We start from the raw sequence: 57,671 nt of genomic DNA, 5'->3' as shown, positions 1-57,671 counted from the left end.
CTAAAATCGCAACATGTGACGGTGGCAGGTTGTGAGAGTCAGGTTTGGTTGGTTCACGAACAGCTAGAAGACAAGTGGTATTTCTGTGCTGACTCTGATGCACGCATTGTTCGAGGTCTGATTGCACTGGTGCTGGCTGCATTCGATGGCAAAACCACTCAGGAGATCGCGAGCTTTGATACTGATGGTTATTTCGAACAGCTAGGTCTGATTGCACACCTGAGCCCTTCCAGAGGTAATGGTCTTAAAGCGATTGTTGAGAAGATAAAGCAAGTCGCCCAATAATTTTCTCCTATTCAGGCTGTCAAAAAGGCGGACTGATTATTGCTGTTTAAAATTTAATCACTGCGATATTAACGCCTTAATAAATACGTGGCTTTACAATGCTTGTTGTCGCTGCGTAAAGGCTGTACAATTCGCGCCCTTATTTAATGTTCCGTCGCTTGAGAGGCCACATGACCACTGAAAAAATCAATCTACTCGACTTTGATCGTCAAGGTATGCGTAAGTTTTTTGCTGACCAGCTCGGTGAAAAAGCATTCCGTGCAGATCAAGTAATGAAGTGGATCTACCATTTCGGTGTTGATAACTTCGAAGACATGACCAACATTAACAAGAAGTTACGTGAGAAACTTGAGCTTCGTTGTGAGATTAAAGCTCCAACCGTGGCGGAAGCACAACACTCTTCTGATGGCACGATTAAGTGGGCTATGAAGGTGGGAGATCAAGACGTTGAAACGGTATACATCCCAGAAGATGACCGTGCAACGCTTTGTGTTTCATCTCAGGTAGGCTGTGCGTTAGAGTGTAAGTTCTGTTCAACGGCGCAACAAGGCTTTAACCGTAACCTAAAAGTGTCTGAGATTATTGGTCAGGTTTGGCGTGCTGCACGTGAAATCGGTCTACAGAAAGAGACTGGTCGTCGCCCAATTACTAACGTCGTTATGATGGGGATGGGTGAACCGCTACTGAACATGAAAAACCTGATCCCAGCACTTGAGATCATGCTAGATGATCTAGGTTTCGGTCTTTCAAAGCGTCGCGTTACTGTGTCCACTTCAGGTGTGGTTTCTGGCCTTGATCAAATGACGGGTAAAATTGACGTTGCTTTAGCGATCTCGCTGCATGCACCAAATGATAAGCTTCGCAGTGAAATCATGCCGATCAATGACCGTTGGGACATTCAGGACTTTTTGGCATCTGTACGTCGCTACATTGCGTCTTCAAACGCTAACCGCGGCAAGGTAACCGTTGAGTATGTGTTACTTGACCATGTTAATGATGACATGGACCACGCACGTGAGTTGGCAGAGTTACTCAAAGACACGCCTTGTAAAATCAACCTGATTCCGTTTAACCCGTATCCAGGTTCACCATACAAGAAGCCAAGCAACTCTCGTATCGACCGCTTCCAGAAAACGTTGATGCAGTACGAACACACAGTAACGGTACGTAAAACACGTGGCGACGATATTGATGCAGCATGTGGTCAGTTGGTGGGTGATGTCATCGACCGTACTAAGCGTACTGCGATGAACAAAGCCGCAAAAGGTGAGACCATCGAAATTAAAGCGGTTTCATAATCACGTGTAAGAATTTACTAAAGCCAGAGCCTCGCTCTGGCTTTTTTGTTACATCGTGTAGCGATATTTATGTCAAAATAACGAAAAACCTTGAGCTGCTTGTAAAATATGCACTTTCTCTGTGTTGTTTCATCTATGATATCTATTAGAATTAAAGGTTAACGCTTTCGGGGTATTCCCCTGTTTATTGAGTGGAGCGTAACTTTTTATTAAATGAGGCTTTGACCTCGAATTATTTCAGGGCTTGGTTATCTCGCATTCAACGAAAAATAAATAATTAAGATGCGAATTAGCAAGGCACTAACGAGAAGAGAATTATTACCATCATGACTGCTGAACAACAAACTCCAGCTAGCGAAGAGCAAGTAGAAAAAGTACAAGCGGGTACGCTATTAAAGAACAAACGTGAGCAACTTGGTTTATCGCAAAAGCAAATTGCCGACCGTCTCCGTCTCCGTCTTTCAATCATTGAGAATATCGAAAACAACAACTTTGCTTCTGATCAGGTTGCGACCTTTACTCGCGGTTATCTACGTTCTTACGCTAAAGCGGTAGGAATTGAAGAATCCGTCGTCCTTTGCGCATTGGACGGGTGTGAAGAAACTAAGCCAGAACCTCAGGAGATGAAGAGCTTTTCACGAAAAACCAAACGTGAAGCCCATGACAGCCGTATTATGACCCTTACTTGGGGGATCTTTGCGGTCATTATTGGTATCTCTTCCGTTTGGTGGTGGCAAAACCAAGAAACGACCATGCTCGACTTAACCAGCCAAACAGAGCAGGAAATTGAGCTTGAACAGCAGACTGCTAACCAAGAGCTCGACTTTACCACTTTAGAAAGTGCGCAGCCGCAACCAGAGGTTGCGCTCGATGCTAATGCCGATGACGTGCCAGAAGTGGAACCCGTGATAGAACAACCAGATTCTCAAGCGCCTCTAGAGACAGAAATTGTCCCAGAAGTTGCAAAACAAGCTCAGCCTGAAAAACAGCTAGAGCAAAACGTTAATACTACGGAAGCAGAGCCTGTGTCTGAGTCAGTTCAATCGACGCAATCCGACACGGCTGTTAATCTGCTCAAACTCACTTTCTCAGATGATTGCTGGATCCAGGTTAAGGACTCTTCAGGTAAAACATTATCGACTGGTGTGAAAAAAGCAGGGCAGACGCTCGAATTAAGTGGCAATTTGCCATATAGCGTCATTTTAGGTGCCCCTGAAAACGTTTCAATGACATTAGCGAGTGAACCTGTCGACCTTTCTGGGTATACTTCAGGCAAAGTAGCAAGATTCAACTTACCTTAGAAATTACTATGCAATACGAATCTCCGATCAAACGTCGTCCATCGACTCGTATCTACGTGGGCGATGTACCTATTGGTGACGGTGCACCAATCGCAGTACAGTCAATGACCAACACCCGAACAACAGACGTTGAAGCGACTGTTGCTCAAATCCGTGCTTTGGAAAATGTCGGTGCAGACATAGTGCGAGTTTCTGTACCAACTATGGATGCAGCCGAAGCATTTAAACTGATCAAACAACAGGTCAATGTCCCACTTGTCGCGGATATTCACTTTGATTACCGAATCGCACTTAAAGTTGCTGAGTACGGTGTTGACTGTTTACGCATTAACCCAGGCAACATAGGCAACGAAGAACGCATTCGTTCAGTTGTCGATTGTGCTCGCGACAAAAATATTCCTATTCGTATTGGTGTTAATGGTGGCTCTCTGGAAAAAGATATCCAGATGAAATATGGCGAACCAACGCCAGAAGCCCTAGTTGAATCAGCAATGCGTCATGTCGATATTCTAGACCGTCTCAACTTTGACCAATTTAAAGTCAGTGTAAAAGCGTCGGATGTCTTCTTAGCTGTCGATTCGTACCGACTACTGGCGAAGAAAATTGATCAACCGCTGCACTTAGGTATTACCGAAGCGGGTGGTGCTCGTGCTGGCGCGGTTAAATCTTCTGTTGGTCTTGGTATGTTATTAGCGGAAGGGATTGGCGATACGCTGCGCATCTCTTTAGCGGCTAACCCAGTTGAAGAGATCAAGGTTGGTTTCGATATTCTGAAATCACTGCGCATTCGTTCACGCGGTATCAACTTTATTGCGTGCCCGAGCTGCTCTCGTCAAGAATTTGATGTCATTGGTACGGTCAACGCACTCGAAGAACGCTTAGAAGATATTATTACACCGATGGATGTTTCGATTATCGGTTGTGTCGTTAACGGTCCGGGTGAAGCTGAAGTGTCGCATCTAGGACTAGCAGGAAGCAACAAGAAGAGTGCTTTCTACGAAGACGGCAAACGTCAAAAAGAGCGTTTTGATAACAATGATCTCGTCGCGCAACTTGAAGCGAAGATTCGTGCCAAGGCTGCGATTCTTGACGAGAAACAACGTATCGACATTAAAGTACAAGATTAATCTCAACCTAGATTACGCTAAGTAATTAACCTAACGGTAGATATTGTGGCAAAGAAAATCCAAGCAATTCGAGGCATGAACGATTGCCTTCCAACTCAATCACCACTGTGGCAAAAACTTGAAAACACAGTGAAAAACGTAATCAGCGCATACGGTTACAATGAAGTGCGCATGCCAATCGTTGAGATGACCCATCTATTTAGCCGTGCAATCGGTGAAGTAACCGATGTGGTTGAAAAAGAGATGTACACTTTTGAAGACCGCAATGGCGATAGCCTGACTCTACGTCCAGAAGGCACTGCGGGTTGTGTACGTTCTTGTATTGAAAACAGCCTGATTGATCGCTCAGAGCAGCGTTTGTGGTACATGGGACCGATGTTCCGTCATGAGCGCCCACAGAAAGGTCGCTACCGCCAGTTCCACCAGTGTGGTGTTGAGGTATTTGGTCTAGATGGCCCTGATGTTGATGCTGAACTTATTATGATGACAGCGCGCTTATGGCGTGAGCTGGGTATCGATAAGCATGTCCGTCTTGAGCTTAACTCTATTGGCTCGCTGGATGATCGTGCGAACTACCGTACCGCACTGATTGCTTTCTTAGAGCAGCATCTTGATGTTCTTGATGATGATTGTAAGCGTCGTATGCATACCAATCCACTACGTGTTTTGGATACAAAGAATCCAGATGTACAGGCGATTCTTGGCGATGCACCTCGCCTTTCTGATTATCTAGGTGAAGAGTCTAAAGAACATTTTGCAGGACTTTGTGAACTTCTTGACGCTGCTGGTATCGAATACACAGTTAACCAACGCTTAGTTCGTGGTTTGGATTACTACAACCGCACTGTATTTGAATGGATCACTGAGAGCCTAGGTGCACAAGGCACCGTTTGTGGTGGTGGTCGTTATGATGGTCTGGTTGAACAGTTAGGCGGTAAAGCAACACCTGCTGTTGGCTTCGCTATGGGTCTAGAGCGTCTAGTATTGATGCTTGAAACTTTGGAATTAACTGAAGTTCGTCGTAGCGTTGACGTTTACATGGTCACAGCGGGTGAAGGCACTATGATGGCGGGTATGAAGCTAGCGGAAACATTACGTGAGCAGGTACCAGGTCTACGTGTTATGAACCACTTTGGTGGTGGTAACTTCAAGAAGCAGTTCAAGCGTGCGGATAAAGTCGGCGCAGCGGTCGCATTGGTTCTTGGTGAAAACGAAGTTGCGGATAACACAGTTGTACTGAAAGATCTGATTGGTGGTACACAAGATACATACAGCCAAGCAGACGTTATCGCAAAACTATCTGAACTAGTTTAAACAATTTATCTATTCTCAAAAGTGGTGATGAGTATCGCCACTTTTTTAAGATGTAAGAGGACAGGAAGTGGAACTCTACGATACTGAAGAACAACAAGTAGAAGCGATCAAAGATTGGTGGAAAGAGAACGGCAAAGCAGTCATTTTGGGTGCGGTTGTTGGTCTGGGCGGTCTGTTTGGTTGGCGTTACTATCAAGATTCTGTAACAGCCGCTCAAGAAGCCGCGTCTGAAAGCTACACCAAAGCGGTACAATCATTAGCGGAAAAAGGCGCATCAGCAGAAGGCGATATTCAAGCTTTCATTGATGCCAACAAAGAGACTGAATACTCAGTGCTTGCTGCGTTACAACTGGCTAAAGTTCAAGTTGAAGCGGGTAATCTGGATGAAGCGTTGGCTCAACTAGAGTGGGCGAAGTCTGCAACCAAAGATGCAGCAGTATCTGCGGTACTTAACTACCGTCTTGCCCGTGTTAAAGCGGAGCAAGGTGAGTTTGATGCCGCTATCGCAGAACTCGCCAACATCACTGACCAAAGTTGGGCAGGTCGTGTTGCTGAGTTGAAAGGCGACATCTTGTTGCGTAAAGGCGATACACAAGCAGCGTATTCTGCATACACAGAAGCGCAGCAATCTGGTGACGCTAGCCAGGCTCTACAAATGAAACTGGATGACCTAGCCAAGTAAGGGCGTAGCATGAAGAATATGCTTAAAAAGGCGCTTGCAACGGCAATGTTTGTTGGCGTACTGGCGGGCTGTGCTAGTGAAGAAGATACCATTATCATGGCGCCAGTTCCTCAAGTGGACAGCGAGTTCACACCTAAATCTGAGTGGAGTAATTCAGTCAGTGGTGGTGTAGGGCAATACTACTCAAAGCTGACACCTGAATATGCTTACGACAAAGTGTTTGTCGCGGGTCGTGATGGCGTGGTTAAAGCACTTGATCCTGAAAGTGGTAAAACACTTTGGGAAGCCAATGTTGAAGCTGATGTGTCGGCTCGATTGTCTGGTGGTATTACGGCAGCGTACAGTCAAATTTTCATCGGTAGCGAAAACGGGCGTCTATTCGCCTTCAACGAAGAAACGGGTGAGTTAAATTGGCAAGCTGACGTTGATGGTGAAGTGCTCGCTGCACCAGCAACGGATAGCAACCTTGTTATTGTCCATACCAACAAGGGCATCTTGCAGGCACTGGATCAAGTGACCGGTGAAGTAAAATGGACCATCAGTACAGAGGTTCCAAGTCTGACTTTACGTGGTAACAGTGCGCCTGTGACTGCCTCTGGTGGTGTGTTCTGGGGTACGGCTAATGGTCGATTGGCCGCCGCTATTGTCGAACGTGGACAACTCATTTGGCAGCAGCCAATTGGTATGCCACAAGGTGCGACAGAAATCGATCGTCTAGTCGACGTTGATGCATCTCCATTAATTTTAGGCAGCACACTGTACATTGTTGGCTATAACGGTCAGTTGACGGCCATCGATCTACGATCGGGTAAAGCGGCGTGGAAGCGCAACTACTCATCCTCAACTGACTTAGTGAGTGACGGTAGCCGCTTGTTTGTTGTGACCGACCAAGACCACATTGTGGCGGTAGATGCTCGTAGTGGCACCGAGTTGTGGTCAAACGAGCAATTAGAGCATCGTCTGGTGACAGCACCAGTCATGATTAATCAGTACGTTGTTGTTGGTGATAGCGAAGGTTACTTATATTGGATTGATCGCAGTAGCGGCGAGTTTGTCTCGATGCAGCAAGTCAACAGTAGTGGCTTTGCCGTTGCTCCAATTGCGGTTCCCGGTGGTTACGTAGCTGTGACTCGCAATGGCGATGTAAAGAAACTGACGATCAACGAGTAATCGTGTGATATAATTCACATTCGGCTCCTAGCTGGTAACAGTTGGGAGCCGTTTGTTTGTTTTAGATACCCATAGTTTGATGTGGTTATAGGTAAAGGTCTCACGACGTGATTTCTGCTGAGTCGTTACCTATAACTACATAAAGTAAAGAATATTGTAGAGGTTGTTATGGTACCTGTTGTTGCTCTGGTAGGGCGTCCAAACGTTGGCAAATCAACGTTGTTTAACCGATTGACTCGTACACGCGACGCATTGGTTGCGGATTTCCCTGGCTTAACTCGTGACCGTAAATATGGCCAAGCTAAGCTTGGTGAACACGAATTTATCGTTATTGATACCGGTGGTATTGATGGCACAGAAGAAGGTGTTGAAACCAAAATGGCTCAACAGTCACTGGCGGCAATCGATGAGGCAGACGTTGTACTGTTTATGGTCGATGGTCGTGCTGGTTTGACTGCTGCTGACCAAGCTATTGCTTCACACCTACGTAAAATTGAAAAGCCATCAATGCTGGTTGTAAACAAGGTTGATGGTATCGACGCTGATGCGGCAAGTGCAGAATTTTGGCAGCTTGGCGTAGAAAACATGTATCAAATCGCTGCGGCACACGGCCGAGGCGTAACGGCACTTATCGATCTAGCTCTTAACCCATTCGCAGAGCAACTTCTTGAAGAAGCAAAAGGTGAGATTGAAGATCTGACCGAGTTTGTCGATGAAGACGAGAAGCTCGACTACAGCGAAGAAGAGGCGGAAGAAGAGTTCAAGCGTCTTCAAGATCAGCCAATCAAACTGGCCATTATCGGTCGTCCAAACGTAGGTAAATCGACACTGACAAACCGAATTTTGGGTGAAGAACGCGTTGTTGTTTACGATATGCCAGGAACGACTCGTGACTCTATCTACATTCCGATGGAACGTGATGGTCGCGAATACGTATTGATTGATACCGCGGGTGTTCGTCGTCGTACTCGTATTAACGAAACGGTCGAAAAGTTCTCGGTAGTAAAAACACTCAAAGCAGTAGAAGATGCGAACGTTGTTATGCTGGTTATCGATGCGCGTGAGAACATCTCAGATCAAGACCTGAGCTTACTTGGCTTTGCGCTGAATGCTGGTCGTTCTATCGTTATCGCTGTCAACAAGTGGGACGGCCTAGATATGGACGTCAAAGAGCAGGTCAAGAAAGAGCTCGATCGTCGTCTTGGCTTCGTTGATTTTGCCCGTATTCACTTTATTTCAGCGCTTCACGGCACAGGTGTTGGCCACCTGTTTGAATCCGTGCAAGAAGCGTACAAATCGGCTACGACTCGTGTCGGTACCTCTGTTCTGACTCGTATCATGAAGATGGCAACGGATGATCACCAGCCACCAATGGTTCGTGGTCGTCGTGTGAAGCTGAAATACGCTCACGCAGGTGGTTACAACCCTCCAATCGTGGTTATCCATGGTAACCAGGTTAATGAGTTACCAGATTCGTACAAGCGTTACTTGATGAACTATTACCGTAAGTCACTGGAAATTATGGGTACACCAATTCGTATTCAGTTCCAGAACAGTGATAACCCGTTCGAAGGCAAATCGAACAAGATGACACTGTCTCAAGAGCGTAAACGTAAGCGCTTGATGAGCATGATGAAAAATCGTAAAAACTGATCTTGATGAGAAAGATCAGATTGTCGAGTTAAATGAAAAGCGCCGCATTCGTTCCGGCGCTTTTTTTATAGGAATAAACGATGCAAGTTACCCCCACGATTACCCAATTCTGCCACGGAATCTGGCAGTTAGACGCAGACATTCAACTGTTACAGCGTGGTAGTGAATATCTTTACGTTGTAACGGATAAAACACCCTTTCACCCTGTTAGCCACATTTGGCCGGATCATCCGGCAGATAAAGGGACACTGAACCAGCTCCCCGTTCTTGATTGCCAAGTTGGTGCGGTAGAACTGGCAACGGGTGAGTTATATGTTGGGCATGAGATTCCAGTCAAGCGTGACGAATCCGGTTGGTGTTTTGTCGTCGTACACTGTTTAGCAGCAGATTGTTCTGCATTGCAGCTAGGAGAGCGAGTAACTCTCGCTGTAGACAAGGCTTACCAAGGTTCGCTGAGTCGTGGACATAGCGCGGGTCATTTATCTTACTTAGCGTTGAACAAAGTGTTAACGGAGCAAGGTTATTGGAGAAAAGACGCTGACCGCAAAGACCCTCATGGCCACTACGATTTTAACAGCTATGCTCAGGTCACCAGCTTTGTTACTCCTGATCAATGCTTAGATACCTATCGACTAGGTAAAACGTTACGTAAACGTGGCCTGAACAGCGCAGATATGCTGAGTAATCTTGAGCAAATTCAACAACAGGTGAATCACATTTTGTTGCAGTGGATCGAACTTGGTTCAGAGGTCAAAGTAGAGTGTCATGGTGAAGCATTGACCGATTCGCGTTACTGGCAGTGCGATCTCCATCAGGGGGAAATAGCGGTAATCCCTTGCGGTGGCAGCCATGTAAACTCATTGACTGAATACGCTGCTATTGAAGTACGCTTAACTCAGATAGATGAGCAAAACATTGAAATGCACACCAGTGTAAAGCCATCATAGTAGCAAATGATCTTTTTATTAAATCCTGTTTGGTTTGGATTTTGATTCATACTTGGATTTAAATCCTGTTTAAAATTGAAATGCAGCATATGTAACTTATGCTTTCGGTGTGTGGTTATATAAATATTCTTTTTAGGGTAGATCGCTGATCAAAATGGATTTTGCCGATGATCTGTACAAGATCATCTAAGCGTGTTCCAGTTCAGATAATTTCATATGTGTATATGATATTCTCCTCATATAACTATATTAAAAAAGAATAAGGCACGCGAAATGAACACGTACAGCCTGCTCGATGCTCACCGGGCAGTGAATCGTTTGTTGCAGCAGTTAGCTTTAGGAATGGACAAGTCTCGACTAAATGAAGCCGTTATCGCATTGTCGGAACAATTATTTGGTCGAAGGCTCGCGTCTATTTTGCGACATATTGACGGACACTTGTATTTAGAACACGCCCCACATTTGCCTGAGTTTTATAATCAAGCGATTGAAGGGGTCGCCATCGGACCTCAAGTCGGCTCTTGTGGTGCAGCCGCGGCAACGGGAAAACCGGTTGTCGTCTCGGATATAAATCAGCATGAAAACTGGCGGCCCTATACGGCTTTAACTCAGCAAGCGAATCTGCATGCCTGTTGGTCTGTACCGATCATTGCATCTGATAGTAGCGTGCTTGGTACATTTGCCATTTACAGCGAAAAACCGTCCTCCCCAACCACAGAAGAACTCGAAATACTTGAGATGGTCGCTTCGTTATATGCGGTTGCACTGGAAAAGTATCAGTTGGAAGAGCAACTGCACTTTCACGCAAGCCGTGACCCTCTAACACGCTGTTTCAACCGTAGAATGTTGCAATTAGAAGTGCAAAATACATTGTTGAATGATGAAAATCGCAACTTGCTGTTTGCCTGCTTTTTTATCGATATTGATAGCTTCAAATATATCAATGATCGCTTTGGTCATGATGTTGGGGATAGTGTGTTGATCGAAGTTGCCGAAGTACTCAAGCAACAGTTTCAGCTTCGTTCGGTGCTAGGGCGCTATGGAGGAGACGAATTTGTTGGCTTCTGTTGCTTCGAAAGCTTGTCCGATTTGGAAGACTTCTCTGGCTGTTTAGAACGTGCCTTTAATGATATGCGACTCATTGATGGCTATCAGGTCAAAGTCAGTGTCGGTTATAGCTACAGTCATACGCCAAATAGTGATTCGATTGAAGGCATAATTCGACGTGCGGACCAGTCAATGTATCAGGTTAAGCACGCAAAGCGCAGTCTATACTGATTAAGATCATTGCTGGTAGATGATGAAGCGAATGATACTGATGGAAAGATATTGTTAGATCAAAGAGAGTGCTATGACTGAAAATCAATGCCCTAGCTGTAATGCTGAACTGCAGTGGGATGGACAATATGAGTGCCAGAGCTGCCAAGTCAGCTACAAGAAAATAGGCTACTGCCCAGATTGTGACGCGGAACTTGAGAAGCTTCAGGCGTGTGGAGCAGCCAACTATTTTTGTAACAGCTGTAATGAGTTAAAGTCTAAATCGAAAGTAAGATTTGAGTTTGTTGCTAATTGACCGTTGAACAAACTTCGCCATCAGATAAGCGGGTGACCAAGATGTCACCTGTCTTTACGTCTGTGGCTCGAACTACCACATTGCCCTGTTCTGTTTGGGTAATGGAATAACCGCGCTTTAACGTTGCTAGAGGGCTAACGGTGTCAAGTTTCTCAGCAGCCAGTGCCAGTTGATGACGTGTGTTAAGCAACTTTCTATCCATCGCATCCAACAGTTTCTGTTCGAGTCTTTGCAATGTTCCTTTCTGTTGCGATAGATGCTTGAAAGGGGAGTTGAGAGCAACTCTGTGTTGCAGACGCTCGACTTTTTGCTGGCGAACTGAAATATAGTGCTGCATCGCGCGGTGCAGTTTCACTTCTAGCTCATCAAGTTGCTGGCTTTGGCGCTGCAACTGATAGCTTGGATGCTGTCTTTCCAAACGGTGTACAAGTGAGGTGGTGCACCGTTTTTGTTCATTGATGTAGTGGCGCATCGCAGCAACAAGCTTGTGTTGACGGCCAATGAGAGCTTGATCTTTATGGCTATTATCACGACTGACTAGCTCAGCGGCAGCAGACGGTGTCGGTGCACGCATATCCGCGACGAAATCGGCGATCGTCACATCGATTTCATGACCAACCGCACTGATAATTGGGATCTGACTGGCCGCAATCGTGCGGGCGAGAATCTCGTTGTTAAAGCACCATAGATCCTCTAATGAACCGCCTCCGCGACCGACGATCAGAACATCACACTCATTGCGGCTATTCGCACAACCAATCGCTTGAGCGATTTGGATGGCGGCTTCTTCTCCCTGAACCATAGTAGGGTAGATGACCACGGGTAATGAAGGATCACGGCGTTTGAGTACGTCAAGAATATCAAACAGGGCTGCGCCAGTTTTAGAAGTGATGACACCCACGCGCTTAGGGTGTTCAGGTAAAGGGCGTTTGTTGCTCTGAGCAAACAAGCCTTCACTTGCGAGTTTAACTTTCAACTCTTCGAATTGCTGTTGGAGTCGACCATCGCCTTCTGGCTGCATACTCTCGATAATTAACTGGTAGTCGCCGCGAGGTTCATAGAGAGATAGACGAGCTTTGACCAGTACTTGGTTGCCATTTTGTGGTTTAAAGGTGACGTGGCGATTGTTACCACGAAACATGGCACATTTGACTTGAGCGCGAGAGTCTTTAAGGGTCAGGTACCAGTGACCTGAAACGGGAGCAGAGAAGTTAGAAATCTCACCAACTAACCAAACAATACCCATCTCATTTTCAAGCAAAAGTCGCACTTCAGCATTGAGGCGAGAGACGGTAAAGATGTTTTGATTGGTCAGAGAAGACACAGCTAATCTCGTAGACGTGAGTATGGAAATTAGCGGCAATATAATACATATCAAGGGGGTAAATGCAAATAAAAAATAGAAAAATGTGTAGCCAAGCGATTTCCTAAGCCGTATAATCCGTCCGCAATATCTAATCCAAATGCAGTGGAGTTTCCCAAGCTTGCTGCCCTCATTATGCGAAACGATGAGACCGGATTGTTTTTTTACTCCTCTAATTGTGAGATATTGCAAATGCTAAGAATTGCCAAAGAAGCGCTGACATTCGATGACGTACTACTTGTGCCAGCACACTCCACCGTTCTCCCAAACACAGCTGATCTTCGCACTCAGTTGACGAAAAATATCACTCTAAATATTCCGATGATTTCTGCGTCTATGGATACCGTGACGGAAGCTCGTCTCGCTATCGCTCTTGCGCAGGAAGGTGGCATTGGCTTTATCCACAAGAACATGTCTATCGAGAAACAAGCTGAGATGGTTCATCAGGTTAAGATTTACGAAGCGGGTGTGGTTTCTCATCCAGTCACCGTAAGTCCTGATGCGACGATTGCAGATGTTGTGGCTCTGACAGAAAAGCATGGTTTTGCAGGTTTCCCAGTGGTAACCGATAACAACGAACTCGTTGGTATTATCACTGGTCGTGACGTTCGCTTTGTAACAGACCTTTCTAAGAAGGTAGATGTTGTCATGACGCCTAAAGAGCGTTTGGCAGCCGTTAAAGAAGGTGCAACTCGTGAAGAAGTTCAAGAGAAAATGCACAAAGCACGTGTAGAGAAAGTACTGGTTGTGAACGATGAGTTCCAACTAAAAGGTATGATCACAGCAAAAGACTTCCATAAAGCAGAACGTAAGCCAAATGCATGTAAAGATGCACAAGGTCGTCTCCGTGTTGGTGCAGCCGTTGGTGCAGGCGCTGGTAACGAAGAGCGTGTTGCAGCACTTGTTGAAGCTGGCGTTGACGTTCTATTAATCGACTCTTCTCACGGTCACTCTGAAGGTGTTCTTAACCGTATCCGCGAAACTCGCGCAGCATACCCTGACCTAGACATCATTGGTGGTAACGTTGCAACTGGCGCTGGTGCTAAAGCACTGATCGACGCGGGTGTAAGTGCAGTTAAAGTTGGTATCGGCCCAGGTTCAATCTGTACGACTCGTATCGTAACGGGTGTTGGTGTTCCTCAAGTAACAGCAATTGCAGATGCTGCAGAAGTTGCGAACCAGTACGGTATTCCAGTTATCGCTGACGGTGGTATCCGTTTCTCTGGTGATATCTGTAAAGCAATCGTTGCGGGTGCATCTTGCGTTATGGTTGGTTCGATGTTCGCGGGTACAGAAGAAGCACCAGGTGAAGTCATTCTATACAATGGCCGTTCATACAAAGCTTACCGTGGCATGGGTTCTCTTGGTGCCATGTCGCAAGGCTCATCAGATCGTTACTTCCAGTCTGACAATGCAGCAGACAAGCTTGTACCTGAAGGTATCGAAGGCCGTATTGCTTACAAAGGTCGCCTAAAAGAGATCGTACACCAGCAAATGGGTGGTCTACGTTCAAGCATGGGTCTAACAGGTAGCGCGACTATCGAAGACTTACGCACGAAAGCTGAATTCGTTCGTATTTCTGGCGCTGGCATGAAAGAGTCTCATGTACACGACGTTCAAATTACTAAGGAAGCACCAAACTACCGTCTAGGTTAATCCTCACTGGTTATTTCACTAACTTAATGGCACTCAACAGCCCTTATCAGTGAGATAACCAGCTGAAATATAGCCTAACGAAAACGGTTGCTTTTCCTTGAAGCATTAAGAAGAGGCGAGTACACTCGCCTGCATTTTAATCACTTAGCTTATAAGACTGCTCAAAATGACTAAAAATATTCATGACCAACGTATTCTGATCTTGGACTTCGGTTCTCAGTACACTCAACTAGTAGCTCGCCGCGTACGTGAAATCGGCGTTTACTGTGAACTTTGGAGCTGGGATGTTGAAGAAGCGGATATTCGTGAATTCAATCCAGACGGTATCATTCTATCTGGTGGCCCAGAAAGCGTAACAGAAGCAAACTCACCACGCGCGCCACAGTACGTATTTGACTCAGGTGTTCCAGTTTTAGGTGTATGTTACGGCATGCAAACTATGGCTGAGCAGCTAGGTGGTAAAGTAGCTGGCTCAACTGAACGTGAGTTCGGTTACGCGCAAGTAAAAGTATCTGGTGACTCAGCTATCTTCAAAGATCTTGAAGCGACTCAAGATGTTTGGATGAGCCACGGCGACAAAGTTGTAGAAATTCCAGCAGACTTCGTGAAAGTTGGCGAAACGGATACTTGTCCTTACGCTGCAATGGCAAACGAAGAGAAGAAATACTACGGTGTTCAGTTCCACCCAGAAGTAACGCACACGAAAGGTGGCCTACAGATGCTAGAGAACTTTGTTCTTGGCGTATGTGGTTGTGAGCGTCTATGGACTTCAGAATCTATCATTGAAGACGCAGTTGCTCGTATCAAAGAACAAGTTGGTGATGACGAAGTGATTCTTGGCCTATCTGGTGGGGTGGACTCTTCTGTTGTTGCTATGCTGGTTCACCGTGCTATTGGTGACAAACTAACATGTGTATTTGTTGATAACGGTCTACTTCGTCTTAACGAAGGTCAGCAAGTAATGGACATGTTTGGCGATAAATTTGGCCTAAACATCATTAAAGTAGATGCTGAAGATCGCTTCCTAAAAGCGTTAGAAGGCAAATCTGATCCGGAAGATAAGCGTAAGACTATCGGTCATGTATTTGTTGACGTATTCGATGAAGAATCGAAGAAGCTGAAGAATGCTAAATGGCTTGCTCAGGGTACGATCTATCCAGACGTTATCGAGTCAGCGGCATCTAAGACTGGTAAAGCACATGTAATCAAATCTCACCATAACGTTGGCGGCCTGCCAGAAGATATGGAAATGGGTCTTGTTGAACCACTACGTGAGCTGTTTAAAGACGAAGTACGTAAGATTGGTTTAGAACTTGGTCTGCCATACAATATGCTTTACCGCCACCCATTCCCAGGGCCGGGTTTAGGTGTTCGTGTTCTTGGTGAAATTAAGAAAGAGTACTGTGACTTACTACGTCGTGCGGACGCTATCTTCATTGAAGAACTGCACGCTGCTGATCTTTACAACAAAGTTTCTCAGGCGTTCACGGTATTCCTTCCAGTACGCTCTGTTGGTGTAATGGGCGACGGTCGTAAGTACGATTGGGTTGTATCACTACGTGCTGTAGAGACAATCGACTTTATGACTGCTCACTGGGCGCATCTACCATACGACTTCTTAGGTAAGGTTTCTAACCGCATTATCAACGAAGTTGATGGTATTTCACGTGTTGTTTACGATATTTCAGGTAAGCCACCAGCGACAATCGAGTGGGAATAATCCCCCTTTAAGAAAGGTCTGGCATTAACAGGCACGAAATCATACTTAAGTCCGCGTAATTGCGGACTTTTTTTGTTTTTGGCTTAGTCATTTTTGGCAATGTCTGGCAACGCCAAGCACGGTTTGACCGTGGTATTTTGATGGGTATGATTCATCGGTAATGCCATGGATTACGCCCGATACCATGCTGAGTGTTTTTGATGGGGCATGGTATTAAATTTTTATATCTATCTGTTTTATAAAGATTAATCTCTAGTTTTTTAGAGGTTTTTCAGCATGGTATCAAACAATAATAATAGGTCGAAACATGCTGACTGATACCAAGCTACGCAATCTCAAACCCAAAGATAAACTTTACAAAGTCAATGACCGTGATGGCCTCTATGTTGCTGTGACCACTGCGGGCTCTATTTCTTTTCGCTACAATTACTCGATCAATGGTAGGCAAGAGACAATCACCTTTGGCCGCTACGGAGTAGGAGGTATCACGTTAGCAGAAGCGCGTGAGCGTCTCAATGAAGCGAAGAGAATGGTTACTGATGGAAAGTCACCGGCCAAAGAGAAAGCCCGTGCTAAGGCGAGAACCAAAGATGCTGAAACTTTTGGTGCCTGGGCTCAGAAATGGCTGCGTGGCTATCAGATGGCTGACTCTACCCGGGATATGCGTCGCTCAGTCTATGCCCGAGAGTTAGAGGGCAAATTTGGCAATCAGAAGCTGACAGAGATCACCCATGAAGATCTGCGAGCATTGACTGACGCGATAGTAGAGCGTGGCGCGCCCGCAACGGCTGTACATACGCGTGACATTGTACTCCAGGTGTATCGATGGGCGATTGAGAGAGGGCAGAAAGTTGAGAACCCGGCAGACCTAGTGAGGCCCGCAAGTATCGCGCGATTTGAACCAAGAGACCGAACGTTAACACCGGCTGAGATCGGTTTGATGTACCGCTACATGGAAAAAGTAGGAACGACGCCGTCGATTCGTGCCGCGGTAAAGTTACTGTTGCTGACTATGGTACGCAAAAGTGAGTTAACCAATGCGACTTGGAGCGAAATAAACTTTAGTGAAGCGTTGTGGACGATTCCGAAAGAGAGGATGAAACGACGTAACCCTCACCTGGTATTTTTGTCGCGCCAGGCGATGGACATTCTGATTGCCTTGAAGACATTTGCCGGTGGGTCTGATTACATTCTTCCTTCCCGTTATGACTCAGATGCCCCAATGAGTAGTGCAACGATGAATCGAGTATTGGCATTGACGTATAAAGCTGCTCAGAAAGATGGTCAGTCCTTAAGTAAGTTTGGGCCGCATGACCTGCGTCGAACTGCGAGCACTTTGCTGCATGAGGCTGGATACAACACGGATTGGATAGAAAAATGCCTGGCGCACGAACAGAAAGGGGTAAGGGCTGTTTACAACAAAGCCGAATACCGAGAACAGCGCGCGGCCATGTTGCAGGATTGGGCAGATATGATTGATGAGTGGACAATGAAAACATATTTATCTCATTGATTTGTATGTCACTTACTCTTTGCTAAGATGAGTTACTTTGCCGTATAAATTCAAGGTGAAAACTGTTATATTGAGCACTAAGTTTTTATAACTTAACCATTTTTTAAACGCATATGTTCTTAAAACAGACTTCGGCTAGAAAAATAAATGAATAGAACAGCATATTATAACTATATTGATGAAAAAATTCATACCTTAGCTTACAGAATCGAAACCAACGGTAAGCTAAATATGTTGCATTTGCATATGCACTCAGAAAGCTTCTACTTACATCTTTTGAATTTATTATACGGTTATGAACTTGAAAACCTCAACAAGGTTTTACAGAATGTTGAAGCTATTGACTTAATTGATCATAAAAACAAAATAATTATCCAAGTGTCTTCTACTTGCACAAAAAACAAAGTCGAGTCTGCTTTAGAAAAAGAAATAATAAAAAAATACTTAAGTTATAATTTTAAGTTTATTTCAATATCAAAAGATGCGTCAAATTTAAGGAAAAATAATTTTAAAAATCCACATGGAATTTCTTTTTCACCATCACGAGATATTATTGATATACCATCAATATTGAATGAGATTTTACAAAAAGATATAGCTGGACAAATGTCTGTTTATAATTTCATTAAAGGTGAGTTAGGCAATGGTGTTGATGTTGCGAAGTTAGACTCTAATCTTGCTATTATTATAAATATTCTAGCAAAAGAAAATTGGCATGGTAATGTGGGTGAGTCTACTATCAAACAGTTTGAAATAGAAAGAAAAATATCTCACAATGAATTAGATAGCGCTAAAGATTTGATAGAAGAATATAGCCTGTTCCATGGGAGAGTTGATTCTAAATATTCTGTTTTTGATAGTCAAGGTAGTAACAAAAGTAGTTCTGTTTTGGCGACAATTAAGAGAGAGTATATTAAGTCTAAGAAAGGAGCTTCTGATTCAGATGAAATATTCTTTAATGTCATTGAAGTGCTAAAGAATAAAGTTATTGAAAGTGCTAATTACAGTGAGATTCCTATAGATGAACTTGAGTTATGTATAGATATACTAGTTGTAGACGCATTTGTTAGATGTAAAATAATGGATAACCCGGAAGGATATAGTTATGCTGCTTCCTGATAATATTCATCCAGATAATAGTGTTTATTACAACGGAGCTATTGTTCTTAAAATTCTTCAAGAATATAAAAAAGTAGAGTTATTAGAACTTTATGAAAAAGTAAGAGAAGTAAAAACTATATCATTTCCATTGTTTATATTATGTCTAGATTGGTTATATTTGATTGATGTGGCGGTTTTAAACTCGGGTGACGTTGAATTATGTTTATAAAAAAAATTATTATAGCCACTCCATCTCATATTATTCGTGAGATACCTTTCCATAAGGGGTTAAATCTTGTTGTTGATGAGAGTGATGGTCAGGTAACTGGTAATAGTGTCGGAAAAACTACCGTATTGAAGTTGATTGATTTTTGTCTTGGAGCCAAGCCAAAAATCATATATGAAGACCCTGAGAATAGAAAAGAGATCTATTCACTAGTCAAAGACTACCTAGTGGATAATAATGTATCAATATTTCTCTATTTATCAGAAAATTTAGACGATGAGAACTCAAGAACAGTTGTTATAGAAAGGAATTTTCTCGCTAGAAGTAAAATTATAAGAAAAATAGATGGGGTTAAATATACCGAGAGCGAATTTGAAGATAAACTCACGGAAATATTTTTTCCTAGCCAAGTTGGGAAAAAACCAACATTTCGTCAAATTATATCACATAATATTCGCTATAGTGATCTCAGTGTATCTAATACATTAAAAACACTCGATAATTATACTAGTGATGCAGAATATGAAACTTTATATCTGTATTTATTAGGGTGTGATTTTTCTCAGGGAAGCTCTAAACAGAAGATTCTTCAAGATATACATCAAGAAAATGTGTTTAAAAATCGGTTGGAAAAAATACAAACAAAATCAGCGTACGAAGCTGCGCTTGCTATTGTTGAGACTGAAATTGATGAGTTAGACAGAAAAAAATCCTCATTAAACATTAACGAGAATTTTGAAAGAGATCTCAATAAACTAAACAAAGTTAGATATGAAATTAACCGTGTAAGTAATGATTTGGGTAACCTTAATTTAAGGAAAGATTTAATAGAAGAAACAAAATCAGAGTTATCTTCTACTGCTTCTTATATTGATCTATCTCAATTGGAATCAATATATAATCAAGCTTCTAATAATTTAGGTAAATTAAATAAGACTTTCGGTGAGTTAGTAAGTTACCATAATAAAATGGTGAATGAACGAATTTCTTATATTACAAAAGAACTTCCAATAATAGAAAGTAAAATAAAGTCAAAAAATCATGAATTAAATGATTTTTTGAAAGTGGAAAAAGATTTAGCAGAACTGGTGTCGAAGAGTTCCTCCTTTGAGGATCTTGAAGTGCTAATATCGAAACTTAATGATAAGTATCGTGATAAAGGCGAGTTTGAAAGTATTATAAGTCAATTGATAGAGGTTGAAGAAAATATACAAAATTATGAGTCACAATTAAGTGATATAGATAATGAATTGTTTTCTGATGAATTTGAGGCAGTGGTTAAACAGCAGGTTAACAGATTTAATAAGCATTTTTCAGCCACGTCCCAGAATCTCTATGGTGAGAAGTATGCTTTAAAATATGATAAAATAATAAATAAAAAAGGTCAGAGGTTATACAAGTTCTCTGCGTTTAATACTAATTTTAGCTCAGGAAAGAAACAGGGTGAAATTTCTTGTTTTGACATTGCTTATACTCTTTTTGCAGATGAAGAAAATATACCGTGTATGCATTTTTTATTAAATGATAAAAAAGAGCTAATGCATGATAATCAACTAGTAAAAATAGCTGATTTAGTTAATAAAAATAACGTTCAATTTGTTGCGTCAATTTTGAAAGATAAATTGCCAGATTCTCTAAATAATGAAGATTATTTTGTGGTAAAACTATCTGAGAGTGATAAATTATTTAGAATTGAATATTTAGAAGATTAAGTTTTTAACTATTGATATATACCCGTGATCATTGAAGATGCTTGATTTTCGATAGAATCAGGAGCATGCTACGAACCATGAAAATTACACTGACTCCTCAACAGAAACTGCAACTCGAACAAATGCACGACATTGAACGTGATAGTCGAGTTTGCGACCGTATTAAGGCTGTTTTGCTGGCTTCTGAAGGCTGGAGTCAGACTATGATTTCACAAGCTCTTCGTATTCATGAATCGACCGTTGCTCGTCATCTCAGCGACTACGTTCTTTCTGAAAAACTTAAGCCTGAAAATGGCGGAAGCCAAAGCAAGCTTTCTGCTACTCAAACCATGCACCTAATCGAGCATTTGACTGAGAAAACCTATTCTCATACGCATCAAATTGTCACTTACGTTAAAGAGACATTTGGACTGGATTACACGGTTTCTGGTATGAATAAATGGCTTCACCACAATGGTTTTAGCTACAAGCAACCGAAAGGCGTACCACACAAGTTTGATGAAGCACAACAGCAAGCATTTATAGAGGCTTATGAAGCGTTAAAGGCAAGCTGTGGCAAGGATGAATCGATAGTCTTTATCGACGCAGTTCACCCAACACTATCAACAAAAATATCTCATGGCTGGATACGAACTGGTCAGGATAAAGTGATTGAAACAACGGGTAATCGTAGCCGATTGAACATTATTGGCGCACTGAACTTGTCGGATATTGGAGCAACCATTGTTCACAACTATGAGAGCATTAACAGTGAATCGATTGTTCGCTTTTTCTGTGAGTTAAGAAAGAGTTATCCCTTAGCTCATAAGCTTCATATCATCTTGGATGGTGCGGGATATCACCGCAGTGACTTAGTCAAAGATGCGGCGTTTGTCCTGAATATTGAACTGCATTATCTTCCACCTTACAGTCCAAACCTCAACCCAATCGAGCGGCTATGGAAAGTAATGAATGAGAAGTCGAGGAACAACGTTTACTTCAAAAGAAAACGGGACTTCAAGGCGGCAATAGACCAATTTTTTGCAGTGACTCTTCCAGAGATCGCAGGCTCTTTGACATCTCGAATTAATGATAATTTTCAGGTTCTCAAGCCAGCATCTTCAAGTTGATTCGGTATAGTTACTAAGGATAAGATTAGTCGATGATCTTATCCTAACCTTACCTTCTAAGATTCTGACAGGTTTTGGATATTCATAGTTTAAACTCATCACGTATGGTTCCCAAGGCCTTAGACACAGCCTGGTTTGACAACGGCTTACCCGTGATCTTACCCAGCGTTATACCTATCTGTTTATTAGACATGTTTTGCCTACGAAGAACCAGCATGCGCTTTTTGTTGTCGGTCAGTCGAGAATCTACCATCTTTCGGGCTAAGTTGCGTAGTTCGGGCACATTAGTTGGATCCAGTGAAGAGTCCAGCATGAAGTGGTAAAAGTACTCATCAATTAATCTATCTCCGGACTTAGCGTTATGACGGTCTGGATGCGCGATTTGGCGTCGTAATCTCAAGACTTCTTGCTCAAATTGTTCTGCAGAGCGTTTGGCTTGCTTATATAGAGAATTCCAAGAACCATCATGAAGCTTGGGGCGATGGGGTAGACAGTAATTCGTACTCAGATCCGGCCGCTTTTTTTTCCCTTCTTTTTCATCATTGTCTTCAGCATTGTCATGATCATTGTTTTCTCTCTCAATATATCCGTGTTTTGTCCATGTGCGCATGAACTGTGAAAACTCTGTAGGGTTTCCACACAAGGCACACAGTCGTGTTTTTTTATCCGCTTTTAAACTGATATCAGGCGCTAGTTTTGATCTATTAGGTTTCTTTCCTTCACAAATCATAAACAATGATTTGAGCATATCTTGAGTCGATATGAATAGTATGTCTTGCTCTGTTTGGGAGCTCTTATCAACAAAGTCGCGTAAATAAAAGTGAATTTGGTCGGCCGTATAACGAAAACCTCTCAACTTGATGAGATCACTATAGTTACACTTTTCTCTTGAGATAGGGCAATAGGACAAATACTGGTTTGGAAGGCTACTCAAGTATTCCGATACCACGGGATCAATCACCTGTTTAATCAAGTTTATGATGCTGTGGCTTTTAGACTCTTCCGAGTATGAATGCCATTTCTCCCTAAAAATACGAATGGCATTTGCCACAGACTTGTCAGAATTCTCCCATACAGGGATATAAAACTGACCCAGTCGTTCTGACGCATCTACCTCAGTTTCAAATATTTTCATATCCAACTTTTTTGTCCAATGATTAATCTAATCTACAGGCAACTCCTGGCATTATCAACCCAAGAATGTTGAAAAGGAGAGGGTTATGAATCCATCAATGACAAACAAAACACTGATTAATCGCAAGACCTTACTCAGCATGATTCCTTTGTCTGATCGAACCATCTATAACCTGGAACAGCGTGGTGAGTTTCCTCGTCGTATTGTTCTGACCAGCCGAAGTGTTGCTTGGGACTTAGCTGAAGTGGAGAACTGGATAGAAGAAAAGCGCAGGTCTGCGTTAAAAGCCGCAAGACCCGGTTTTATTTGGTAAGTCTGAGTCCACATGACGCTTAAAGATGGAACGGATGTTCAGGCTAGGGGAACCACTCGGCAAAAAAGTGCCTCGGGTGCCAGCGGTAAGCTAGAGCTAAGCACGAAATATATTAACAACATCATAGCAATCCAGGAGTGCAGTGCTCAGGAGGCTAATGAACTCGGTTTTATCGCTCGGCTTTTGATTCAGGCGACCATACCGCATAGCAAACCCAAATCGAATGAGTGGAGTCGCAAGAATGGTAATTTCACAATGCACATGATGGCCCCCTCATCGGTAGGTTTGCCTTACGGTTGCTATGCACGTTTGCTTCTGGTTTGGGTAAGTACACAAGCGGTGAGAAATAAGTCAAGACTGGACAATGGTTTTATCACTGAACAGCAAGCGCGCAAGCTTGATCTGGGACACTCTCAAAGACGTTTTATGGAAGAGTTAGGGCTGCGTTCAACTGGCGGAAAAAGTGGGACTATAGGCCCATTTCGAGAACAGATGCGGCGGTTATTTAAAACGACGATTAGTGTCAGTTTTACAGAGCTAAACGATGAAAGTGGATATATTTGTGAAGATGAAACTGGAGCCAGAGTTGCTGATATTTCCCATATTTGGTGGAGTACGAAGCAGCCTGATCAAGATTCACTATGGGAATCTTGGGTGGAACTGTCGCCTAAGTTTTTTCAACTGATTACTGATAAACCTGTCCCTCTGGATATGAGAGTGTTGCGGTTGATTAAGCGTTCTCCGATGGCCTTAGACATATATTGCTGGGCGACTTATCGGGTGAGTTACTTAAAGAGAGCAACAATTATCCCGTGGTCAGGTTTGATGGAACAATTGGGCTCTAATTACGCCAATGTAAAAAGCTTTAGACGACGGTTTAATGATGGACTTGAAAAGGTGTTGCAGGCATGGCCAGAGCTAGATGCTACTCCAACTGAAAAAGGGCTACTTTTGAAACCAAGTGCTCCACAAGTACCTCGACGGACAAAACGATAGAGTGAGCGGGGTTATGTAGCGTGATGAAACAGATTGTATTCACCATTCTTGGCGTTAATAAGCCTGGGTATTTAGAAAGTTATCCACGCATGTTCTGTCCCGCTTTAAAGGGGATATTTTGCGCATGTTCTGTCCCGGCTTACGCATGTTTTGTCCCAGAGTGCGCATGTTCTGTCCCGCGAAGTGCCAAAAAGTTTTTTAATAACAGGTAGTTGTAGAGTCCCCTATAGTACTTTCCTGTAGGTATACCTATATAGAAAATAAACCTGTAGTTGAATAAACAAGTATTGTGGATAACTTTGATAAATAAGTTGCTCAAAACTGTCAATGAAATCAATTTTTGGAAATTTATTTTATTTTAACTATGTGAAAATAAAGTAATTGTTATTTTTGTTATCTTGGTTTTTAAACATTTATTGACACTTGAGGGGCGGTAAAATACGAAGGCTTTGAATTTAGCCTAGAGCGGAAAGTCTTAGGAAAGCTGTGCTTTTCTGTGTCGTGATATTTAGTAAAGTCAATAAACATAAATCGCTGTAAGACCGCTATTTTAGCGCTATTGAATCACTATAGGTGCGCTGTCATACCGCTATAAGCATTGGACTTATCGTGTAAACATGGTTTACACGGGAATAAACAGTTAAATGCAGAGAAATGCACAAGGGCATGCATAACTTTCCGTGATAAAACCAAGGTTGAAATGCGGGCAGGATGTGTGAAGTAGGCCCTCCATGCAAGCATGGCGAAGCCTCTTCACTTATGACTTATTCGCACCTTCGGTACTCAACGTTGATCCTGCCCTGCGGGGCCTGAAAGAGGAGACAAACATGGCGAACAATACGAACAAGAGCACTAGAAAGAACAGCCCACCGATTAAGGTTTACTGTCTGCCAGAAGAACGTGCGCTAATCGAATCCATGTCAGCACAGGCAGGGCTCAGTACTTCGACCTATTTGCGTGAAGTAGGCCAAGGTTATCGCATTCAAGGAGTTACTGATGTTGAACAGGTACGCGAACTGGTAAGAGTGAATGGTGACTTAGGGCGTTTGGGTGGTTTGCTTAAGTTATGGCTTAGTAATGATGCCAAGGTGGCACATGTTGGGGCCAATACGATCTTGGCAGTGCTTAATCGTATCGAGGCGACGCAAGATCAAATGAGTTCACTTATGGAGTCTATTCTTCGCCCGAGGGCGGACCAATGATCGCCAAGCATGTACCGATGCGTTCTCAGGGGAAATCTGACTTTGCAGGCTTGGTGAATTACATCACCGATCACCAGAGCAAAGAACATCGACTTGGTAGCGTTCGTTTAAATAACTGTGAAGCGGAAACCGTGCGCGATGCGATCAGTGAGGTGTTGGCGACTCAGTTTGCGAACACCCGAGCGAAGAGTGATAAAACCTATCATCTGATAGTGAGCTTCCCAAGTGGCGAACAGTTAGAAGCAAATACCTTGGCCGCGATAGAAGAGCGCATTTGCCAAGGGTTGGGTTATGGCGAGCATCAGCGTGTCAGTGCTGTACACAACGATACGGACAATCAACATATCCATATCGCAATTAACAAGATTCACCCTACTCGCAACACAATCCATGAGCCGTACTACCCGCATAAGAAGCTAGCGGAAATGTGCGAGGCCATCGAGCAGGACTTTGGTTTGCAGCCGGATAATCATATACCGCGCAAGCGCGGGGCCGAATCACGTGCGATGGATATGGAGCGGCATTCGGGTATTGAAAGCTTAGTGGGTTGGGTGAAGCGCGAATGCATGGACGAGATTAAATCAGCCAATAGCTGGCAGGCGTTGCACCAGGTCATGCAGGACAATGGTTTGCAGTTAAGAACCAGAGGAAATGGTCTAGTGATCGTTGCCGACGGTGAAGCGATCATCAAAGCGAGCACCTTGGGACGTGAGTTTTCTAAACCCAAACTCGAAGCGCGCCTTGGTCCCTTTGAAGCGACTGCATCGGATTCTGTTAAGCCGAGCCGCCAATATACACACCGACCTGTTCGCTTGAAGGTGAATACCACCGAGCTATATGCCCGTTATCAAGCAGAGCAGAAACGTGCCGCAGCGAGTAAGTCGCAAGCCCTTGAACAGGCTCGTCGTGATAAAGATCGACAGGTTGAAAACGCCAAGAGGAAAGGGCGTGGCCGTCGCGCAGCGATTAAGTTAACCGGTAGTAATAAGCTTACTAAAAAGCTTTTGTACAAACAGGCCAGCGATGCATTGAAAAGCGATCTTGAGCGCATTCACAAGCGTTACCAAGAGCAACGGCAAACGATATATCAAAGCAATAAACGCCAAGCCTGGGCGGATTGGTTAAAGAGCCAGGCATTGCAGGGAGATAGAGAAGCCCTCAAAGCGCTACGTAGCCGAGAGGCTGCACAAAAGCTTAAAGGCAATACCCTCAAAGGAGATGCCGTTCAGGCCGAGCCCAAAGCAACGGTCGATACGATTACGAAAAAAGGCACCATTATTTATCGAGTAGGTAACAGCGCTGTGCGTGATGATGGTGAGCGTCTACAAGTGTCGACGGCTTCCAACCAAACCAGTGTCTTAGCTGCGCTAAAGGTAGCAATGGATCGTTACGGTAATCGTATTTCCGTGAATGGTTCGCCTGAGTTTAAGGCGCGAGTAATCAAGGCGGCGGTAGATGGCAATCTGTCTATCAAATTTGCCGATCAAGGACTAGAACGCCGTCGTCAGGCATTAATGGCCCAGAATAAAAGGGCCAAGCGGTCTGATAAGCCTGGCGTGTTACCGATTGGCAAAGTGCCACCTTCACGCCGTGGCTGGTTGCAGAATCTATCTCAGTTAGAGGTTTTAGCTATTCAGTCAGCCCCTGTAACTGAAAAAGCGGTGGTCATGCCAGCATTAGAGCAGCGTAAAGCCAAGCTGCAAGCTGAGCAGGCAGCTAAAAAAGCGAAACGACAACATAAGAGCCGATCACGTTGATGTGATGGCAAAGGAATCGACGGAAGCCCTAACCGCTTCGGTTGGTAATGACACCGATGTTTAACCCTATTTGACCGCGCGTTTAACGGTGTCGCGCTGGTCGGGCGCCGAGATAGTAAGTGGCGAGCTAGCTCTGTACAGGCCCACATTCACCGCTGGTAACGGCAGGAGTAGAGATCAAGTTTCTACAGGTTGGTGAATGCAACTTTTAGTCATAACAACTAAGAGTAATTAACCATGCTAAAACGAAAAATTTTAGCGGCTAAAATTCCCGTGCTCGCCATTTACTTGGCGTTAAACATTTCTAATCCCGCTCATGCTGGTATTCCGGTTGCTGATGGTACGAATCTAGTTCAGAACATCATGTCGGCAATGGAAGCTGTTACACAGACTGCTAAACAAATTCAGCAGTATCAAACCCAGTTGCAGCAGTACGAAAATATGCTGCAAAACTCGATGGCCCCGGCTTCTTATATTTGGGACCAGGCGCAGCGCACCATCAACGATCTGAACCAGGCGACCAACACGCTCGCCTATTACCAGAACCAGCTTGGCAGCCTCGATGCTTACCTAGGCAAGTTCCAGGACGTGGCCTATTACCGCAGTTCGCCTTGCTTCTCGTCAGTGGGGTGCAGTGATGCTGAACGAGCCGCAATGACCGAGAACCGGCGCCTTGCGTCTGAATCGCAGAAAAAGGCCAATGACGCGCTGTTTAGGAGTCTGGAACAGCAGCAAGATAACTTAGAAGCCGATGCCCGTCAGCTTAACCGTCTGCAATCTGGTGCTCAGAGCGCGGACGGCCAACTGGCTGCGCTTGGTTATGCCAACCAGCTTGCTAGCAACCAAGCTAACCAGCTCCTGCAAATCCGTAGCCTGCTGATTGCTCAGCAGAATGCCGTTGGCACGAGAATGCAGGCAGATGCTGACCGAGAAGCGCAATATCAAGCGTCCCGTGAAAGGTTGTTCGATATGGGTGAACCAACCGACCGTTCAGAAAACAGGGGGTTTTAATTATGAAAAATATCACACGAGTTTTTATCGTTAGTGCGTTGGTCTCTTTTGTCCTGGTAGGGTGCGGTGAAGATGACGGGCCCAAGCCTGCAACGATCAACTGTGACAACCCAAACCTAACGAAAGAGCAGAAGGAAGAAGGACATTGCTTTTGGGATATGGGCGAACCCACTGACCGCTCCAAGAACAAGGGATTCTAATCATGAGCAAGGTATTCATTCGACTTCTCATGCTCCTAGCTTTTTTATTGACTTCACAAACTGCATCAGCGGCCATTGAGCCTAATGGTGTCTTGGATGAAGTGGCCGTACGTTTCATGACGGCCAGTGCTACTTGGGGCACGGTAATTACAAACTATGCCGCCTGGCTGTTCTGGACGCTGGGCACTATATCCCTTGTTTGGACTGGCGGGACCTTAATCCTTAAACAAGCGGATATAAGGGAGTTTTTTGCCGAGTTCGTGCGCTTCATCTTGACGTTTGGTTTCTTTCTCTGGTTACTCAGAAACGGCCCAGACTTTGCCACGTCAATTATCGATTCATTGAGAACGATCGGTGCTCAAGCCGGTGGCCTTTCGAGAGACCTAACCCCGTCAGAGCCTATTAGTATTGCGTTCGACATTATTGTGAAAGCTGGTAAGTCATACAGCATCACCAGCCCGATAGATAACTTGTCTATCTTCTTAATCACGTTGGCAATTTTGGCGTGTATGGCGGTAGTGGCGGCCAATGTGTTGTTGGCCTTGGTGACGGCTTGGATATTAGTCTATGCCGGTGTTTTCGTGCTGGGGTTTGGTGGTTCGCGTTGGACTTCGGATATAGCAATCAACTACTTCAAAAGCGTATTAGGCGTTGCTTTGAAGTTGATGACAATGACGTTGCTTATTGGCATTGCCATGTCGATCATGGATGGTTTCTATGCCGATCTATCCAATGATGCTCCCATGCGTGAATTGTTGGTGATCTTTGTCGTTTCACTGGTTCTCGTGATGCTCATTCACTCGGTTCCCAATGTGGTCGCTAGCCTGGTTCCTGGAGGCGGCGCGGCGGCAGGTGCTGGCAGCATCAGTGTCGGTGCGATGGCCGGAGCGGCTGTTGCCACTGGTGGTATGGCTGCCGGTGCCGCAATGGCTACCGCCGGCGGTGCGTCTGCTATTCAGGCTGCATTTGCAAAAGCGGGTGAGAACGTAGCGAATAATACTGACGTTATGTCGAGCCTGGGCGGTGCATTTAGTGGCAGTGGCGATTCTGATGAGGCTGGCTCCTTCTCTCAAGCTTCCGGTCAATCTTCTGGCGGCGGCTTTAAAGGTAGCGCTGTAAAAGCGGGGCGTATTGCAGCGGATACCGGTGCGAATTTGATGAAGGGAATGGGTGATATGGCCGGGGATAGAATCAGCGGCACTACCGGAGGTCGTCTAGCTAGTTCGATCCGAAACAGTACGAAAGATAACGGAGATGATGACGATAAGGAGGGCGACTGACGACGCTTCCCCTGCATTTGACAACGATAGCTTAGGCGGTGGCGGCACTGGCTGGATGAATCAAACCGGCGGCTTTGATGACCTATCCAGTGAGGACCAGGAAGAAGCCCGTCAAGCACACGCAGAATGGCAAGAGCGCGATCCGGAAAAGCACACCTTCGATGTTGAGGACTACGTTTCATATGCCCAGGAACGCCAGCAGGAGCGTAACGAAGAGGTTGCCAGCTTTGTTAAAAAAGGTCGCATGGCCTAACTAAATAAGGATTACTGATTATGGAGTTTAACTTTCCACCTCAAAACCTTGCGGAGGTATTTGGTTTCTTCGCAGTGATGTTCATTGTGATGCTTGCTTTCTATTTTTTTGGACAGTGGCTACACAGCATCGGACACGGTCCGAAGTTGAAAGCCATTGCCGACAAAATGGAGGTTTTCCAAAACAGGTTGGCCGGGCGTGCTTACAAGGACATGACGAGATCGGTCGATCAAATCGACAAAATGAGACGTTGGCCATTTGGCCGACGCAAGTAGTTAGAAAGCACACGTGCCGGTGATGGTGTTCCACTTTGTACTGCTGCCCCATCATTGAGACAGTATTAAGCCCCATAGAAAGAAACCACAACTAGGCTAATGTTGTGGTGGTGTGGTTAAATAAACCTAAATTATTGATATGTGAGGTTTTATTTGTTTTTTTTGTCATCATTATAAATATGCTTTTTAATTGATTTCTATTGTAATAAATGCTATAAATTTACAAGTGACACAACAATATTGTTGGGGAGTTTCTAAAGGAATGATACCAGAATTTAATGAGTCGGGTAATTTGCCAGAAGGAGTGCATTTAGCCACGATGGAAGAATTGATCGCACGATTTGGCTACAACCCAAAGCGTGCTTGGTTAATTGATGGACTAAAGCTTCTAATTTCAGCGCTCGAAAGTGCGAACTGTAATTTGGTTTACATCGATGGAAGTTTTGTTACATCAAAGGAAATCCCTGGTGACTATGATTTGTGTTGGAGTCTACATGGTGTCGATGAGTCGAAATTAGATCGTGCACTTATTGATTTTTCTCCATCAGGTAGAAAATACATGTTGCAGAAATATCGAGGCGATATATTTCCTGCAGAATTACCAGAAGGAGGGTCGGGAAAGCTATTTGTCGATTTTTTTCAAACTGATAAAAACACCCTTGAGAAAAAAGGCATTGTGGCAATTCAGATTGGAGGTTCATCATGATTAAAAATAATAAGCAGTTAGCTTTAACCAAAAAACGTATACAAGAGTTTTCTGAAGCAATTGAAAAACTTAATAGAGAAGAGTCTAAATTTTCTCCATTGTTAGCGAAAGCTCAGATTGATGCACTAATGTGTCAGCGTGATGAATTGGTTGAGCAAGCGGAAGAATACGAACTACTGCTATCTGGTGAACTTGCTATTTTTGATGTGAATAGTATTTCTGACCTCCCTAAAGCTCTTATTATGTCTCGTATTTCAATGGGGTTAACTCAAAAAGATCTGGCTGAAAGACTAGGGATGAAAGAGCAGCAAATACAAAGGTATGAAAACACGGAGTATAGCTCCGCAAGTTTTAGTACTCTTGTTTCAATTGTAGATGCTTTAGATTTAAAAATAACAGAAGATGTCTTTTTACCTAAAGATTCTAGAGAGAAAAATATATTAATATCAAAGCTAAATGATGCTGGTTTAGATAGAAACTTTATTGAAAAGAGAATTTCACCTCGTGATTTGATGCCTTTCGAATATGGCCTTTGGGTAGAAAAAACAGTAGAAAAACTTCAATCTATATTTGGATGGAATAAGGATCTTCTATTAGGTGATAGGCCGTTAGTTTTTGGGCGTGATGGATCAATGGTTGCAAGGTTTAAAATGCCAGTAGGTGCTAACGAGCTATATACAAGTGCTTATACGCAATATGCTTATACAATTGCAAATATTGTAGCTAAGTACTGTTCTTTAGAAAAGAAAGACATACCTCAGGATGCTAATGTAGTTAGAGGTGATATTCTAGATAAATATGGCGAGTTAACATTTGAATCAGTTTTATCTTACGCTACTGATCTGGGTGTTCCTGTTATTCCTTTGAACGATTCTGGAGCTTTTCATGGCGCGACTTGGCGTATAAATGGTAGAAATGTAGTTGTACTTAAGCAAAAATCTAGACATACATCAAAATGGATGTTTGATTTACTTCATGAGCTCTACCATGCATCCCAATCACCAGAGCTAGATGAGTTTATAATTGTTGAGCTTAGTGAGACAAGTGAAGAGCGGAGAAATGATCAGGAAGAAATTGATGCTAATAATTTTGCAGCAAGTGTTCTTCTCGGTGAAAAAGCCGGTAGTTATATTGAGCAATGCTTTAAAAATGCAAATGGTAATATTGCTTGGCTGAAAAATTCAGTTATTAAAGTCGCCGAAGAAAACGATTTAGATTGTGGTGTTTTAGCATATCAAGTAGCAAATAAATTGGACCCTATATCCAAACAGACTGGAAAGAAGGTCAATTGGTGGGGAGCTGCAAATAATCTGCAAAGGAATACTTGTGAGCCAAGTAATCTATGCTTTGATCAACTTTCAATAAGTATTAATTTTGACCAAATGGAAGAGTTTGAGAGAGAATTGATTGAGCAAGTATCTGCTGATTAAATATACTTGAAATTAAGGAACATGAAAATTTTCATGATGCGGCGAGAGAGTGACTCCATAACTAGTGGTTGTATAAACTCTTTCATTAGCATTCTCGTTGGAATAGGCAAGGCTATAAATATATAACCTGGTCTTTACTTAGAAAACATGATGCCAGTCAGTATCGCTGACTGGCATTTTTTATTGGGATAATTTTTTATTAGTCTGCTGAATTCGGGAATAAAGGTGAGTTATGTCAATGATGAGAGGCTAACAATTTTCAGCGTATTCACCAATTTGAACGATAACCTTTTCTAATATAGATAGATACTCATAGTTTGCAGTGTATTTAGTCTGAAAGCCATAATCTGCATGGAGTGCTTTAAGGTATTTTCGTTGCTCATTACAACGCTCAGCTATTACTTTATATAAGGTCTTTTGGTTTGTAATAGATTTTTCGTATTGAACCTTTAACTCAGATAATTCGCTTTGTGCACTTTTCAATTCCCTAGATAGGTGCTTGTTATCGTTTTCAAATTGAATTTTATGCATTTCTAAGTTTTTAGTTGCTAACTCTAGATTTTTCTTATCCAATTCTGTTTGCACATTGTAGTAGGCTAAACCAAGACTGAAGACCACTGCTCCAACTACAAAGCCTCCAATCCAAAACTCTTTAGTACCAACTCCCTTCAAAACATCTTGAATAGTGGGCGCACTTACTGTCATCAGTTTTCCTTTTTAGTAAAGAGTCAGTGCGACTTAATCTGACTCTATATTGAGGTAGCGTTACTTGGTAGAGGATTTACTCGGCTTTAGGCCTGGAGTGTTGCCTGGCGTTTTTTTGTTATCACGTCGACGTTGATCTGGCTTGCCGGTCGACTTGGCTATTGGTTTTGGTCCTGGTTTCAAACCCATAATTTTATCCTTGTTTATGATGAGGTCATTCCTCACTGTACACTATTTGGTCAATGCTAATGGTTTTCAAGATGTGTATGAAAAATAATCTAAAAATACGCTTAAGGTTCCTTGCTGGTAACTCATGTTTTGATACGCTATCTAAAATGTACAACGACAAGTTGGAGTTACAAGGTGGATAGAGTTGCATCGAGCCCGCGAGTGCTTACTGATGAAGAGAAACAAGAGCTTCGTCGTGACATGGCAGAATCGTCAGCCTGGGCCAAAACTGAACTAAAACGTCGACGAACAGCAAAAAATCAAAAAAATTCTGTGCATGGTATAGATGATGGTATCGATAACGGGCGCTTTTCTAACTAGCTGTTATATAGATTGATTTTCTTGTCATTGATATTCGAGTGGGAGTGACGGGCACTGGCTGGCAATGTCTAGCAACGGCAGGCATTTCGGCTGAGGGTAAAAGAACTTTCCGCTAAGCGATAGACTGTATGTAAACACAGTATTGCAAGGACGCGGAACATGCCTCATGTGGCGGCCAGGACGGCCAGCCGGGATCGGGATACTGGTCGTTACCAGAGCCACCGACCCGAGCAAACCCTTCTCTATCAGATCGTTGACGAGTATTACCCGGCATTCGCTGCGCTTATGGCAGAGCAGGGAAAGGAATTGCCGGGCTATGTGCAACGGGAATTTGAAGAATTTCTCCAATGCGGGCGGCTGGAGCATGGCTTTCTACGGGTTCGCTGCGAGTCTTGCCACGCCGAGCACCTGGTCGCTTTCAGCTGTAAGCGTCGCGGTTTCTGCCCGAGCTGTGGGGCGCGGCGGATGGCCGAAAGTGCCGCCTTGCTGGTTGATGAAGTACTGCCTGAACAACCCATGCGTCAGTGGGTGTTGAGCTTCCCGTTTCAGCTGCGTTTCCTGTTTGCCAGCCGGCCCGAGATCATGGGGTGGGTGCTGGGCATCGTTTACCGCGTCATTGCCACGCACCTGGTCAAGAAAGCGGGCCATACCCACCAAGTGGCCAAGACGGGCGCGGTCACCCTGATCCAGCGTTTTGGATCGGCGCTCAATCTGAATGTTCACTTCCACATGCTGTTTCTCGACGGTGTGTATGTCGAGCAATCCCACGGCTCAGCGCGTTTCCGCTGGGTCAAGGCGCCGACCAGCCCAGAGCTCACCCAGCTGACGCACACCATCGCCCACCGGGTGGGTCGCTATCTGGAACGGCAAGGCCTGCTGGAACGGGATGTCGAAAACAGCTATCTGGCCTCGGATGCGGTGGATGACGACCCGATGACACCCCTGCTGGGGCACTCGATCACTTACCGTATCGCTGTCGGTTCACAGGCGGGGCGAAAGGTGTTCACTTTGCAAACTCTGCCGACCAGTGGTGATCCGTTCGGTGACGGGATTGGCAAGGTAGCCGGGTCCAGCCTGCACGCCGGCGTGGCGGCCAGGGCCGATGAACGCAAGAAGCTCGAACGGCTGTGCCGGTACATCAGCCGCCCGGCGGTATCCGAGAAGCGGCTGTCGTTAACACGAGGCGGCAACGTGCGCTACCAGCTCAAGACGCCGTACCGGGACGGCACCACGCACGTCATTTTCGAACCATTGGATTTCATTGCAAGGCTGGCCGCCCTGGTACCGAAGCCCAGAGTCAACCTAACCCGCTTCCACGGGGTGTTCGCACCCAACAGTCGGCACCGGGCGTTGGTCACGCCGGCAAAACGGGGCAGGGGCAACAAGGTCAGGGTGGCTGATGAACCGGCAACACCAGCACAACGGCGAGCGTCGATGACATGGGCGCAACGGCTCAAGCGTGTTTTCAATATCGACATCGAGACCTGCAGCGGCTGCGGCGGCGCCATGAAAGTCATCGCCTGCATTGAAGACCCTATAGTGATCAAGCAGATCCTTGATCACCTGAAGCACAAAGCCGAAACCAGCGGGACCAGGGCGTTACCCGAAAGCCGGGCGCCACCGGCTGAGCTGCTCCTGGGTCTGTTTGACTGACGAGCCTGAAGGCCAACGATACCAATCAAAATGCTGCGTTCACAGCGCCGCGGCAGGGATCCGCCGTGCTGGTTGTCGGAAAAGGAGCCGCTAGTGGGAAAGAGGAGGGTAAATTTTCAGCGTTGCTGGCTCCCCGTCAGCCGGATTGGGTTGCATCGCAGGGGTGTCGAAAGAGTCAACTGCGGTCCAAAGCTGTTGGACTTGGGTGAAAAGGGCGTTTATTCTTCCTATACGTTGACCCGATTAAGGTGTCAGCCCCTACTAAAAAAAATCTACTCAACACCTAACTGTAATTTTGCAGAACTAAGATGAATTTCATCTTGTGTTTCTAAAGCAAAATATCCATAAGCTAGAGGTGCGGCAGCAGCTCGTTCAACTGCTTGTTCAAACAGTTTATCCCATACTTCTCCACCTTGTTTTTCGTATGCCGCAATTAAATTTTTCAGACTTTCTTCACCGAAAACAGTAACGTGACCTGAAAAATCTTGTGCTATATCGCTGACTTGTGCAGTTGACCAATCAATAATTCCACAAACTTCTCCATTATGATGAGTAAGTGTATGACCTGCATACAAATCACCGTGAATGAATTTTGTAAAATTCGGCCATAAGGCATCATTATCCAGCCATTTTTGGTACCGAAGTTCTAATTCGGCATTTATCCCTAATTCAGATTTCACCAAAATCAATCTTTCAGAAATCTCATTTCTAACCTGTTCAGGTGTCAAAATTTTTAGATTATTACGAAGTACTTCTTCCGTAGGAATTGAATGAAGTTCTATAAGTGCTTTCGCTAATGATGGTATATAAAGGTCGTTTTCTTTAGACATATTCCAGGTTACTTCATAAGTCTCCGCATCATAAGTAAGTGCAGGTTTTCCATCGAGCAAAGGATAGGCTACCAGTTTTTCATTAGCTATACGCCAATCAGGAACTTGAACCGAAAGGTATTTCGACACCAATTGAAGAATGCGTTTCTCATTCGCAATCTGTTCGCCTAAGGTTGTTCTTCTTGGAATACGCAACAACCACTTTGTGCCATCCCTATCTGTAGCGAAACCAACCTTAAAATCAATTCCCATTTCATTAAAACTCATTTCATCCGAAAGAATTAACCCATTTCTTTCCGCTAATTTTTGAATATCTCTATTTTTCATTTTTTTAAATATTTTTGATTTTACCTAATTGCATTAAGTTGCGAGTGCTAAACGAAAGAATACCCACAAGGATTGCCAAACAACCGCTTATGATAAACGTAATGTTTACACCAATAACTTCTGCAATCAGGCCTGTGAATAATAAACCGATTACACTTGGCAAAACTGCCAAACTATAATAAAATGAAAATACACGTCCTAATTTTTCAGGACTTACCTCTGTTTGTACAATTGCTGTAAAACAGCCATTGAAAACAGACAGGCTGATACCGCCAATGGCTGTTACCATCACAAATCCTACAAACCAACTTGCAGGTAATACACCACTCAAAATAAATGTAAGTCCCAATAATACATACATAACATTGACTGCGACTACTTTTGAGCCTTTCAATTTGAAAATACTCAGGATGACACCGCCAATAAGCATACCTCCGCCCCAAACCACTTCTACAATTCCTATCTCCCATTTTCCTCCTGCAAAATGCCCTGTTGTGAGCAACGGAAACATAATGGCAGCTGGCATTATAACAAAGGTTATCGCCATTGCATAAAGAAAAAGATAACGCAAACCTTTGTTTTTTGAAACAGTCTGAAACCCTTCCGAAAATTCTGTAGCAATAGAATGTGCAGACGATTTTGACTTCGCAACCACATTGGGAATTTTCACCATCACGAGTGAAAGAATAGCCAGCAATGCTCCAATCAAATCCAAGTACAATACTTTTGAAATAGGAAGATAAGCAATGGCTAATGTGCCAATGGCAGGACCACCAATCCTGCAAACCGAATGTAACACCTGATTAATTCCTGCTACCTTTATCAATTCATTTTGGGGTACAATCAGCGGAGCAATTGCCTGTAGTGCCGGAGCGTGAAAAGCATTACCAACAGAGCGTAAACCCAATAAAATGTATATCCATATAAGATTAACATTTTCATTTTGTAAAATGACGAGTAACAAAAGGGCACAGAGAGCTATAAAAGCATCCGAAAAAATCATTACATATTTACGATTGAGACGGTCAACATATACGCCTGCTATTAAGCCTATCAATGCTTGAGGCAACATAGCTGCTATTCCTGCGTAGGCTAAAACTTCGGCTGACTTGTACTCCAGACTAAGCCATATAACAATAGCAAACTGAACAGCATAACTTGTAAGCATTGAAGCAAACTGTCCAGCCCATATAAACATATAGGTCTTAAACCATTTACGGTTTTCCATAAAAACTTGATTAAATTATACAACAAAATAATTGTAGCATAATACTAATAGAGTACTATACCATAAAAGTGGGTTTTGAAGAGAATTACCCTAATAATTATTTAATCCAAGGCTTTGCCACGTGTTGTATACTTTTTGGAAGTGAAGCCACAAAAGTACAAATTATTATCTCAAAAAATAAGCTATTTTATCAAAATTAAGCCCAGCAGCTAACATGAACTCGGGTCGCCCTCAAAGGGGACATGCCTGCTGAACCGCGAATATAGAGAAATATCCCGAATGTGCAGTTAACGAATTCTTGCGGTTTCTTTCAGCGCCGCCAATACCGCCAGCCCGTCGCGCAAGGGGCGCGGCTCGTGTGTGCGGATGAAGTCAGCTCCACCTGCGGCGGCGGCAAGCTCTGCAGCGAGTGTCGCGGCCCCGACATCCCCCGGACCACGGCCTGTGAGCGCGCGCAGAAAGGATTTGCGCGAAACAGACAGAAGCACCGGCAAATCGAAGCGCAGCCGCAATTCATCGAACCGCGCCAGCACCGAGAGCGAGGTTTCGGGAGCAGCCCCCAGAAAAAACCCCATGCCGGGATCAAGGACAAGGCGGTTGCGTTTGATACCGGCACCCGTCAGCGCCGCGATGCGCGCGTCAAAGAACGCCGCAATGTGATCCATGATGTCGCCAGCGGGTGCCTCGCGCCGATCTGCCTGCCCGTCTTGCACCGAATGCATAACGACGAGTTTGGCAGATGATTTCGCCAATTGCGGATAGAACGCAGCGTCTGGAAAACCGCGAATATCATTGAGATAGGCCACACCACGCGACAAGGCATAGGCTTGCGTCGCGGGTTGATAACTGTCGAGCGAGACGGGAATGCCATCTGCCTTGAGCGCGTCCAGCACCGGCGCGATACGCGCGATTTCTGTGTCGGACGAAACAGGCGCGGCGTCGGGATTGCTGGATGCCGGACCGAGGTCGATCACATCTGCCCCCTCGGCCATCAGCTTACGCGCCTGCGCAATGGCTGCGTCTGGCGCCAGATACCGGCCTCCATCGGAGAAACTGTCCGAGGTTATGTTGACGATGCCGAAAATGATGAGCGATTTATTCATGGGGGCTTCTATAATAATAATCGAGCATGAGTCTCATACGGATGCTCGGGTCGAAAGGGAATCCCCAGGCGAGTAACCTGTTTGCGGTGATCCATTAGCTGCAGGAGCAGAATAGCATACATCTGGAAGCAAAGCCAGGAAAGCGGCCTATGGAGCTGTGCGGCAGCGCTCAGTAGGCAATTTTTCAAAATATTGTTAAGCCTTTTCTGAGCATGGTATTTTTCATGGTATTACCAATTAGCAGGAAAATAAGCCATTGAATATAAAAGATAAAAATGTCTTGTTTACAATAGAGTGGGAATAAGATTAGGTTAATCCCTACATCTAACTCATTGTAACTTAATGATAAGCCTTGATGAATCCCACATTGTGGTGACCGTCAAGGCTTTGTTTTATCAGAAGTATTCTACAGTTTATCTCAAATATCTCTTCACCCTATGGGGGGCAAACAGGGGACTTTCGTTCAGGAAAGTAGCGTTAGTCCATGTAGCATACTTTTATTGTTCTCTTAGCACCTTCAATAACTCCCCCATGCCAATTAGATCAAACGGCAAATACTTCATGTTAAGTAATAACGATAAAGCCTCGTGGTCACTCTGAGTAAGCTCAAGGTCTTTTTTATTTGTTAATGAATATTGACCATAAACAGGCTTAGACAACCAACCTTCGGACTCTAGGATGTTAATAGCTTGGTGGTCTTGATTACTTTTTAAAGCCTCTACCATTTCATTCAACTCTACTTCATAGCATCGATATTCAGCGTCGCTTAATAAGTACATAACAACGCTTGATTGCTTTCTTAACGGGAGTGATAACAGCCAATCATTTATCGGATAAGGGTTATTTACTCGGTTAGTTTTATCTCCACAAATCTTAAATTTTTGGATAAAACTGATATAGCTATCAATGGAGCTATCCGACTTCAACATCAGATTATCGGGCACATTGGGTTGAGCATAGGACAATGCCCCCCCGAAGAGTGCAAGAAACGCAATACTACATAGCCTGATAAACACACTTCCAGAATTCATGTTCTTTTCCTGACGAATTTAACCACTCCTCATCGGCAATTTTCTCTATTTTCTTTCGATTAACATCGCTAACCGAACGCCGACGGAATTACTTGCACCTGCATTGCGTGTAATAAAGCCTTGATTCAGTCCTGATACTCTTAAATAACAAGGTTGTGGCATGGGAACCTATCGTTTTAGTAGTTGAATAATCAGTTTTAAGACTCTACTACTTAAAAGTACGAGGTAATATTTTCATGTTCAGGAGGAATATTACTATAGAATGATTATCTCACTTTCAAATTCAACAAACGTATCGAACTTCAATAGATTGAGTAACGTGGATGACTCAACCTTGGATATACCCTTAGTTGACGTCAAGTCGGTTACGGTAAAATTTTTTATCAGCTCAGTGGCTATTTATTTGATAACGACCACATTTCTAATTAGCTGTTATATAGGTTTTTTTCGACTCATTTATCGCTTTCGGCGAGTGATAAATAACATTATTACTTTGCTCTTCGTGATCACTCGCAACCTGACTTAGTGACTATTCTAGTTATTTTTTCCTCATCTATGCTGATACAACTTCACATACACAGGAGTTGTATAACAATGAAAACCTTGCGCTTTTTAGCCGTCGCATCGGCCTTGAGTATGGGCTCAAGTGCATGGGCAACGATGAATATTCAGCCCGATCCACTAAACCCGACTGGTTTTGTTATCTCTCGCGCGGATGTTGCCGCCGTAGAGCAACAGAAGACCTCTGAACCAATGTATCAGTTATGGTCACAGGCACTTCGTACGGCTCCTAACGGCGTCGTTGAAGCCATTGATGCGGGGCTAGCCACCAATCCGGATAACGTACAGCGCGCTGAGCGAGTATTTCCTCGTGCAGAGTGGGACTTCCTTACTCAGATGGCAGCACCGGAATACACTTACACTCGCTTCCTACGTGCGATCGGTAAGTTCCCTGCATTTTGTGCGGAGTACACTGATGGGCGTGATTCTGACGCAATTTGTAAGCGCTCGATCGTAACGGCATTTGCTCATTTTGCTCAGGAAACAGGAGGGCATATTGCCATTGATAACACTTGGGATAATCCGTTGGGTTTAGAAGAGTGGCAGCAAGCGTTGGTTCATGTACGTGAAATGGGCTGGTCTGAAGGTCAGGAAGGGTACACGACAGGTTGTGGTCAGAACGACTGGCAAAATAGAAAGTGGCCATGTGTCGCAGGGCAGGGGTACTTTGGTCGTGGGGCTAAACAGCTCTCTTACCACTTTAACTACGGTGCATTCTCGGAAGCGATGTTCGACGGCGATGCGTCTGTGTTACTCAACAACCCAGGGCTAGTGGCTGACTCTTGGCTCAATCTAGCATCAGCGATTTGGTTCTTTTTAACTCCGCAAGCCCCTAAGCCAGCGATGCTTCACGTTATAGACAAAACATGGCAGCCATCTCAGAGAGAGAGCGATGCAGGGATCGGCTATGGTTTTGGTACCACGATTAACATTATCAATGGTGGTATTGAGTGTGGCGAGCAGAACAAGGATAAAGGCCAGCCCGTTAACCGAATTCGTTACTGGCAAGGGTTATCATCCCACTATCAAATTCCGATTGGCAGTGATGAAAAAGACACCTGTTGGCAGCAAACTCCATACGGAAGCTTAAACCTCAATGGCGCGACGGATGTGCTTTATACCAATTGGGATGGCAACTGGAAATACTATGCAGACCGTCCCGGTGGCTATTCATTTGAGTGTGAACTGGTGGGATTCCAAACCGCTTATTCCGCCTTGGTTGAGGGCGACTACGAAAAGTGTGTGACCAATTTTTATGGCTCGCATGCAAGTTGGCCAGAAGTTCGTGTGGTTGAACAGCTCGATCCTGTCGATCCTTCACCAACACCAGATCCAACACCAGATCCAGGCGGTATGACGCATTGGGAACCGGGCGTTACTCAAGTCGCAAACGGCGACAAAGTGACTTATAACGGCAAATGTTTTATCGCTAAAAACGGACCGGGAGTTTGGGAAACACCCGTACAGTCCAATTGGTTCTGGGACGAAATATCCTGCCAGTAACCGGTGAGTGTTCAAACTAGAAATAAGGCCTCAATGTTGAAAATTGAGGCCTTTTGTTTTCTGCGCAATAGCATAATTGGCATTTTTACCATGAGAAAGCATGGAGGTGATTAAATAAAAAGCATATTAAATGGTTTGCGTAATCTTAGATTGCAAATTCAATGTTTATCTTTTTTGTTGAACAGGATTAAACTTCGCGCGTAATTTTTACTAACATTTTTGAAAGGTGCGCAAAATGTCAACAAAACTGGCAAACCCGGCTCCATTAGGCCTTATGGGTTTCGGCATGACAACCATCCTGCTAAATATCCACAACGCAGGCTTTTTCCCAATTGACTCAATGATTCTTGCAATGGGTATTTTTTATGGTGGTCTGAGCCAAGTGCTAGTCGGCATGATGTGTTTCAAACGTGGCGATACATTTGGTACCACAGCATTTACTTCATACGGTCTATTTTGGCTAACTTTGGTTGGTTTAATCGTGATGCCATACATGGGTCTTCCTGCAAGCCCAGCAAGCTTTATGGGTTGGTACTTGCTACTTTGGGGTGTCTTCACTGGCTTTATGTTTATTGGTTCACTGTGCTACCCAGTGGCTAAACAGATCGTTTTCGGTTCACTAACAATCCTATTCTTCCTACTTGCAGCTCGTGATTTCTCTGGTAGTGAACTGATTGGTACTATCGCAGGCATTGAAGGTATTTTCTGCGGCGCAAGTGCAATCTACTTTGCAATGGCGCAAGTACTGAACAACGAATATGGTCGTACCATCTTGCCTATTGGTGAGAAAAAACAGCGCGAATCTGTTGAGCTTGAGCAGGTAGCGGCGTAATCAAGAATATTAAGTGTTGGCCAAGCCTGATTAGGTCGGCACTGAAATATATGGGAACAGTAATAACAAAGGGGTTAGCCATTGGCTAACCCCTTTTTTTACCACTGCTTTTATCTGTTTTAGTCGAGATTAGGTTGAAGGTTGTTCAACTGGTTTTGTTTCGACTTCAGCCTCGGGTGCTTTGCCCGTTTTACGGCGGTATTTATCTTCCCAGTAGTCAGCGCCTTTGATACCAAGCTTAACAGGGTTGAATGTAAACTCAGTGACACCTTGTTTTTGCTGCTCTTCGTAGTCGTTAAGTGCTTTTAGTGCAGGTTTTGACATGAAGAAGATAATTAAGATACCCACGATGTTTAACCAAGCCATTAGGCCTACACCCACGTCACCCATTGCCCACGCAAGGTTTGCAGTCTTAACTGTACCGTAGAACACAACGGCGATTAGTGCGACTTTTAGTAAGAACATTAGGCCGCTAACTTTAAACGTACGACGGATGTATGCAATGTTTGTTTCTGCAATGTAGTAGTACGCAAGAATAGTGGTGAACGCGAAGAAGAACAGCGCAACAGCAATAAACGGCTTACCGATACCTGGCAGCGCGCTCTCGATTGCCATTTGAGTAAATACAGGACCATTTGCTGCAATATCAGCAGAAATATTCTGTACTAGGAAGCCTTCTGCACCGTGTACGTTGTATGCACCAGTAATGATGATCATAAATGCAGTCGCAGAACATACTAGTAGTGTATCGATGTAGATAGAGAAAGCCTGCACTAGACCCTGCTGAGCTGGGTGGTCAACGCTTGCAGCAGCGGCTGCGTGAGGACCTGTACCTTGACCCGCTTCGTTAGAGTAAACACCACGTTTTACACCCCAACCAATCGCAGCACCAACACCTGCCATAGGCGTAAATGCATCACCAATGATCATTGAGAATACACGAGGTACTTCACCGATGTTCAGTAGGATGATAACGAACGCTGTGATGATGTAAGCCAAAGCCATGAATGGCACAACGATCTGAGTGAAGTTCGCAATACGTTTCACACCGCCAAAGATGATGAAAGCTAGGATTACTGAAATCACAGTACCGGTAAAGATTTTCGCGAAACTGAATGTACCGATAGCTGTTTCAATCATTTCACCAGAACCAAATGCAGCTTCTACCGCATTACCGATACTGTTTGACTGAACGCCTGGTAGCAAGAAGCCACAAGCAAAGATTGTTGAGATAGCAAAAATCCACGCGTACCACTTCTGACCCATCGCTTTTTCGATGTAGTAAGCTGGGCCACCACGGAATTCACCGTTGTCTTCTTCTTTATAGATTTGAGCTAGAGTAGATTCTGCGTATGCTGTTGCTGCGCCGAAGAAGGCAACAACCCACATCCAAAATACAGCACCTGGACCACCGAAACCGATAGCCGCAGCCACACCTGCAATGTTACCAGTACCCACACGACCAGATAGCGATACCGCTAGAGCTTGGAATGATGAGATACCTTTTGAAGAACTTTTCCCTGAAAGAAGTAGGCGCCACATTTCACCAAAGTGACGAACTTGAACAAATCGTGTCATGACTGAGTAGAATAGACCCGCGCCAAGGCAAAGATAAATCAATACCGGGCTCCAGATAATTCCATTCAAAAAATCAACAATTGACTGCATAAGTAGTTTCCCTGTTTGTTTTGTAATGGTTGTTTTCTGAACAGGATATTACCCTTTCTGTAACGTAATTGTTAATTTATTTGTTTGTGGATGTGAATTTGCGTGAGGTAAAACACAAAGTGCTAAAAAATTGTTAATTAATAGCTCTGGTTGATAGTTGTTCGACAATTTATTAGCAGTAATTGCTTTGGGTGTGGGTATATTAGTGATTTGTATATTACCAATTCACTTAGTCTCACTGAAAAATATTTTGCAATTCCAGTTTAACAAAGTGAATTGTGTTGTTTGCAATTAGATGTAGCGTTCCATACTGAGTTCGCGGAATGATGCATGGCCTTGTGACGAGATAATATTCGTTAGAATGTCTGCCGACCCACATGCCATGGTCCACCCCAAAGTGCCATGACCAGTATTGGTATAAAGGTTGGAGAACGTTGTTTGACCAATAATAGGTGTGCCATCTGGCGTCATTGGTCTAAATCCGGTCCAGTATTCTGCTTGAGAAAAATCGACGCCGTTAGGAAATAAGTTGCTAACAACATGATTGAGTGTCGCTAGCCTTTTTTCAGGTAATGCGGGATCAAATCCTGCCAGTTCTGCAGTACCCGCAACGCGTATCCTCTCTTCAAACCGTGTCACGGCCACCTTATAGGTCTCATCCATAATGGTGGAACAAGGGGCATGATTTGGGTCGATCACCGGTAAAGTCAGTGAGTAACCTTTCACAGGGTAAACAGGGATATGTATGTTAAGCGGCGCAAGAAGGTGTTTTGAATAACTGCCCATCGCGACGACATAGCTGTCGGCATGGATTGTTCCATGTGATGTTTCGACGCCAACCACTTGACCGTTGGCAGTGATTAACTTTTCGACATGAGTATTGAACAAGAAGGTAACACCAGCTTGCTCTGCCATTGCTTGAAGCTGCTGACAAAATAGATGGCAATCTCCAGTTTCATCATCAGGTAAATAGAGACCACCCACCAAATCACCGTTCATATTCGCTAGCCCTGGCTCTTGTGCCAGACATTGTGCCGGATCCATGAGTTGGTATTGAGTACCACTTTCTTCAAGCAGTGCGATATCTTTTTCGACCGCCTTGAGTTGAGCTGGGTTGCGGAAGATTTGTAGTGTACCTTGGGTTCTGCCCTGATAATTGAGAGCAAACTGCTTATTTAACTGAGCTAAACACTCTCGACTGCGGTTGGCAATCGTCAGCATACGAGCTTTGTTGACTCGATATTTGTCCAGTTGGCAATTGACCAACATCTGGCTTGCCCACTGGATCAGCTCAGGGCTTAGGCTAGGTTTAATCTTTAAAGGAGCGTGCTCTTCAAATAGCCATTTGATTGCCTTGGTTGGAATACCAGGAGCGGCCCATGGCGATGAGTAACCATAGGAAATCTGCCCTGCGTTAGCAAAGCTGGTTTCTTCTCCGGAGCGTGCCTGCCTATCAATGACCGTCACCTCAAATCCTGCTTGAGATAAATACCAAGCACTAGTCAAACCGACCACACCGCTGCCTAAAATAACAACCTTCACGTTCAATTCTCACAGTTTTAAAAGTTTGCCAAGAATGTGCAATTTACATCCGCTTAACAATCGATAAGAATTGATACTAGTTTTTAGAAAATTTAAAGGGTGACTATGAAGTCGGCACTATTACAAGGTGTTAACCTTATTTGTATTGTTTCACGCCATCAAAGCTTAACCAGTGCAGCGAAAGAACTGAATCTAACGGTTGGTGCTGTCAGTCAACAGTTACAGCAGATTGAAGAGCGACTAGGTTTTAGTGTCTTTGAACGCCACGCTCGTGGCATACGTTTAAGTGAACAGGGACGAAAGCTGGTGGAGGCAACCAGTCATCATCTGGCGGCAATAGAAGAGAACATTTTTCAATTGACGCAGGTTTCTGAACGCAAACAGATTCGGTTAAAACTGACCCCATCCTTCGCTTTTAAATGGCTCGTCCCGCGATTAGAAAACTTTCATAAACGCTATCCTGATGTTCAGATCCATACCTTTGCAGAGGGAGCGTTAGTGGATAGCGATAATCGAAACTTCGATATTGCTATCGACTACGGGCCTTTGCCTTACAAACATGCTGATGCGGAACTGTTAATGGAAGAATCGTTGCTACCAGTGATGAGTCGTGACTATTTCAATGCCCATCGTGAGATCTTGCATGGCAGCGACGAGTGGGGGAGAGTGACGTTGCTCCATGATTTAATGCCCTGGTCTGGGGCGCTAAAAGATTATGAGTGGCTGTATTGGGCATCCCATCAACGATTGGACTTTGAAACCAACCAAGGTCATTTCTTCAACCGAACTGATATGGCAATGTCGGCTGCTGAAGCTGGGGTTGGAATCGCTTTGGCGCGAGTTGCTCTATTGGATAAGGAAATTGAGCAGGGAAGGTTAACTGCTCCGTTTGCCCCCATTGCTGCGAATGCAGGTTACTTTGTGATTACGCACATAGATGACCCTTATACTCGGCTATTTAAAAAATGGCTTAGAGAACAGGTCGATACTGATTAATTTGTAAATAGTAATGGCACGCTAATATGCACCCACTACACTTAGTAAAGATATCTGGGGCTACTAACGTCACTCTGGATATGATTAGGGGCAGTGCATATGGAATCTCACCAAGGCCAATGCAGCTATCAAAATCCTGATGGCTGGTGCTGCGATCAACCGTGTGGGGAGTCAGGACTCTGTTACTGGCATGACCCCAAAGTCGATAAAAGCAATGATGATATAAAAGACAAGGTTGAACAATGGGCCGCAGCAGGTAAACCTTTAGACGGATTTCAGTTGGCGAAAACAAATCTCGAGGATATTGATCTGGTTAACCGTGGTTCGAAAGACGGCTACCAGTGTCGGGGCGCGGATTTTTATCGGGCGAATTTGGTTGACGCCCATTTTTTCGGTTTAGATTTACGTGACTCGTCGTTAATGAAGGCGAAGTTAATCGGTGCCAACTTACATTGTGCCAAGCTCGACAACTGCAACCTACTCGGGGCAGAGTTGTCTCGTGCGAAACTGGAGAATATTGAATGGGGCAAGAGCCTTAAACAAGAGCGGGAAGCACGACGAGCAATGAAAGGACATGACAGGAAAGCATCCATTACCTATTGCCAAGAAGCTGAAGAAGTGTGTCGAAACATACGTAAACAGTGTGAAAAGCAAGGTTTGTTCGAGATGGCGGGGGATTTCTTTAAGCGAGAAATGCGCTTTCGTCGTTACCAAATGCCATTACTCAGTTCTAAGAGGATGATCTCGAAGTTAGTGGACATGTTCTGTGGTTATGGCGAAGACCCGATAAGAGTAGTGGGGTTCTCCATCTTTCTAATTTTGATATGCGCTTTTGCCTACTTCTTTCTCGATACGACAGGTGCGCACCCTATTTATGAAGATGTGACGGGTTGGCAGTTTTACGTGCTTGAGTTTTTCAACTCTCTCTATTTTAGTGTCGTGACATTCACAACATTAGGCTATGGTGATATATCGCCCATCGGGGTCGCTCGCTTTATCGCTGCCTGCGAAGCCTTCTTAGGCAGCTTTACCATGGCACTGTTTGTTGTGGTCTTTGTTAAGAAGATGACTCGCTAATCGATGATTGCGACAAGAGAGTAAAGCCACTTTCGAGCCATTCATCCAAGAGGATTTGGTCATCTTTGTATTGGTTAGAAAAGTGTTCGATGAGTGCAGCCAGATGTTCGCCATTGTCACACATAGTGCCAGCCACCAAATCTTCTGAAACTATAATTGGGCTTGGTTGTGGTGATGCCTTTGTTTCTATTGATACAGGGATGATGAATTTAGTCTGACTGCCCAAATGATGCTTTTTAAGGCGCAGGGCTTGTTTGTGGAGCTGTGACATTTGCTGTTCATCATACTGGCTATTGTCTGAACCTATCGAGACAACAAACACTAGACCGCGATAGAGAATAATCACCTCGGTATCGAGTGCTAATTCTGGCTGATTAAAACCAAGGATCACATCACCCGCAAGATGAGGTAATTGGTTGAACTGTGTTTTCAGTAGGTCGATCTTTGATTGCCAGATAGCTTGTGCTTCATCACGTAAATGATTGAGGATGTTCTGTGTGTCGTTCTCGGAAAACTGCAATATAGATGCTGAGTAGTAGGCTTGCTGTGTCATGGGGATTGGTGTGGATGAATCAGTGTGATGGAGGCTAACCAAGATTCACTTTGAGGGCTAGATGATTGAGTGAGATTTTTGAGCTGACCAACAACTCGACGCGACTGAGCGTGTTGGTGCTACCGATCAAAAAAGGGTTACCGAATGTCGATAACCCCTTATTGATTATGCTGCGTTAGCAAACTCGGTTAGAAACGCCTCTTTTCGAGCATGGAAGCGTTCTACAAGATCATCTACCGCTTCTTGATCGTATGGTTTTAAACCACTTGCAACCATACGTTTGAGACCTTTACCAACCACTTCACCGTCTTCTTTAAAGGTAAAGTTTAGAGTCACTAAGCCACGTTTACCGTCCACATCAAATGTCGCACCGGAAAATTCCACTTCAGGGTGAGTCAGATCTAGGCGAGAAAACTCAACTTCCATGCTCTCATAGATCACCAATGGACGTTGGCAGTTGATCATCATCTGCTGCTCTTCCATTAATGGAACCATGATATGAGGGAAGTTCATGCCAGAGAACTGAACATAGCTAGTGACCACATGTTCAATGAACTCAGGGTTGTGATTAACTTCCCCTTCACGAGACATATGTAAGTACTCTTTAGACTTCTCGTCTACCACTGCACTTTCTTTTTCACATTTATTTTCAACAGACAGTGCCACACCATCGTTCACCATGCCTGAGAAGTCGAAGCGCATTTTCTGGCTGATGCCCTCTTTGCTGAGCAGTACGGCGAACAATAGGTCACCTGGCACACAGAAGCGTTTGCTATCTTCATCATGGATAGGGTTAAAGTCACCCGCGACCTTTTTCGCAAAGTGGCTTGCTTGTTGGCGAGTGAACTGGAACTGATTGTTTTGTTGTGAAAAATACGGTGTTAGAAACATAAGTTTATTCATGTGGCTATAACTGTCGCGCAGTATACATCAAGCTATGCAATTAAATGGTCTAATCAGATAAATAACGGTGGCTGTCGGAGATTTGAGACAAAATTTAAACTCGTGATGAAGTGTGAATTAATCCACATATTTGAATGATTTATCAACAGTTCGCTTTCGATAACTGATATGAAAATAGGCTGACTATTTATTATTTGCCCCTTGCGTAGAAGAGTGATGTTTAGCCGACGCTAGAACGCGGTTTTGCGCCAGCTTGCTGCTCAAATTGTGCAACTTCCAGATCCAGTTGAGCAATCTTTTCGGCCATCAGAGCATGACAGTGGTCTGCCAAGGTGCGAGCATCGTTAATGGTATAGCCAGAGGTGTCGATAGGATCGAGCATTTCAGTAATCACGATGCCATTATTGCTGCGGTTAAGGTTGATTTTATTATGCGTTGTACTGACCACCATTGGTGTAATGGGAACGCCAGCTTCAATTGCCATGCGAAATGCCCCCGTCTTAAATGGCAACAAACCTCGTCCTTTACTTCGCGTTCCCTCAGGATAAGCCCAAACCGAAAGGTTACGCTTATGAATCGCTTCTGCGACTTGTTTTATCGTATCGCGAGCTTTGGACTTGTCTTCCCGGTTGATCAGAATATTGCCAGTAATCCAGTAAAGTTGGCCAAAAAATGGCACCCAGATCAGCTCTCGTTTGCCTAACGAGACCGTTCTTGGTCTGAGCATTCCCGGTGATGTGACAAAATCGTAGACGCTTTGGTGGTTAGAAATATAGACGCTGTTAGCTGGGGTAGGGGCTCGCTCTAGTCCTCTTTGAATTAAAGTGACACCAAGGATTTTGTGTAATTGATTAAACCATCGGCAGAAGAAATAGACATGTTTAGGATTACGCGGGCTAAACAGGCAGTAGACAAAGGCAAATAAAGTAGTAAAAACAACAAAAATGGCAGCCATTATCAGGCGAAGAATACTTAGCACAACTTACTCCTTCTATTAAACGTGCATACACTGAGCTGAGCTCGAGGAAGTTATATTTAGAGTTTTAATTCTATTTAACAAAATTGCAACACGTTTAACTGGCGATTGATCCGTTGTCACTTAAATTATGGTCATTAAGATAAGCATTTGAGCGATAGGGATACAAAAACGCCCCTTGGTATAGGGGCGTTGCTGATTTGTTCTCTGTGGCTACAGCTTAGACTGAGCTCGGTTTAGGCGATCATGTACCGCAAACCACTCCTCACTCACTGGCGGTCTCTCAACCCAAATTTCGTCACAACCCCATTTATCCGCTTCATCTAGCGCGCGGTAAAGATCATGTGAGTATTGCGCGACATCGGTTGGCATAGGCTTAGATTTAAAGGCCAAGCTAGGTGCAATCGGTGAATAGTGCAGACATGCGATATTGTCACCACTTGCATTGGAAATCTCTTCCAAAGTAACCAGACGAACTTTAGTGTTTGGCTGGTAGTGACTGGTCACATTGCCTGGGACGGCAACACTGTGTGCTTTTGGCGATAGCACTTCTTCTCCGAGTACTTCTGATAACTGTGCTGCCGTTACTGGGCCTGTACGAAGAATACGGTATGGCTTTTCTGTCAGGTCGATAATGGTCGATTCAAGACCATGGGTACAGTCCCCACCATCCAAGACCGCTGAAATTTTGCCACCGAGCGAGTTCATCACATGTTCAGCCGACGTCGGGCTAAGTTTTTTGTATGGATTCGCAGAAGGAGCCGCAACGGCCATTCCCGATGACGTCAATAACGTACTGAAAACGTCGTGCGCAGGCATACGAATACCAATGGTCTCTAAGCCACCAGTCACAACAGAGGTTGCTTGTGGCGCTTTATTTAGCAATAGCGTCACTGGCCCAGGCCAAAATGCCTCAGCAATCGTATAGGCTTGTGCTGGAATATCACGCGCCCAGTCAGACAGCTGCTCCACATCACCGATATGAACAATCAGCGGATGGTTAGCTGGTCGACCTTTCGCCGCGAAGATCTTCTTCACTGCTTCTGGGTTAGATGCATCTGCTGCCAGTCCGTAAACCGTTTCGGTTGGAATCGCGACCAATTCACCACGCGCTAAAATCTGTTTAGCTAGTTCGATATCTTGGTTGTCGCTTGCTGAAAGGTGCTGCGTTTTCAATGTCTCGTCCTCAAAGGAGCAGTATGGATAGAAAATCTGAGCCGGCTATTTTAACCATGTTTTTCAAACTTTCGATGTTTAATTTCAGCATATTTGTATCGATTGATAATCTTTTTCTATATCAACCTATCTTTCAATCGCTTAACTACACGATGGCAAGGGGAGCGACCTTACCCGCATCTCGACGCATGGGACGTTTTACCGATTAGCGTAATGATGATGCCACGTGATGCATAGTTGAAGGTGCCAGCTCACCAGAGTAACGCTCATCACCGAGCCACTCACTCTCCGCGCCCCAGTAAATATCCTCTTCAGGTTCCCAAATATCTTCGCGACCATCAGAGCTTTGAGATCCGCTTTGAGGTTGAGGGCTTTAAAGGCTTCTGCGTAGTTGAAGTTTTCATCTAACGGATTCGACTTCTTATCGTTCTGATGCAGTATTTTGAGATTTAATTGATTGAGCCACCTGCCGCGACTAGGGTTTGACCTTAATCCTAGGGCGGTTATTCGTTTGAGTAAGCATGGCATGGGAGTGGATCAATTGCAGACTCTTTACTCCTATTTGTTTGATAGAAAAATTCTCTGACTTAGCGCTGTGTGAAGGTGGAAGTTAACTTTGGTTTGTATTTCATCGACTAAAGCCACGAGTAGAGTGAGTGAGTAAAAAAGGTTTGTCGGCTAACTGATTGATGTTGAGTAATCGGGAGACTCTGAGGAGGATTTCATTACAAAGCGTTATTTTACAGTTGTCCATTTATTGACCAAACTATTAGTAGCGTCCTGAAGTCCGTCATGGAGAAGTACTATGCGCCTAGTGAAATCCTTTATTCCAGCCTTATTCCTGTGGGCAACCTTCTCAGTTGTCACATTTAGTGTCTTAGCGAACACCGTGCAAAGCAATCAGGAACGCGTCAGGCCGGGTACGGTTATATACCAAATCGATGCCAACGCTTCGCCAAGCGATCTAAAAGGACTTAACAGCCTACTCAAGAGCCAAGGATTGGTTTCTGAACGTATCCTTGAAGGCAGTCAAATCGTCATCGCCACTTTTGAACACCATGGTCGAGAAAAGGCGATTGCCAAAATTCTTAGTAGTAGCGGGTATGTTGCTTTTGCAGAAGCGGATTACGCAATGGAACCGACTTTACAGCCCAATGATCCCATGTTTGGTAATCAGTGGCACCACAATAATGTAAATAGCCGACAGGCTTGGGACATTACTACTGGCAGCTCATCGATACTGGTCGCAGTGTGTGATACAGGTTTTGACTTCAATCATCCAGATCTTGGCCCAAACCTACGACTCGATCTCGCCTACAACGCTCAAGATGGATCTAACTATATTTACGATGCCAATGGTCACGGTACAGGGACGGCAGGAACCTTAGGTGCAGTAGGTAATAATTCAACTGGCGTTGCGGGTGCGAATTGGAATGTCGATATTATTCCCGTTCGAATCGCTATCAGTGACAACAACAGCTCTGCCTATATCTCTACGATGGCGGTCTGTATTGAATACGCCGCGGATAGAGGGGCACGTGTGGTCAATTTAAGTTACGGAGGCATCCAATACGAGACCATTAATGCGGCTGCTCAATATTTGCGAAATCGTAATGGTCTGTTGTTTATGTCGGCGGGTAATAGTGGATTACAGCATGCGACTTATCCAGACTTCACCAGTTTTGTTGGTGTTGGGGCAACAGATCGCAACAATGATCGAGCCAGTTTCTCTAGCTGGGGGGATTATGTTGACATCACCGCCCCCGGTGTCGAAATCCTCACCACATACCCTGACAACCGCTACGTATACTACAGCGGTACATCATTCTCTTCTCCATTGACGGCTGGGATTGCCGCGTTAATGGTAGCGGCAAATCCAAATATTACCCCAGATGATATAGAAAATGGCTTGTTTAGTACGGCTGTTGATATTGGCGTTATTGGTGACGATAACGTATTTGGACATGGCCTCGTTGATGCAGCAGGTGCTGTAGCTTATGCATTGAATGCGGGTGGTATGAACCCTCCAACCGCAGAGATAGTCGTGAGCGCGAATTCTGTTGCCTTTGGTACCCCTGTGGACTTTGATGGTAGCAACTCATCTGACAGCGAAGGTGGGAATATCGTCAGTTATGATTGGAATCTTGGTGATGGTACTACCTCTGATCAGGTTGCTATTAATGATTACGTCTATGCTCAAGCAGGCAGTTATGAGGTGACCTTAACGGTTACCGATAACGATGGTCTATCGGATTCGACGTCGACAACCGTTCAAGTGACGACCGATTTGCCCAATGCGGTTATTGCCATCGACAACCCCGCGGTCAGTTATGGTATTGGGGAGGTCGTTTACTTTAATGGGCTAGGCTCGAGTGATCCGGATGGCTCCATCGCCGTCTATGAATGGAACTTTGGTGACGGGCAAAACAGCGTTGGAGTGAATGCCTCTCATGCGTACGCGTCGGCAGGTGATTTTATGGTGACACTGACGGTGACGGATAATGCTGGCGCGATGAACAGCAGCAGTGTCAATGTGTTGGTCATTGACCAAGATGCTCTCAATGCTGCTACGGATCTGGCGGCTTCGGTTGATGGCTTAAATGTGAGTTTGAGTTGGCAAGACAACAGCGCCAATGAGACAGAATACGTCGTTGAACGAGGAACCAAATATCGCGGTAAAGTGAGTTTTATCGAGATCGCGACGTTGCCAGCAGATACGACGTCCTATGTCGATACTGTGCCGAATACCGGAGAATATCGCTATCGAGTTAATGCAAAAAATAGTGTTAACCAAGCAACATCAGACACCCTTATTGTTACTGTCACCAGCGATTCTGGCGGTACGGGACCTGGTCCTCAACCCGGTAGTTTAGCGGCGCCGAGCAATCTGATTTTGACTCAAAATGGCAACACTATTTCCTTAACTTGGTCGGACAACTCTGATAATGAAGGCGGCTTCTATATTGAGCGAGGGTTGAAACGTAAAGGTCAATTCTCTTTCGTTCGAATTGGAACGGTAGGCATTAACGCGACCAGTTTTGATGATGATATTAGCGCTTTACCGACAGGAAGTTATGGTTATCGCGTGCAAGCGTTTGATGGTTCCGCAACGTCCGGATTCAGTAACATTGTCGAAATACGTAAAAAATAGCTTTTACGTCAAACTGTCAGCTCAACACAATAAGGCTGCGTTGTTCGCAGCCTTATTTTTATTCGATAACTTGATAATCTCGGCGGCGAAGGAGCTCTGCAAATTGGGATTGGGTATTTGGCTCACCATGAATCAAATGAATCGCTTGCGGCTTAGCAGGGATTCCTTCGATAAAACGCAGTAGATCCGATTGGTCTGCATGGGCTGAGTAACCTGACATGGTATGAACCTGTGCCAATACTTCCACCTGCTCATCGTCAATCTCAATGTCGACGCAGCCAGATTGAATGGCACGACCAAGTGTTCCTTCCGCTTGATAGCCAGCGAGCAAAATATCGGTGCGTTGATCTGGCAGCAAGGCTTTAAGGTAGTCCACTATGCGACCTCCCTGACACATTCCTGAAGAGGCGACGACTATCGCAGGTTCTCCGGTCGATTTAAGTCGGTTAACCAGTCGGAGGTGGGTGCGAAAATCTTCAACTGTGATGCATTGCTCGAACGCGAGTGGATGGCGTCGGTTTTGCAGTCTTTGCTTGGCTTCATTTCCCCACAATTGCTTGAAACGGCGATAGGAACGGGTGACTTTCTGTGCCATGGGAGAATCAAGGATTATAGGGATTTTGGTATCTATCTGATGCTCAAATACCAGTTGCTCGATATCAAAGAGCAGTTCTTGGGTTCTGCCGACACTAAACGCCGGTATCAGTATCGTTCCGCCGTCTTCAAGAGAACGATCGATGATGGCTTTCAGCCGCAAGGAGCGCGTGGCGATATCTTCGTGTTGTGTATCGCCGTACGTCGTTTCAATAAACAGATAATCCGCTTGCTGAGGTGAGACAGGATCGGGCAGCAATGGTGTGTTCGTTGGGCCTAAATCACCAGAAAAAACGACGATCTCTTGGTTGGGTAAGCACAACTCAACATAACAAGAGCCTAGAATGTGCCCAGCTTGTTGCAGACGTATCTGGATTGAGTCAGATTGTTTGCTATCGAGAGAAAACCAATGATCATAGGGATAAGGACAGAGCTGGCGCTTGACTCGTTCTAACACCCGCTGTGCTTTTTTTGCGGTGAGCCCCAGTTGTAACTTAAGGTTATCTTCGAGCATCAGAGGGACCAGTTCCGCAGTGGCTTGCGTACAAAATATTGGCTGTTTAAATCCCGCCGCGAGCAACCATGGTATTCGCCCAATATGGTCGATATGACTATGAGTTAGAATCAGCCCATTGAGTTGTTTGATTGGGAAATCAATGTCAAGCGAGCGAGCATCTTGTCCTTGAAACAAACCACAGTCGATCAACAGAGCCTGATTATCATGCCTCAGTTCATGACATGAACCTGTGACCGTATGCTTCCCTCCGTGATGTATGATTTCCATCTTTCTCTCCGAGTTATTCTCAGTTGACTTTGCCTTCAAGTCACCAGCAATACAAAGTGAGTGGTCCGAATTGCGAATTTGCAGTGTTTTCTAAGTAATTATGAATTAACTCAGCCAGTTATTTGTGATCGAATGTCTCGTTTCTCACCGATTTGATCCGCTTGAAGCCGCAAGACTAAAGATGCAAACTAGCGAAAAGTTGCTGAGTTAGAGGTGGATTTGAGCCTACCTCTGAATCTCTAAAAGAAGGAAATGCTACGTGAAAAATTGGTTACTGCCGTTGTTATTCCTTTCGATAAGTGCCACCAGTTATGCTCAGGTAGCGCCTGTCTCTGAGTGGCAATGCGGGATGATGAAAAAGCAGGGCGTATTGACTTCTGGAGCTCCGGTAGGATGTGAACGCCTGGCTAAGGTTGACTTTGATTTTATTGATTTCTCTGGGCAAACCCAGCGAGGGAGCGTGATCGTCCTTGATATTGTCGCTCCTTCAGTGGAACGCCTTTTTGCGGATTTGTATCAACGCCGTTTCCCACTCCATTCTGCGAAATTGATGCGAGAATTTAAAGGGGATGACGACGCATCGATGGCAGCGAACAATAGCAGTGCGTTTAATGCTCGGCCGATCACGAGCGGTTCTAGTTGGTCTAAACATGCTTATGGCGTCGCGATAGACGTTAACCCCGTGCAAAACCCATTCGTAGAGTTTGCCGATAATGGTCAGATTTTTGTCAAACCTGCACAATCTGCAACACGTTATGTCAACCGGACTCGCTATAGGGCTCGAGAAGAGATCGAACGTCAGGGCATGGCGGAAGATGTCGTAGAGCTGTTCGCTCATCATGGATTTTTAATCTGGGGAGGAGACTGGAACACCCCAATCGATACCCAGCACTTTGAAGTGGGATCGCGACGTTTTATCAACCAACTGGTGGAAATGCCTAAAGCGCAAGCTGAGGCCGTTTTTCTTCGTTACATCGACAACTACCGAACGTGCTATACCCAGCAGCAGGGTGGTGAAAAAGCGCGAGCATACTGCGCATATCTAACGGTTCATGGTAGTTAGGCATCACTTTTTTGGTTCAATAGAGAGTAATAATTTCAGTGGGTTAGAAGGGGTTTTATAGAATATTTCTAACATTAAGGGCTTCTTAAGTTTCGCATTTTATCTTACAGGTAATGAACCAAGGTAAGGTGACGCTCATGAAACCTCAAACTCAAGCCACGCATTTTCAGCTCGACGTCGCGACACTACACAACGCATCTATTGAGCTGTTACCAAGAAAAGACGATTGCAATGAATTTATCGTTCGCTGTAGTGCGAATCAATAACCTTGCCGTGTGTTTATTGTCTTAGAAAGAAGCTGATTATCACGACATATGTGATATCTATTCAATTGATTTTATATCCGAGCTATAGATATAAAAGCGCAAGCTAGGTAACCTTTGAACCACTCATAAACGATTCAATAGGGCATGGCGTGGGGTATAAAACCGTTGAACTTATCCATTTGATGGCGCACGAATTTCAGCAAGTGGAAGGGGATTTTGACTCCTTGTCTGAAAGTGAGCTCAAAGAGGTGACCCCATCCGGCATGGGATATGACCGATTTATTGAGCAATT

52 protein-coding genes (1 of these 52 running past the window's edge) are annotated in these 57,671 nt (G+C 44.5%); 38 read left to right on the top strand and 14 right to left on the bottom strand.

Translation table 11 applies throughout. The features are described 5' to 3' along the window. The 11 genes from csdE to ACQEXR_RS02880 form a co-directional block, all read left to right on the top strand. Positions 1 to 285, top strand: partial view of a cysteine desulfurase sulfur acceptor subunit CsdE gene (csdE, locus tag ACQEXR_RS02930; protein WP_331416534.1) — the 3' portion only. Its footprint begins 144 nt before the window's first position; the window shows 285 of its 429 coding nt (coding positions 145-429); its start codon lies off the left edge, out of view; the stop codon is at positions 283 to 285. 170 nt (positions 286 to 455) lie between these two features. Continuing rightward, complete coding sequence (locus tag ACQEXR_RS02925) at positions 456 to 1,583, top strand: bifunctional tRNA (adenosine(37)-C2)-methyltransferase TrmG/ribosomal RNA large subunit methyltransferase RlmN (RefSeq protein ID WP_426951034.1); 1,128 nt, start codon at positions 456 to 458, stop codon at positions 1,581 to 1,583. Positions 1,584 to 1,909: 326 nt separating this feature from the next. Further along, positions 1,910 to 2,884 (top strand): cytoskeleton protein RodZ, encoded by a 975-nt coding sequence (gene rodZ, locus ACQEXR_RS02920; protein ID WP_427019716.1) that lies wholly within the window; start codon positions 1,910 to 1,912, stop codon positions 2,882 to 2,884. 8 nt (positions 2,885 to 2,892) lie between these two features. Then, complete coding sequence (gene ispG, locus ACQEXR_RS02915) at positions 2,893 to 4,011, top strand: flavodoxin-dependent (E)-4-hydroxy-3-methylbut-2-enyl-diphosphate synthase (protein ID WP_138970494.1); 1,119 nt, start codon at positions 2,893 to 2,895, stop codon at positions 4,009 to 4,011. A gap of 45 nt (positions 4,012 to 4,056) precedes the next feature. Then, entirely contained in the window at positions 4,057 to 5,325 is a 1,269-nt protein-coding gene (gene hisS / locus ACQEXR_RS02910; protein WP_427019715.1) for a histidine--tRNA ligase, read from the top strand. 67 nt (positions 5,326 to 5,392) lie between these two features. Further along, complete coding sequence (locus ACQEXR_RS02905) at positions 5,393 to 6,007, top strand: YfgM family protein (RefSeq protein WP_426951039.1); 615 nt, start codon at positions 5,393 to 5,395, stop codon at positions 6,005 to 6,007. Positions 6,008 to 6,016: 9 nt separating this feature from the next. Further along, positions 6,017 to 7,177 carry an outer membrane protein assembly factor BamB gene (gene bamB, locus ACQEXR_RS02900; RefSeq protein WP_138970496.1) on the top strand — a complete coding sequence of 387 codons (1,161 nt, stop codon included), beginning with the start codon at positions 6,017 to 6,019 and terminating at the stop codon, positions 7,175 to 7,177. 168 nt (positions 7,178 to 7,345) lie between these two features. Beyond that, positions 7,346 to 8,830, top strand: a complete 1,485-nt coding sequence (gene der / locus ACQEXR_RS02895; RefSeq protein ID WP_331416540.1) for a ribosome biogenesis GTPase Der — start codon at positions 7,346 to 7,348, stop codon at positions 8,828 to 8,830. An 80-nt stretch (positions 8,831 to 8,910) separates the two neighbouring features. Next, positions 8,911 to 9,777: an alanyl-tRNA editing protein gene (locus ACQEXR_RS02890; RefSeq protein WP_331426650.1), complete on the top strand. Its 867-nt coding sequence runs from the start codon at positions 8,911 to 8,913 to the stop codon at positions 9,775 to 9,777. Positions 9,778 to 10,050: 273 nt separating this feature from the next. Beyond that, the gene (locus ACQEXR_RS02885) at positions 10,051 to 11,055 is read left to right on the top strand and encodes a sensor domain-containing diguanylate cyclase (protein ID WP_427019714.1); all 1,005 of its coding nucleotides are present in this window, start codon (positions 10,051 to 10,053) and stop codon (positions 11,053 to 11,055) included. Positions 11,056 to 11,128: 73 nt separating this feature from the next. After that, complete coding sequence (locus ACQEXR_RS02880; RefSeq protein ID WP_269377609.1) at positions 11,129 to 11,350, top strand: zinc ribbon domain-containing protein; 222 nt, start codon at positions 11,129 to 11,131, stop codon at positions 11,348 to 11,350. Here ACQEXR_RS02880 and xseA read toward each other — a convergent pair. Then, on the bottom strand, positions 11,343 to 12,674 hold the full coding sequence (gene xseA / locus ACQEXR_RS02875) for an exodeoxyribonuclease VII large subunit (protein ID WP_427019713.1): 1,332 nt from the start codon (positions 12,672 to 12,674) through the stop codon (positions 11,343 to 11,345). The two genes, ACQEXR_RS02880 and xseA, sit on opposite strands and share 8 nt — an antisense overlap. A gap of 231 nt (positions 12,675 to 12,905) precedes the next feature. Between xseA and guaB the strand changes: the two genes are divergently transcribed. The 7 genes from guaB to ACQEXR_RS02840 all read left to right on the top strand — a co-directional run bounded on the left by guaB (position 12,906) and on the right by ACQEXR_RS02840 (position 21,750). Next, positions 12,906 to 14,369, top strand: coding sequence for an IMP dehydrogenase (gene guaB, locus ACQEXR_RS02870; protein WP_269377607.1), 1,464 nt, complete (start codon positions 12,906 to 12,908; stop codon positions 14,367 to 14,369). A 166-nt stretch (positions 14,370 to 14,535) separates the two neighbouring features. Next, positions 14,536 to 16,089 (top strand): glutamine-hydrolyzing GMP synthase, encoded by a 1,554-nt coding sequence (guaA, locus tag ACQEXR_RS02865; RefSeq protein ID WP_269377606.1) that lies wholly within the window; start codon positions 14,536 to 14,538, stop codon positions 16,087 to 16,089. A gap of 307 nt (positions 16,090 to 16,396) precedes the next feature. Then, positions 16,397 to 17,602 carry a tyrosine-type recombinase/integrase gene (locus ACQEXR_RS02860; RefSeq protein WP_000954584.1) on the top strand — a complete coding sequence of 402 codons (1,206 nt, stop codon included), beginning with the start codon at positions 16,397 to 16,399 and terminating at the stop codon, positions 17,600 to 17,602. A 147-nt stretch (positions 17,603 to 17,749) separates the two neighbouring features. Beyond that, a complete protein-coding gene (locus tag ACQEXR_RS02855; protein ID WP_001985905.1) occupies positions 17,750 to 18,721 on the top strand; it encodes an ABC-three component system protein in 972 nt (323 codons plus the stop codon). Continuing rightward, complete coding sequence (locus ACQEXR_RS02850) at positions 18,708 to 18,932, top strand: ABC-three component system middle component 6 (RefSeq protein ID WP_000926259.1); 225 nt, start codon at positions 18,708 to 18,710, stop codon at positions 18,930 to 18,932. Before ACQEXR_RS02855 ends, ACQEXR_RS02850 begins: the two co-directional genes overlap by 14 nt. Then, the gene (locus ACQEXR_RS02845; protein ID WP_001985907.1) at positions 18,923 to 20,641 is read left to right on the top strand and encodes a DUF2326 domain-containing protein; all 1,719 of its coding nucleotides are present in this window, start codon (positions 18,923 to 18,925) and stop codon (positions 20,639 to 20,641) included. The genes ACQEXR_RS02850 and ACQEXR_RS02845 overlap by 10 nt, the downstream gene beginning before the upstream one ends. 77 nt (positions 20,642 to 20,718) lie before the next feature. Next, positions 20,719 to 21,750, top strand: a complete 1,032-nt coding sequence (locus ACQEXR_RS02840) for an IS630 family transposase (protein WP_001927356.1) — start codon at positions 20,719 to 20,721, stop codon at positions 21,748 to 21,750. Positions 21,751 to 21,832: 82 nt separating this feature from the next. Here ACQEXR_RS02840 and ACQEXR_RS02835 read toward each other — a convergent pair whose 3' ends face one another. Next, complete coding sequence (locus ACQEXR_RS02835) at positions 21,833 to 22,885, bottom strand: hypothetical protein (RefSeq protein ID WP_000688182.1); 1,053 nt, start codon at positions 22,883 to 22,885, stop codon at positions 21,833 to 21,835. Positions 22,886 to 22,970: 85 nt separating this feature from the next. Between ACQEXR_RS02835 and ACQEXR_RS02830 the strand changes: the two genes are divergently transcribed. The 10 genes from ACQEXR_RS02830 to ACQEXR_RS02785 all read left to right on the top strand — a co-directional run bounded on the left by ACQEXR_RS02830 (position 22,971) and on the right by ACQEXR_RS02785 (position 32,308). Next, the gene (locus tag ACQEXR_RS02830; RefSeq protein WP_001069954.1) at positions 22,971 to 23,198 is read left to right on the top strand and encodes a helix-turn-helix transcriptional regulator; all 228 of its coding nucleotides are present in this window, start codon (positions 22,971 to 22,973) and stop codon (positions 23,196 to 23,198) included. Between the two features lie 12 nt (positions 23,199 to 23,210). Beyond that, positions 23,211 to 24,194: a replication protein RepA gene (locus ACQEXR_RS02825; RefSeq protein ID WP_000172712.1), complete on the top strand. Its 984-nt coding sequence runs from the start codon at positions 23,211 to 23,213 to the stop codon at positions 24,192 to 24,194. An 827-nt stretch (positions 24,195 to 25,021) separates the two neighbouring features. Continuing rightward, positions 25,022 to 25,396, top strand: a complete 375-nt coding sequence (traJ, locus tag ACQEXR_RS02820; protein ID WP_001985910.1) for a conjugal transfer transcriptional regulator TraJ — start codon at positions 25,022 to 25,024, stop codon at positions 25,394 to 25,396. Continuing rightward, the gene (gene traI / locus ACQEXR_RS02815) at positions 25,393 to 27,153 is read left to right on the top strand and encodes a TraI/MobA(P) family conjugative relaxase (RefSeq protein WP_000560769.1); all 1,761 of its coding nucleotides are present in this window, start codon (positions 25,393 to 25,395) and stop codon (positions 27,151 to 27,153) included. The genes traJ and traI overlap by 4 nt, the downstream gene beginning before the upstream one ends. Before the next feature lie 237 nt (positions 27,154 to 27,390). Beyond that, a complete protein-coding gene (gene trbJ / locus ACQEXR_RS02810) occupies positions 27,391 to 28,164 on the top strand; it encodes a P-type conjugative transfer protein TrbJ (protein ID WP_032476924.1) in 774 nt (257 codons plus the stop codon). Between the two features lie 202 nt (positions 28,165 to 28,366). Beyond that, a complete protein-coding gene (gene trbL / locus ACQEXR_RS02805) occupies positions 28,367 to 29,644 on the top strand; it encodes a P-type conjugative transfer protein TrbL (protein WP_001985912.1) in 1,278 nt (425 codons plus the stop codon). 55 nt (positions 29,645 to 29,699) lie between these two features. Then, positions 29,700 to 29,897, top strand: coding sequence for a hypothetical protein (locus tag ACQEXR_RS02800; RefSeq protein WP_001927369.1), 198 nt, complete (start codon positions 29,700 to 29,702; stop codon positions 29,895 to 29,897). 20 nt (positions 29,898 to 29,917) lie between these two features. Further along, positions 29,918 to 30,172 carry a hypothetical protein gene (locus tag ACQEXR_RS02795; protein ID WP_000395517.1) on the top strand — a complete coding sequence of 85 codons (255 nt, stop codon included), beginning with the start codon at positions 29,918 to 29,920 and terminating at the stop codon, positions 30,170 to 30,172. Between the two features lie 190 nt (positions 30,173 to 30,362). After that, positions 30,363 to 30,878 (top strand): DUF6932 family protein, encoded by a 516-nt coding sequence (locus ACQEXR_RS02790; RefSeq protein WP_239834957.1) that lies wholly within the window; start codon positions 30,363 to 30,365, stop codon positions 30,876 to 30,878. Continuing rightward, a complete protein-coding gene (locus tag ACQEXR_RS02785; protein ID WP_427019712.1) occupies positions 30,875 to 32,308 on the top strand; it encodes a helix-turn-helix domain-containing protein in 1,434 nt (477 codons plus the stop codon). Before ACQEXR_RS02790 ends, ACQEXR_RS02785 begins: the two co-directional genes overlap by 4 nt. 249 nt (positions 32,309 to 32,557) lie before the next feature. Here ACQEXR_RS02785 and ACQEXR_RS02780 read toward each other — a convergent pair whose 3' ends face one another. Beyond that, positions 32,558 to 33,013, bottom strand: coding sequence for a hypothetical protein (locus ACQEXR_RS02780; RefSeq protein WP_000218515.1), 456 nt, complete (start codon positions 33,011 to 33,013; stop codon positions 32,558 to 32,560). A gap of 363 nt (positions 33,014 to 33,376) precedes the next feature. On the opposite strand from ACQEXR_RS02780, the gene ACQEXR_RS02775 reads away from it, so the two are divergent. Next, on the top strand, positions 33,377 to 33,562 hold the full coding sequence (locus ACQEXR_RS02775) for a hypothetical protein (protein ID WP_000376300.1): 186 nt from the start codon (positions 33,377 to 33,379) through the stop codon (positions 33,560 to 33,562). A gap of 159 nt (positions 33,563 to 33,721) precedes the next feature. Beyond that, positions 33,722 to 35,215 (top strand): IS91-like element ISCR2 family transposase, encoded by a 1,494-nt coding sequence (locus tag ACQEXR_RS02770; RefSeq protein ID WP_001120888.1) that lies wholly within the window; start codon positions 33,722 to 33,724, stop codon positions 35,213 to 35,215. Between the two features lie 272 nt (positions 35,216 to 35,487). Here ACQEXR_RS02770 and ACQEXR_RS02765 read toward each other — a convergent pair whose 3' ends face one another. The 4 genes from ACQEXR_RS02765 to ACQEXR_RS02750 form a co-directional block, all read right to left on the bottom strand. Further along, positions 35,488 to 36,372, bottom strand: coding sequence for an Mph(G) family macrolide 2'-phosphotransferase (locus tag ACQEXR_RS02765; RefSeq protein WP_014386803.1), 885 nt, complete (start codon positions 36,370 to 36,372; stop codon positions 35,488 to 35,490). Positions 36,373 to 36,376: 4 nt separating this feature from the next. Beyond that, complete coding sequence (gene mef(C) / locus ACQEXR_RS02760) at positions 36,377 to 37,600, bottom strand: macrolide efflux MFS transporter Mef(C) (protein ID WP_427019711.1); 1,224 nt, start codon at positions 37,598 to 37,600, stop codon at positions 36,377 to 36,379. Positions 37,601 to 37,887: 287 nt separating this feature from the next. Then, positions 37,888 to 38,703, bottom strand: coding sequence for a sulfonamide-resistant dihydropteroate synthase Sul2 (sul2, locus tag ACQEXR_RS02755; RefSeq protein WP_001043260.1), 816 nt, complete (start codon positions 38,701 to 38,703; stop codon positions 37,888 to 37,890). A 497-nt stretch (positions 38,704 to 39,200) separates the two neighbouring features. Further along, a complete protein-coding gene (locus ACQEXR_RS02750) occupies positions 39,201 to 39,734 on the bottom strand; it encodes a hypothetical protein (RefSeq protein WP_426951046.1) in 534 nt (177 codons plus the stop codon). 594 nt (positions 39,735 to 40,328) lie between these two features. On the opposite strand from ACQEXR_RS02750, the gene ACQEXR_RS02745 reads away from it, so the two are divergent. Together ACQEXR_RS02745 and ACQEXR_RS02740 are read left to right on the top strand one after the other, a co-directional pair. Then, positions 40,329 to 41,798, top strand: coding sequence for a chitinase (locus tag ACQEXR_RS02745; protein ID WP_427019710.1), 1,470 nt, complete (start codon positions 40,329 to 40,331; stop codon positions 41,796 to 41,798). Between the two features lie 235 nt (positions 41,799 to 42,033). Beyond that, a complete protein-coding gene (locus ACQEXR_RS02740; protein ID WP_138973871.1) occupies positions 42,034 to 42,630 on the top strand; it encodes an acetate uptake transporter in 597 nt (198 codons plus the stop codon). 129 nt (positions 42,631 to 42,759) lie between these two features. Here ACQEXR_RS02740 and ACQEXR_RS02735 read toward each other — a convergent pair whose 3' ends face one another. After that, a complete protein-coding gene (locus tag ACQEXR_RS02735) occupies positions 42,760 to 44,298 on the bottom strand; it encodes an alanine/glycine:cation symporter family protein (protein ID WP_331418351.1) in 1,539 nt (512 codons plus the stop codon). A 291-nt stretch (positions 44,299 to 44,589) separates the two neighbouring features. Next, on the bottom strand, positions 44,590 to 45,840 hold the full coding sequence (locus ACQEXR_RS02730) for a D-amino acid dehydrogenase (RefSeq protein WP_427019709.1): 1,251 nt from the start codon (positions 45,838 to 45,840) through the stop codon (positions 44,590 to 44,592). A 105-nt stretch (positions 45,841 to 45,945) separates the two neighbouring features. Here ACQEXR_RS02730 and ACQEXR_RS02725 point away from each other — a divergent pair, with 105 nt between their 5' ends. Then, complete coding sequence (locus ACQEXR_RS02725) at positions 45,946 to 46,836, top strand: LysR substrate-binding domain-containing protein (RefSeq protein WP_269377601.1); 891 nt, start codon at positions 45,946 to 45,948, stop codon at positions 46,834 to 46,836. Positions 46,837 to 46,935: 99 nt separating this feature from the next. Then, positions 46,936 to 47,913 carry an ion channel gene (locus ACQEXR_RS02720; protein WP_426951049.1) on the top strand — a complete coding sequence of 326 codons (978 nt, stop codon included), beginning with the start codon at positions 46,936 to 46,938 and terminating at the stop codon, positions 47,911 to 47,913. Here the strand turns inward: ACQEXR_RS02720 and ACQEXR_RS02715 are convergent. The 4 genes from ACQEXR_RS02715 to ACQEXR_RS02700 all read right to left on the bottom strand — a co-directional run bounded on the left by ACQEXR_RS02715 (position 47,894) and on the right by ACQEXR_RS02700 (position 51,521). After that, on the bottom strand, positions 47,894 to 48,466 hold the full coding sequence (locus ACQEXR_RS02715; protein WP_331418348.1) for a hypothetical protein: 573 nt from the start codon (positions 48,464 to 48,466) through the stop codon (positions 47,894 to 47,896). The two genes, ACQEXR_RS02720 and ACQEXR_RS02715, sit on opposite strands and share 20 nt — an antisense overlap. A gap of 165 nt (positions 48,467 to 48,631) precedes the next feature. Continuing rightward, positions 48,632 to 49,357, bottom strand: coding sequence for a DUF3581 domain-containing protein (locus ACQEXR_RS02710; RefSeq protein WP_138973877.1), 726 nt, complete (start codon positions 49,355 to 49,357; stop codon positions 48,632 to 48,634). A gap of 232 nt (positions 49,358 to 49,589) precedes the next feature. Further along, the gene (locus tag ACQEXR_RS02705) at positions 49,590 to 50,348 is read right to left on the bottom strand and encodes a 1-acylglycerol-3-phosphate O-acyltransferase (RefSeq protein WP_331428382.1); all 759 of its coding nucleotides are present in this window, start codon (positions 50,346 to 50,348) and stop codon (positions 49,590 to 49,592) included. A gap of 210 nt (positions 50,349 to 50,558) precedes the next feature. Next, entirely contained in the window at positions 50,559 to 51,521 is a 963-nt protein-coding gene (locus ACQEXR_RS02700; RefSeq protein WP_331428381.1) for an L-threonylcarbamoyladenylate synthase, read from the bottom strand. A 23-nt stretch (positions 51,522 to 51,544) separates the two neighbouring features. Here ACQEXR_RS02700 and ACQEXR_RS02695 point away from each other — a divergent pair, with 23 nt between their 5' ends. After that, positions 51,545 to 51,730 carry a hypothetical protein gene (locus ACQEXR_RS02695; protein ID WP_331428380.1) on the top strand — a complete coding sequence of 62 codons (186 nt, stop codon included), beginning with the start codon at positions 51,545 to 51,547 and terminating at the stop codon, positions 51,728 to 51,730. 596 nt (positions 51,731 to 52,326) lie between these two features. After that, positions 52,327 to 54,672: a S8 family serine peptidase gene (locus ACQEXR_RS02690; protein ID WP_427019708.1), complete on the top strand. Its 2,346-nt coding sequence runs from the start codon at positions 52,327 to 52,329 to the stop codon at positions 54,670 to 54,672. Between the two features lie 58 nt (positions 54,673 to 54,730). On the opposite strand, the gene ACQEXR_RS02685 is transcribed toward ACQEXR_RS02690, so the two are convergent. Continuing rightward, a complete protein-coding gene (locus tag ACQEXR_RS02685; RefSeq protein ID WP_427019707.1) occupies positions 54,731 to 56,050 on the bottom strand; it encodes an MBL fold metallo-hydrolase RNA specificity domain-containing protein in 1,320 nt (439 codons plus the stop codon). A 349-nt stretch (positions 56,051 to 56,399) separates the two neighbouring features. Here ACQEXR_RS02685 and ACQEXR_RS02680 point away from each other — a divergent pair, with 349 nt between their 5' ends. Both ACQEXR_RS02680 and ACQEXR_RS02675 read left to right on the top strand, forming a co-directional pair. Continuing rightward, on the top strand, positions 56,400 to 57,113 hold the full coding sequence (locus tag ACQEXR_RS02680) for a M15 family metallopeptidase (RefSeq protein ID WP_427019751.1): 714 nt from the start codon (positions 56,400 to 56,402) through the stop codon (positions 57,111 to 57,113). A gap of 137 nt (positions 57,114 to 57,250) precedes the next feature. Further along, positions 57,251 to 57,379, top strand: coding sequence for a hypothetical protein (locus ACQEXR_RS02675; protein ID WP_276608353.1), 129 nt, complete (start codon positions 57,251 to 57,253; stop codon positions 57,377 to 57,379). Positions 57,380 to 57,671 lie beyond the last annotated feature (292 nt).

Source organism: Vibrio sp. TRT 2004 (assembly GCF_050113735.1).
Taxonomy (GTDB): domain Bacteria; phylum Pseudomonadota; class Gammaproteobacteria; order Enterobacterales; family Vibrionaceae; genus Vibrio.
Note: the sequence above shows the minus strand (reverse complement) of the source record. Positions and strands in the feature narration are given on the sequence as shown.

Excerpts from the sequence above, each read along its gene's own strand:
- ACQEXR_RS02925 (WP_426951034.1), top strand. The coding sequence starts at position 456 with ATGACCACTGAAAAAATCAATCTACTCGACTTTGATCGTCAAGGTATG.
- rodZ (WP_427019716.1), top strand. The coding sequence starts at position 1,910 with ATGACTGCTGAACAACAAACTCCAGCTAGCGAAGAGCAAGTAGAAAAA.
- ispG (WP_138970494.1), top strand. The coding sequence starts at position 2,893 with ATGCAATACGAATCTCCGATCAAACGTCGTCCATCGACTCGTATCTAC.
- bamB (WP_138970496.1), top strand. The coding sequence starts at position 6,017 with ATGAAGAATATGCTTAAAAAGGCGCTTGCAACGGCAATGTTTGTTGGC.
- der (WP_331416540.1), top strand. The coding sequence starts at position 7,346 with ATGGTACCTGTTGTTGCTCTGGTAGGGCGTCCAAACGTTGGCAAATCA.
- ACQEXR_RS02890 (WP_331426650.1), top strand. The coding sequence starts at position 8,911 with ATGCAAGTTACCCCCACGATTACCCAATTCTGCCACGGAATCTGGCAG.
- ACQEXR_RS02885 (WP_427019714.1), top strand. The coding sequence starts at position 10,051 with ATGAACACGTACAGCCTGCTCGATGCTCACCGGGCAGTGAATCGTTTG.
- ACQEXR_RS02880 (WP_269377609.1), top strand. The coding sequence starts at position 11,129 with ATGACTGAAAATCAATGCCCTAGCTGTAATGCTGAACTGCAGTGGGAT.
- guaB (WP_269377607.1), top strand. The coding sequence starts at position 12,906 with ATGCTAAGAATTGCCAAAGAAGCGCTGACATTCGATGACGTACTACTT.
- guaA (WP_269377606.1), top strand. The coding sequence starts at position 14,536 with ATGACTAAAAATATTCATGACCAACGTATTCTGATCTTGGACTTCGGT.
- ACQEXR_RS02860 (WP_000954584.1), top strand. The coding sequence starts at position 16,397 with ATGCTGACTGATACCAAGCTACGCAATCTCAAACCCAAAGATAAACTT.
- ACQEXR_RS02855 (WP_001985905.1), top strand. The coding sequence starts at position 17,750 with ATGAATAGAACAGCATATTATAACTATATTGATGAAAAAATTCATACC.
- ACQEXR_RS02850 (WP_000926259.1), top strand. The coding sequence starts at position 18,708 with ATGCTGCTTCCTGATAATATTCATCCAGATAATAGTGTTTATTACAAC.
- ACQEXR_RS02845 (WP_001985907.1), top strand. The coding sequence starts at position 18,923 with ATGTTTATAAAAAAAATTATTATAGCCACTCCATCTCATATTATTCGT.
- ACQEXR_RS02840 (WP_001927356.1), top strand. The coding sequence starts at position 20,719 with ATGAAAATTACACTGACTCCTCAACAGAAACTGCAACTCGAACAAATG.
- ACQEXR_RS02835 (WP_000688182.1), bottom strand. The coding sequence starts at position 22,885 with ATGAAAATATTTGAAACTGAGGTAGATGCGTCAGAACGACTGGGTCAG.
- ACQEXR_RS02830 (WP_001069954.1), top strand. The coding sequence starts at position 22,971 with ATGAATCCATCAATGACAAACAAAACACTGATTAATCGCAAGACCTTA.
- ACQEXR_RS02825 (WP_000172712.1), top strand. The coding sequence starts at position 23,211 with ATGACGCTTAAAGATGGAACGGATGTTCAGGCTAGGGGAACCACTCGG.
- traJ (WP_001985910.1), top strand. The coding sequence starts at position 25,022 with ATGGCGAACAATACGAACAAGAGCACTAGAAAGAACAGCCCACCGATT.
- traI (WP_000560769.1), top strand. The coding sequence starts at position 25,393 with ATGATCGCCAAGCATGTACCGATGCGTTCTCAGGGGAAATCTGACTTT.
- trbJ (WP_032476924.1), top strand. The coding sequence starts at position 27,391 with ATGCTAAAACGAAAAATTTTAGCGGCTAAAATTCCCGTGCTCGCCATT.
- trbL (WP_001985912.1), top strand. The coding sequence starts at position 28,367 with ATGAGCAAGGTATTCATTCGACTTCTCATGCTCCTAGCTTTTTTATTG.
- ACQEXR_RS02800 (WP_001927369.1), top strand. The coding sequence starts at position 29,700 with ATGAATCAAACCGGCGGCTTTGATGACCTATCCAGTGAGGACCAGGAA.
- ACQEXR_RS02795 (WP_000395517.1), top strand. The coding sequence starts at position 29,918 with ATGGAGTTTAACTTTCCACCTCAAAACCTTGCGGAGGTATTTGGTTTC.
- ACQEXR_RS02785 (WP_427019712.1), top strand. The coding sequence starts at position 30,875 with ATGATTAAAAATAATAAGCAGTTAGCTTTAACCAAAAAACGTATACAA.
- ACQEXR_RS02780 (WP_000218515.1), bottom strand. The coding sequence starts at position 33,013 with ATGACAGTAAGTGCGCCCACTATTCAAGATGTTTTGAAGGGAGTTGGT.
- ACQEXR_RS02770 (WP_001120888.1), top strand. The coding sequence starts at position 33,722 with ATGCCTCATGTGGCGGCCAGGACGGCCAGCCGGGATCGGGATACTGGT.
- ACQEXR_RS02765 (WP_014386803.1), bottom strand. The coding sequence starts at position 36,372 with ATGAAAAATAGAGATATTCAAAAATTAGCGGAAAGAAATGGGTTAATT.
- sul2 (WP_001043260.1), bottom strand. The coding sequence starts at position 38,703 with ATGAATAAATCGCTCATCATTTTCGGCATCGTCAACATAACCTCGGAC.
- ACQEXR_RS02750 (WP_426951046.1), bottom strand. The coding sequence starts at position 39,734 with ATGAATTCTGGAAGTGTGTTTATCAGGCTATGTAGTATTGCGTTTCTT.
- ACQEXR_RS02745 (WP_427019710.1), top strand. The coding sequence starts at position 40,329 with ATGAAAACCTTGCGCTTTTTAGCCGTCGCATCGGCCTTGAGTATGGGC.
- ACQEXR_RS02740 (WP_138973871.1), top strand. The coding sequence starts at position 42,034 with ATGTCAACAAAACTGGCAAACCCGGCTCCATTAGGCCTTATGGGTTTC.
- ACQEXR_RS02735 (WP_331418351.1), bottom strand. The coding sequence starts at position 44,298 with ATGCAGTCAATTGTTGATTTTTTGAATGGAATTATCTGGAGCCCGGTA.
- ACQEXR_RS02725 (WP_269377601.1), top strand. The coding sequence starts at position 45,946 with ATGAAGTCGGCACTATTACAAGGTGTTAACCTTATTTGTATTGTTTCA.
- ACQEXR_RS02720 (WP_426951049.1), top strand. The coding sequence starts at position 46,936 with ATGGAATCTCACCAAGGCCAATGCAGCTATCAAAATCCTGATGGCTGG.
- ACQEXR_RS02715 (WP_331418348.1), bottom strand. The coding sequence starts at position 48,466 with ATGACACAGCAAGCCTACTACTCAGCATCTATATTGCAGTTTTCCGAG.
- ACQEXR_RS02710 (WP_138973877.1), bottom strand. The coding sequence starts at position 49,357 with ATGTTTCTAACACCGTATTTTTCACAACAAAACAATCAGTTCCAGTTC.
- ACQEXR_RS02695 (WP_331428380.1), top strand. The coding sequence starts at position 51,545 with ATGGATAGAAAATCTGAGCCGGCTATTTTAACCATGTTTTTCAAACTT.
- ACQEXR_RS02690 (WP_427019708.1), top strand. The coding sequence starts at position 52,327 with ATGCGCCTAGTGAAATCCTTTATTCCAGCCTTATTCCTGTGGGCAACC.
- ACQEXR_RS02685 (WP_427019707.1), bottom strand. The coding sequence starts at position 56,050 with ATGGAAATCATACATCACGGAGGGAAGCATACGGTCACAGGTTCATGT.
- ACQEXR_RS02680 (WP_427019751.1), top strand. The coding sequence starts at position 56,400 with ATGATGAAAAAGCAGGGCGTATTGACTTCTGGAGCTCCGGTAGGATGT.
- ACQEXR_RS02675 (WP_276608353.1), top strand. The coding sequence starts at position 57,251 with ATGAAACCTCAAACTCAAGCCACGCATTTTCAGCTCGACGTCGCGACA.